Origin of the sequence: Clostridium sp. 2218st1_F5_2218SCRN_220325 (genome assembly GCF_039062665.1) — a bacterium.
Taxonomy (GTDB): domain Bacteria; phylum Bacillota; class Clostridia; order Peptostreptococcales; family Peptostreptococcaceae; genus Intestinibacter.
In genome coordinates this window covers 57,672-115,342 of the sequence record NZ_JBCLNH010000001.1, presented here as the reverse complement: position 1 = coordinate 115,342, position 57,671 = coordinate 57,672, and the positions used below count along the sequence as shown (strand labels likewise).

The 57,671-nt window shown below is 29.5% G+C and carries 51 protein-coding genes (2 of these 51 cut by a window edge); 42 read left to right on the top strand and 9 right to left on the bottom strand.

Features of this window, described 5'->3' with window-relative positions:
* The 19 genes from ABCM86_RS00515 to ABCM86_RS00425 form a co-directional block, all read left to right on the top strand.
* Window positions 1-335 carry the 3' end of a response regulator transcription factor gene (locus tag ABCM86_RS00515; protein ID WP_195929670.1) on the top strand. Its footprint begins 469 nt before the window's first position, so only the last 335 of its 804 coding nucleotides appear in the window; its start codon lies off the left edge, out of view; the stop codon is at window positions 333-335.
* 354 nt (window positions 336-689) lie between these two features.
* On the top strand, window positions 690-971 hold the full coding sequence (gene pduA / locus ABCM86_RS00510) for a propanediol utilization microcompartment protein PduA (protein ID WP_195929671.1): 282 nt from the start codon (window positions 690-692) through the stop codon (window positions 969-971).
* A 27-nt stretch (window positions 972-998) separates the two neighbouring features.
* On the top strand, window positions 999-1,838 hold the full coding sequence (gene pduB / locus ABCM86_RS00505) for a propanediol utilization microcompartment protein PduB (protein ID WP_343003221.1): 840 nt from the start codon (window positions 999-1,001) through the stop codon (window positions 1,836-1,838).
* Window positions 1,839-1,896: 58 nt separating this feature from the next.
* Window positions 1,897-3,558, top strand: a complete 1,662-nt coding sequence (locus tag ABCM86_RS00500) for a propanediol/glycerol family dehydratase large subunit (protein ID WP_195929673.1) — start codon at window positions 1,897-1,899, stop codon at window positions 3,556-3,558.
* Between the two features lie 17 nt (window positions 3,559-3,575).
* Window positions 3,576-4,280, top strand: coding sequence for a propanediol/glycerol family dehydratase medium subunit (locus ABCM86_RS00495; RefSeq protein ID WP_295734175.1), 705 nt, complete (start codon window positions 3,576-3,578; stop codon window positions 4,278-4,280).
* Window positions 4,281-4,294: 14 nt separating this feature from the next.
* Window positions 4,295-4,813: a diol dehydratase small subunit gene (locus ABCM86_RS00490; protein WP_195929675.1), complete on the top strand. Its 519-nt coding sequence runs from the start codon at window positions 4,295-4,297 to the stop codon at window positions 4,811-4,813.
* Between the two features lie 22 nt (window positions 4,814-4,835).
* On the top strand, window positions 4,836-6,659 hold the full coding sequence (locus ABCM86_RS00485) for a diol dehydratase reactivase subunit alpha (protein WP_343003220.1): 1,824 nt from the start codon (window positions 4,836-4,838) through the stop codon (window positions 6,657-6,659).
* Window positions 6,652-7,026: a glycerol dehydratase reactivase beta/small subunit family protein gene (locus tag ABCM86_RS00480; RefSeq protein WP_243269549.1), complete on the top strand. Its 375-nt coding sequence runs from the start codon at window positions 6,652-6,654 to the stop codon at window positions 7,024-7,026. The genes ABCM86_RS00485 and ABCM86_RS00480 overlap by 8 nt, the downstream gene beginning before the upstream one ends.
* Window positions 7,027-7,045: 19 nt before the next feature.
* Entirely contained in the window at window positions 7,046-7,714 is a 669-nt protein-coding gene (locus ABCM86_RS00475) for a BMC domain-containing protein (protein ID WP_295734184.1), read from the top strand.
* Between the two features lie 12 nt (window positions 7,715-7,726).
* On the top strand, window positions 7,727-8,005 hold the full coding sequence (gene pduA / locus ABCM86_RS00470; RefSeq protein ID WP_195929679.1) for a propanediol utilization microcompartment protein PduA: 279 nt from the start codon (window positions 7,727-7,729) through the stop codon (window positions 8,003-8,005).
* A gap of 27 nt (window positions 8,006-8,032) precedes the next feature.
* Entirely contained in the window at window positions 8,033-8,677 is a 645-nt protein-coding gene (locus ABCM86_RS00465; protein WP_343003219.1) for a phosphate propanoyltransferase, read from the top strand.
* 8 nt (window positions 8,678-8,685) lie between these two features.
* Window positions 8,686-9,507 carry an ethanolamine utilization protein EutJ gene (gene eutJ, locus ABCM86_RS00460; protein ID WP_343003218.1) on the top strand — a complete coding sequence of 274 codons (822 nt, stop codon included), beginning with the start codon at window positions 8,686-8,688 and terminating at the stop codon, window positions 9,505-9,507.
* An 11-nt stretch (window positions 9,508-9,518) separates the two neighbouring features.
* Window positions 9,519-10,364, top strand: a complete 846-nt coding sequence (locus tag ABCM86_RS00455; RefSeq protein WP_195929681.1) for a flavoprotein — start codon at window positions 9,519-9,521, stop codon at window positions 10,362-10,364.
* A gap of 27 nt (window positions 10,365-10,391) precedes the next feature.
* Entirely contained in the window at window positions 10,392-10,664 is a 273-nt protein-coding gene (locus ABCM86_RS00450; protein ID WP_195929682.1) for a EutN/CcmL family microcompartment protein, read from the top strand.
* A gap of 18 nt (window positions 10,665-10,682) precedes the next feature.
* Window positions 10,683-11,831, top strand: coding sequence for a cob(I)yrinic acid a,c-diamide adenosyltransferase (locus tag ABCM86_RS00445; protein WP_343003217.1), 1,149 nt, complete (start codon window positions 10,683-10,685; stop codon window positions 11,829-11,831).
* Between the two features lie 60 nt (window positions 11,832-11,891).
* A complete protein-coding gene (locus ABCM86_RS00440) occupies window positions 11,892-13,304 on the top strand; it encodes an aldehyde dehydrogenase family protein (protein WP_295761984.1) in 1,413 nt (470 codons plus the stop codon).
* 17 nt (window positions 13,305-13,321) lie between these two features.
* A complete protein-coding gene (locus ABCM86_RS00435; RefSeq protein WP_195929685.1) occupies window positions 13,322-14,653 on the top strand; it encodes an SLBB domain-containing protein in 1,332 nt (443 codons plus the stop codon).
* Window positions 14,654-14,701: 48 nt separating this feature from the next.
* Window positions 14,702-15,253 carry a BMC domain-containing protein gene (locus ABCM86_RS00430; protein WP_195929686.1) on the top strand — a complete coding sequence of 184 codons (552 nt, stop codon included), beginning with the start codon at window positions 14,702-14,704 and terminating at the stop codon, window positions 15,251-15,253.
* Between the two features lie 62 nt (window positions 15,254-15,315).
* Window positions 15,316-16,329, top strand: a complete 1,014-nt coding sequence (locus tag ABCM86_RS00425; RefSeq protein WP_343003216.1) for a phosphotransferase — start codon at window positions 15,316-15,318, stop codon at window positions 16,327-16,329.
* Window positions 16,330-16,447: 118 nt separating this feature from the next.
* Here the strand turns inward: ABCM86_RS00425 and pcp are convergent, their stop codons facing one another.
* The 3 genes from pcp to ABCM86_RS00410 form a co-directional block, all read right to left on the bottom strand.
* Window positions 16,448-17,089, bottom strand: coding sequence for a pyroglutamyl-peptidase I (gene pcp, locus ABCM86_RS00420; RefSeq protein ID WP_343003215.1), 642 nt, complete (start codon window positions 17,087-17,089; stop codon window positions 16,448-16,450).
* A gap of 94 nt (window positions 17,090-17,183) precedes the next feature.
* On the bottom strand, window positions 17,184-18,113 hold the full coding sequence (locus ABCM86_RS00415; protein ID WP_007285673.1) for a DUF979 domain-containing protein: 930 nt from the start codon (window positions 18,111-18,113) through the stop codon (window positions 17,184-17,186).
* A complete protein-coding gene (locus ABCM86_RS00410) occupies window positions 18,113-18,802 on the bottom strand; it encodes a DUF969 domain-containing protein (RefSeq protein ID WP_295575725.1) in 690 nt (229 codons plus the stop codon). The genes ABCM86_RS00415 and ABCM86_RS00410 overlap by 1 nt, the downstream gene beginning before the upstream one ends.
* Window positions 18,803-19,268: 466 nt before the next feature.
* On the opposite strand from ABCM86_RS00410, the gene ABCM86_RS00405 reads away from it, so the two are divergent.
* From ABCM86_RS00405 to ABCM86_RS00365, 9 genes are all read left to right on the top strand, one after another.
* A complete protein-coding gene (locus ABCM86_RS00405) occupies window positions 19,269-20,657 on the top strand; it encodes a cation:dicarboxylase symporter family transporter (protein ID WP_343003214.1) in 1,389 nt (462 codons plus the stop codon).
* Between the two features lie 112 nt (window positions 20,658-20,769).
* Window positions 20,770-22,098: a CoA-disulfide reductase gene (locus ABCM86_RS00400; RefSeq protein WP_295675198.1), complete on the top strand. Its 1,329-nt coding sequence runs from the start codon at window positions 20,770-20,772 to the stop codon at window positions 22,096-22,098.
* A gap of 199 nt (window positions 22,099-22,297) precedes the next feature.
* Window positions 22,298-23,668 (top strand): MATE family efflux transporter, encoded by a 1,371-nt coding sequence (locus ABCM86_RS00395; protein WP_307993641.1) that lies wholly within the window; start codon window positions 22,298-22,300, stop codon window positions 23,666-23,668.
* 216 nt (window positions 23,669-23,884) lie between these two features.
* Window positions 23,885-27,118, top strand: coding sequence for a two-component regulator propeller domain-containing protein (locus ABCM86_RS00390; protein WP_343003213.1), 3,234 nt, complete (start codon window positions 23,885-23,887; stop codon window positions 27,116-27,118).
* Window positions 27,119-27,302: 184 nt separating this feature from the next.
* Window positions 27,303-27,863, top strand: a complete 561-nt coding sequence (locus tag ABCM86_RS00385) for an HMA2 domain-containing protein (RefSeq protein ID WP_343003212.1) — start codon at window positions 27,303-27,305, stop codon at window positions 27,861-27,863.
* 33 nt (window positions 27,864-27,896) lie between these two features.
* On the top strand, window positions 27,897-28,274 hold the full coding sequence (locus ABCM86_RS00380; protein WP_195929984.1) for a cation transporter: 378 nt from the start codon (window positions 27,897-27,899) through the stop codon (window positions 28,272-28,274).
* 27 nt (window positions 28,275-28,301) lie between these two features.
* Window positions 28,302-30,491 (top strand): heavy metal translocating P-type ATPase, encoded by a 2,190-nt coding sequence (locus ABCM86_RS00375; RefSeq protein WP_295733117.1) that lies wholly within the window; start codon window positions 28,302-28,304, stop codon window positions 30,489-30,491.
* 15 nt (window positions 30,492-30,506) lie between these two features.
* Window positions 30,507-31,304, top strand: coding sequence for a hypothetical protein (locus tag ABCM86_RS00370; RefSeq protein ID WP_295675188.1), 798 nt, complete (start codon window positions 30,507-30,509; stop codon window positions 31,302-31,304).
* A gap of 33 nt (window positions 31,305-31,337) precedes the next feature.
* Entirely contained in the window at window positions 31,338-31,616 is a 279-nt protein-coding gene (locus ABCM86_RS00365; RefSeq protein ID WP_295761999.1) for a hypothetical protein, read from the top strand.
* A 72-nt stretch (window positions 31,617-31,688) separates the two neighbouring features.
* Here the strand turns inward: ABCM86_RS00365 and ABCM86_RS00360 are convergent, their stop codons facing one another.
* The gene (locus ABCM86_RS00360) at window positions 31,689-33,044 is read right to left on the bottom strand and encodes an MATE family efflux transporter (RefSeq protein WP_295733123.1); all 1,356 of its coding nucleotides are present in this window, start codon (window positions 33,042-33,044) and stop codon (window positions 31,689-31,691) included.
* A gap of 323 nt (window positions 33,045-33,367) precedes the next feature.
* Window positions 33,368-33,502: a hypothetical protein gene (locus ABCM86_RS00355; RefSeq protein WP_279325551.1), complete on the bottom strand. Its 135-nt coding sequence runs from the start codon at window positions 33,500-33,502 to the stop codon at window positions 33,368-33,370.
* 232 nt (window positions 33,503-33,734) lie between these two features.
* Between ABCM86_RS00355 and larA the strand changes: the two genes are divergently transcribed.
* Entirely contained in the window at window positions 33,735-35,030 is a 1,296-nt protein-coding gene (gene larA, locus ABCM86_RS00350; RefSeq protein WP_343003211.1) for a nickel-dependent lactate racemase, read from the top strand.
* 131 nt (window positions 35,031-35,161) lie between these two features.
* On the opposite strand, the gene ABCM86_RS00345 is transcribed toward larA, so the two are convergent.
* Complete coding sequence (locus ABCM86_RS00345; RefSeq protein ID WP_343003210.1) at window positions 35,162-35,809, bottom strand: hypothetical protein; 648 nt, start codon at window positions 35,807-35,809, stop codon at window positions 35,162-35,164.
* Between the two features lie 123 nt (window positions 35,810-35,932).
* Window positions 35,933-38,602 carry a cation-translocating P-type ATPase gene (locus ABCM86_RS00340; protein WP_343003209.1) on the bottom strand — a complete coding sequence of 890 codons (2,670 nt, stop codon included), beginning with the start codon at window positions 38,600-38,602 and terminating at the stop codon, window positions 35,933-35,935.
* Between the two features lie 528 nt (window positions 38,603-39,130).
* On the opposite strand from ABCM86_RS00340, the gene ABCM86_RS00335 reads away from it, so the two are divergent.
* The 9 genes from ABCM86_RS00335 (at window position 39,131) to ABCM86_RS00295 (ending at window position 51,100) form a co-directional block, all read left to right on the top strand.
* Complete coding sequence (locus ABCM86_RS00335; RefSeq protein ID WP_295733131.1) at window positions 39,131-39,703, top strand: DUF5662 family protein; 573 nt, start codon at window positions 39,131-39,133, stop codon at window positions 39,701-39,703.
* Window positions 39,704-39,843: 140 nt separating this feature from the next.
* Entirely contained in the window at window positions 39,844-40,449 is a 606-nt protein-coding gene (locus ABCM86_RS00330) for a hypothetical protein (protein ID WP_343003208.1), read from the top strand.
* A 150-nt stretch (window positions 40,450-40,599) separates the two neighbouring features.
* Window positions 40,600-42,060, top strand: coding sequence for a class I SAM-dependent DNA methyltransferase (locus ABCM86_RS00325; RefSeq protein WP_343003207.1), 1,461 nt, complete (start codon window positions 40,600-40,602; stop codon window positions 42,058-42,060).
* 5 nt (window positions 42,061-42,065) lie between these two features.
* Window positions 42,066-43,208, top strand: coding sequence for a restriction endonuclease subunit S (locus ABCM86_RS00320; RefSeq protein WP_343003206.1), 1,143 nt, complete (start codon window positions 42,066-42,068; stop codon window positions 43,206-43,208).
* 174 nt (window positions 43,209-43,382) lie between these two features.
* A complete protein-coding gene (gene xerA, locus ABCM86_RS00315; protein WP_343003205.1) occupies window positions 43,383-44,363 on the top strand; it encodes a site-specific tyrosine recombinase/integron integrase in 981 nt (326 codons plus the stop codon).
* Window positions 44,364-44,395: 32 nt separating this feature from the next.
* Window positions 44,396-45,049 (top strand): restriction endonuclease subunit S, encoded by a 654-nt coding sequence (locus tag ABCM86_RS00310; RefSeq protein ID WP_343003204.1) that lies wholly within the window; start codon window positions 44,396-44,398, stop codon window positions 45,047-45,049.
* Window positions 45,050-45,122: 73 nt separating this feature from the next.
* On the top strand, window positions 45,123-48,482 hold the full coding sequence (locus ABCM86_RS00305; protein WP_343003203.1) for a DEAD/DEAH box helicase family protein: 3,360 nt from the start codon (window positions 45,123-45,125) through the stop codon (window positions 48,480-48,482).
* A gap of 175 nt (window positions 48,483-48,657) precedes the next feature.
* The gene (locus ABCM86_RS00300; RefSeq protein WP_343003202.1) at window positions 48,658-50,127 is read left to right on the top strand and encodes a GIY-YIG nuclease family protein; all 1,470 of its coding nucleotides are present in this window, start codon (window positions 48,658-48,660) and stop codon (window positions 50,125-50,127) included.
* Between the two features lie 328 nt (window positions 50,128-50,455).
* Entirely contained in the window at window positions 50,456-51,100 is a 645-nt protein-coding gene (locus ABCM86_RS00295) for an endonuclease/exonuclease/phosphatase family protein (protein ID WP_295574060.1), read from the top strand.
* Between the two features lie 39 nt (window positions 51,101-51,139).
* On the opposite strand, the gene ABCM86_RS00290 is transcribed toward ABCM86_RS00295, so the two are convergent.
* Complete coding sequence (locus ABCM86_RS00290) at window positions 51,140-51,553, bottom strand: ImmA/IrrE family metallo-endopeptidase (RefSeq protein WP_195931497.1); 414 nt, start codon at window positions 51,551-51,553, stop codon at window positions 51,140-51,142.
* A gap of 38 nt (window positions 51,554-51,591) precedes the next feature.
* A complete protein-coding gene (locus ABCM86_RS00285) occupies window positions 51,592-51,969 on the bottom strand; it encodes a helix-turn-helix transcriptional regulator (RefSeq protein WP_007286114.1) in 378 nt (125 codons plus the stop codon).
* A gap of 293 nt (window positions 51,970-52,262) precedes the next feature.
* Here ABCM86_RS00285 and recQ point away from each other — a divergent pair, with 293 nt between their 5' ends.
* The 4 genes from recQ to ABCM86_RS00265 form a co-directional block, all read left to right on the top strand.
* Entirely contained in the window at window positions 52,263-54,719 is a 2,457-nt protein-coding gene (recQ, locus tag ABCM86_RS00280; protein ID WP_343003201.1) for a DNA helicase RecQ, read from the top strand.
* 235 nt (window positions 54,720-54,954) lie between these two features.
* Window positions 54,955-55,836, top strand: coding sequence for a hypothetical protein (locus tag ABCM86_RS00275; RefSeq protein ID WP_195931495.1), 882 nt, complete (start codon window positions 54,955-54,957; stop codon window positions 55,834-55,836).
* A 221-nt stretch (window positions 55,837-56,057) separates the two neighbouring features.
* A complete protein-coding gene (fdhD, locus tag ABCM86_RS00270; RefSeq protein ID WP_343003200.1) occupies window positions 56,058-56,876 on the top strand; it encodes a formate dehydrogenase accessory sulfurtransferase FdhD in 819 nt (272 codons plus the stop codon).
* Window positions 56,877-57,090: 214 nt separating this feature from the next.
* Window positions 57,091-57,671, top strand: the 5' portion of a protein-coding gene (locus ABCM86_RS00265) for an iron-containing alcohol dehydrogenase family protein (RefSeq protein ID WP_343003199.1). The gene runs 508 nt beyond the window's last position; only the first 581 of its 1,089 coding nucleotides appear in the window; its start codon is at window positions 57,091-57,093; its stop codon lies off the right edge, out of view.

Sequence of the window (57,671 nt, the reverse complement as noted above, 5' to 3'; positions counted from 1 at the left end):
ATACACAAGAGGCAATTCAATATGTCGAAAAAAATATTAAAAAGAATATAACATTAGAAGAAGTTGCAAAAAATATAAATATAACACCACACTACTTGAGCAAAATATTTAAAAAAGAAGTTGGAATAAACTTTGTGACATATGTTACAGATAGAAAGATAGACTTAGCTAAAGAGATGTTGGCTGATAAAAATATACCTATAGTAAATATATCTATATCACTAGCATTTAACCAACCTAATTATTTTAGCAAAGTATTTAAGAAAAAGGTAGGAGTAACACCTAGCGAGTATAGAGAGCAGTGCATAAAAAATAAAATGCATTTACGTATGTAGAAACAACTAAATAATGAATAGATAAGGCGGAGGAAAACCTTCGCCTTTGTTTGTATGATACTATTTTGTTATTACTATATAATATTTTGTTATCATTATGGCATAAAAGTGACAAATTATAGTTTGAAATTCAAAATTTTATTGTATCGTATACAATAAAAAAAGATAAATTAGATTTTACCTGTAAAAAGGTAATTTTTTTTTGCCAAAATATGCACTAATAGTTCAACTAATTCTCATATTAATTGAGATACACTTTTAATTAGGTAAATAAAAATAAAATTAAATAGCAACAAATTTATCAATTCTAAATAATATCTTATTTTGTCTGAAATAGGAGGGAGGTTACTAGATATGCAAAGAGAAGCTCTAGGAATGATTGAAACTAAAGGATTAGTTGGTGCGATTGAGGCAGCAGATGCAATGGTCAAATCAGCAAACGTTTTTTTAGTTGGATATGAAAAAATAGGTTCTGGGTTAGTAACTGTAATGGTAAGAGGGGATGTCGGAGCTGTTAAAGCTTCAGTAGATGCAGGAGCAGTAGCTGCTCAAAAAGTTGGAGAAGTAGTATCTATACATGTAATCCCAAGACCACATACAGATGTTGAAAGAATATTACCAAAACAACAATTATAAACCTATAAATTTAAGGAGGAATAAAATATGAACGAAGATTTAATGCAAAAAATTATGGGTGAGGTTATGAAAAAAATGGCTGATGCCCCAGAAGTACAAAAACAAGAAGTACAAGAAGAAAAATGCGAATCTAAAGAAGAAGCTAAAGTTCCTTGCACAGCAAATTTTACAGGTTGCGGATTAACAGAATTTGTTGGAACAGCTATAGGTAGTACTATAGGTCTTGTAATAGCAAACTTAGATGCAGGTATACATGAAGCTTTAAAAATAGACCCTAAATATAGATCAATAGGTATAATTGGGGATAGAACAGGGGCAGGTCCTCAAATATTCGCTGCAGATGAAGCAGTAAAAGCTACAAATAGTGAAATAGTATTAATCGAACTTCCAAGAGATACAGAAGGTGGAGCAGGACATGGTTCTTTAATTATATTTGGAGCAGAAGATGTATCAGATGCAAGACGTGCTGTAGAAGTTACATTAAAAGAATTAGATAGAACTTTTGGTGATGTATATGGAACTTCTGCTGGTCATTTAGAATTCCAATATACTGCAAGAGCAAGTTATGCTTTAAATAAAGCATTCGGAGCTCCAATAGGAAAATCTTTTGGTATAACAGTTGGTGCACCAGCAGCAATAGGTGTTTTATTAGCAGATACTGCTGTCAAAGCGGCAAACGTAGATGTAGTAGGCGTATCTACTCCAGGTAATGGTGGAACAAGCTTTTCAAACGAAGTTATATTAACTTTCTCAGGAGATTCAGGAGCAGTTAGACAAGCGATAATAGCTGCAAGAGAAGTAGGTTTAAAAGTTCTTAAAACTTTAGATGGAACAGAACCAACATCAACTACAGTTCCATATATATAAATAGATATTAAGGATTGAGTTTAAATAGAATAACGATTAAAGAAGGAGAGTGAACGTTTTGAGATCTAAACGTTTTGAAGTATTAGAAAATAGACCAGTTAACCAAGACGGTTTCGTAAAAGAATGGCCAGAAGTTGGTTTAATAGCTATGGAAGGACCAAATGACCCAACTCCAAGTATAAAATTAGAAAACGGTTTAGTTGTAGAGTTAGATGGAAAAACAAGAAAAGACTTCGACATGCTAGATTACTTTATAGCAGACCACGGTATTAATCTAGAAAAAACTGAAGAAGTTATGGCTATGGATTCTCTAAAATTAGCTAGGATGTTGGTAGATATAAATGTTACAAGAGCTGACATAGTAGGTTTGACAACTGCTATGACTCCAGCAAAAATAACAGAAGTTGTATCTCAATTAAATGTATTAGAGATGATGATGGCTCTTACAAAAATGAGAGCTAGACAAAGACCATCAAATCAATGCCACGTTACAAATGTAAAAGACAATCCAATCCAAATAGCTGCAGATGCTGCCGAAGCTGCACTTAGAGGATTTGATGAACAAGAAACAACAGTTGGTATAGTTAGATATGCACCATTTAATGCACTTGCAATAATGATAGGTGCACAAGTTGGTAGACCAGGTATACTTACTCAATGCGCAGTTGAAGAAGCGACTGAACTTGAATTAGGTATGAAAGGTTTTACTGCATATGCTGAAACAGTTTCAGTATATGGAACAGAACCAGTTTTCATGGATGGTGATGATACTCCATGGTCTAAAGGTTTCTTAGCATCTTCTTATGCATCAAGAGGATTAAAAATGAGATTTACATCTGGTACAGGTTCAGAAGTACAAATGGGATATGCTGAAGGTAAATCAATGCTTTACTTAGAATCTAGATGCTTATATGTAACTAAAGGTTGCGGTGTTCAAGGTATCCAAAATGGTTCAGTAAGTTGTATAGGTGTGCCTGCTGGTGTTCCAAGTGGTATAAGAGCCGTATTAGCAGAAAACTTAATAGCTGCAATGCTTGATTTAGAGTGTGCATCTAGTAATGACCAAACATTCACTCACTCTGATTTAAGAAGAGTTGCTCGTTCATTAATGCAAATGGTACCAGGAACTGACTTTATATGTTCAGGATATAGTGCTACTCCAAACTATGATAATATGTTCGCTGGTTCTAACTGGGATGCAGAAGATTATGATGACTGGAATATAATCCAAAGAGATTTAAAAATAGATGGTGGTCTAAGACCGGTTAAAGAAGAAGATGTAGTAAGAGTTAGAAATAAAGCTGCTAGAGCTATACAAGGATTATTTAAAGAATTAGGATTAACAGAAATAACTGATGAAGAAGTAGAAGCAGCTACTTATGCACATGGTAGTAAAGATATGCCAGATAGAAATGTAGTTGAAGATTTAAAAGCTGCAGAAGATATGATGGCGAGAGGTACTACAGGAATAGATATAATAAAAGCTTTATATAAAGCAGGATTTGAAGATGTTGCAGATAGCGTATTCAAATTGAGTAAACAAAAAGTTGCTGGGGATTACTTACACACAGCAGCAATACTTGATAAAGACTTCAAAGTTCAAAGTGCTGTAAACTGCCCTAATACATACGCTGGACCAAAAACAGGATATCAAGTTGAAGGTGAAAGATGGGAAGAAATCAAAAACATCAACAACGCTAAGAGTCCAGAGGATTATTAAAAGAGAGGTGATAGATTATGGCAATAGATGAAAAAGTTTTAAGAAGTGTAATAGAAGAGGTTATAAAAGAAATAGCACAAGAAGGGATAACACAAGAAGCTGCTCCTGCTAAAGAAGAAGTTAAAGCAGAAGCTCCAGCACCAGTAGCTAGCCCAGTGCCAGAAGAAGAAGTAAGTAAATTAGTTATAACTGAAGTTGGGGACTTTGTTCCAGACCACAGACCAGACGAAGTTGTTATTGGGTTAGCTCCAGCATTTGGCGTACATCAAACTAAAACTATAATAGGAATAGATCACGCCAAAGTATTAAAAGAAATAATAGCAGGTATAGAAGAAGAAGGTCTAAATTATAGATTTGTAAAAGTATACAGAACTTCAGACGTTTCTTTTATAGCTCATGATGCAGCTGAAATGAGTGGTTCAGGAATAGGAATAGGAATACAATCTAAAGGGACTACAGTAATACATCAAAAAGATTTACCACCACTTAGTAACGTAGAATTATTCTCTCAAGCTCCATTAATAGATTTACCAACATATAGAGCTATAGGTAAAAATGCAGCTAAATATGCTAAAAACGAATCACCAACACCAGTTCCAGTAAGAAATGACCAAATGGCTAGACCAAAATATCAAGCAATAGCAGCATTATTACATATAAAAGAAACTCAATATGCAGATAGAAATAAAAAACCTCAAGAATTAAAAGTTGAGTTTAAATAATAGGGAGGTTCAAAATGAGTCAAAATGATGTATTAATAAAACAAATTGTTGAAGAAGTATTAAAAAATTTAGGACAAACTCAAGCACCACAAGCTCAGTGCACTCCTAAGAAAGAATGTTGTAAAGTTACAGCAGAAAACTACCCATTAGGTGAAAAAATGAGCGAAAAAATAAAAGCTCAATCAGGTATGGCATTAGACGATTTAACTTTAGATAAAGTTATAAACGGTGAAATAAAATCTGAAGATATAAGAATAGCTCCAGAAACACTAGAAATGCAAGCTCAAGTTGCAGAATCTGTAGGAAGAGATGCCTTTGCATCAAACCTTAGAAGAGCTGCTGAACTTATTGCAGTTCCAGATAAAAGAATACTTGAAATATACAATGCTTTAAGACCTTATAGATCTACAAAAGCTGAATTATATCAAATAGCTGATGAATTAGAAAATCAATACAATTGTAAAATAAACGCAGCATTTGTTAGAGAAGCAGCAGATGTTTACGCATTAAGAGGAAGATTAAGAGCTGAGTAATTAATGTTTATGGAGGTATGCTATGGAAATAGTGGCAGGTATAGATATAGGTAATGCTACTACTGAAGTAGCTCTAGCTAAAATACAAAATAACAAAATTGAATTTTTATCTAGTAGCATAGTTCCAACAACAGGAATTAAGGGAACTAAGCAAAATATCAACGGTGTGTTTAATTCCCTTAGAAAAGCTCTAGATAAAGCAAATTTAGCTTTAAGTGATTTAGATAGAATTAGGGTTAACGAAGCAGCACCAGTAATCGGTGATGTTGCGATGGAGACTATAACAGAAACAATAATAACAGAGTCTACTATGATAGGACACAACCCAAATACTCCTGGAGGACAGGGAGTTGGAGTAGGTGTTACAGCTTTAATAACAGATTTAGAAAAAGTAAAAGAAAAAGAAGTTATAGTCGTAGTTCCCGAGCATGTTAATTTTGAATTTGCTGCAAAATTAATAAATCATTACAATAATATATTCAATATAAATGGGGCGATAGTAAAAAATGATGATGGAGTTTTAATAAATAACAGGTTAGACCATAAAATACCTATTGTCGATGAAGTAACTTTAATAGATAAGGTTCCTATAGGAATGTTGGCAGCTATAGAAGTAGCACCAATAGGTAAGGTTATAGAAGTATTGTCAAATCCATATGGTATAGCTACATTATTTAATTTGACTTCAGATGAGACAAAACATATTGTTCCAATTGCTAGAGCTCTTATAGGTAATAGATCAGCAGTAGTTATAAAAACCCCTAAAGGTGATGTGAAAGAAAGACGTATCCCAGCAGGTGAGTTAGAAGTAATAGGACAAACAAAAAAATTAAGGGTAAATGTAGATTCAGGTGCTCAAGAGATAATGAAATGCATAAATAACGTCAGCCCAATAAATGATATAAAAGGTGAAAGTGGAACTAATGCGGGTGGAATGTTAGAGAGAGTAAGACAAGTAATGTCTAATCTTACAAACCAACATCCAAATCTAATAAAAATTCAAGATTTATTAGCTGTCGATACATTTGTACCACAACATATAAAAGGTGGTCTTGCAAAAGAGTTTGCGCTAGAAAATGCTGTTGGAATTGCAGCAATGGTCAAAGCCGACAAACTTCAAATGCAGATGATTGCAGATGAACTAAGCCAAAAGTTAAAAATACCTGTAGAAGTAGGCGGAGTAGAAGCAGATATGGCAATAAGAGGGGCGCTTACAACTCCAGGTAGTAGCAAGCCACTCGCTATTTTAGATATGGGGGCAGGCTCTACTGATGCATCTATAATAACTCGCGAAGGTCACATAAAATCAATACATCTAGCAGGTGCAGGTAATATGGTAACTATGCTTATAAAATCAGAACTAGGCATAGATGACTTTGAGTTGGCAGAAGATATCAAAAAATATCCTCTTGCAAAAGTAGAAAGTTTATTTAACTTGAGACATGAAGATGGAACGGTTGAATTTTTTAATAATCCACTAGATTCAAAAGTATTTGCAAAAATAGTAATTTTAAAAGAAGGAAATATGATTCCTTTGGAGGGAGATTACTCATTAGAAAAAGTTAAATTAATAAGAAAAAATGCTAAAGAAAAAGTATTTGTAACTAATGCCCTTAGAGCTTTGGCAGATGTAAGTCCAACAGGAAATATAAGAGATATGGAATTTGTAGTACTTGTAGGTGGTTCAGCACTTGATTTTGAAATTCCACAACTAGTAACAGATGCTCTTGCACAGTACAAGATAGTTGCCGGAAGAGCAAATATAAGAGGGTGTGAAGGCCCTAGAAATGCAGTTGCTACAGGTCTTATTTTATCTTCTATTGAAGAAGGTGAAGCTATTGGATAATATCGGGAGATTTGCAAGTAAAAAACCTCAAATAAAAGTTTATTATAACGAAAACATCAAAAATATTGAATATATAAAAGAGATACTATTGGGAATTGAAGAGGAAGGAATTCCATATCAAGTAGAAGACAAACAATTTGGAAGTGCTGTTGAAATTGCACATGAGGCAAGTTTAGAGTCGACTCTTGGTGTAGGAATTGGTATCGATAATAATTATATAGTACTTCATTATAATAAATTAAAAGAAGAAAGCCCAATATTCAAAATAAAATTTATAAGTGAAGATAAACAAAAAAGATCTTTAGGGGCAAATGCAGCAAGATTAGTGACAAGAATGCCTTTTAAAGAAATTGAAAATTTAGGGTAATATCAAAGGAGGTATTGATATGTCCAAATTAGCAATTGGAATGATTGAAACTATGGGTCTTGCTGCTGGAATTGAAGCTGCTGATATTTGTCTAAAGGCTGCTAATATTAATTTGGTTGGATATGAGTTTGCAAAAGGAAGCGGAATGACTGTAATAAAAATAGAGGGTAATGTAGGTGCAGTAAAAGCTGCAATAAGTGCAGCTACAGCAGCCTTAGGTAAATTAGGCAAGGTTCATACGAAGATGGTTATACCAAGACCAAGCGATAGTATTGATATGCTTATAAGAAATGAAAGCACTGTGGGATATGAAGATGAAAAAGAAGAAATTCCACAAGTAAAACAAAATAACCCTCCTTCAGATAAAGAAGATAATTCAAATCGAGATAAAGCTGATGAGTCAGAACAAAAAGATGAAAATGATAAAAATTTAAATAATCAAGATTTAGATGAAGGACAAATAATAGAAGACAAAAATAACGAAGTGACTGTACAAGATGAGTCTAGTCAGGAATCTGATGAAGATTCAGATTATAATAACCAAGATTTAAGTGAAGAAACTTCTAAAGGATATACTTGTAACATATGTAAAGACCCTAAATGTCCAAGACAAAAAGGAGATTTAAGAATTTACTGTATTCACTACAAAGAAAATAAAGATAAAAATAAGGATAATAAAGATAAATAGGAGGCAAAAGCCATGGGTGAAGCATTAGGAATGATAGAAACTAAAGGGTTAGTTGGAGCTATAGAAGCAGCAGATGCAATGACAAAATCAGCTAACGTAGAATTAATAGGATATGAAAAAATAGGTTCAGGATTAGTAACTGTAATGGTAAGAGGAGATGTCGGTGCTGTTAAAGCATCAGTAGATGCAGGGGCAGTAGCTGCAGAAAAAGTTGGAGAAATAGTATCTAAACATGTAATCCCAAGACCACATACAGATGTTGAAAGAATATTACCAAAAAGAGCTGAATAATTAAATTTAAATATATAGGTGATTAAAATGAATATATCTCAAGAAGAATTAGTAAGTATAGTTACAAAAATAGTTATAGAAAAAATGCAACAAGATAATGACATTTTAATCCCTATAGGTGTTTCAAATAGACATATACACTTATCTAGGGAGGATTTAGATTTTTTATTTGGTCAAGGATATGAACTTACAAAAATAAAAGATCTAAAACAACCTGGTCAATTTGCAGCCAAAGAGGTAGTAACTATCCAAGGCCCAAAAGATTCGATTGAAAAAGTAAGAATCTTAGGGCCTTTAAGAGATGAAACACAAATTGAGGTTTCATTAACAGATGGATTTAAACTTGGGATAAAGGCTCCAATAAGAGAATCAGGCAAATTAGAAAATACTCCGGGAATAAAAATAATTGGACCAAAGGGAAGTGTTGAAACATCTAAGGGAACTATAGCAGCTTTAAGACATATCCATATGGATAAAGAAACAGCAAAAAAATTAGAACTAAATGATAAAGATATAGTAGATGTAGAAGTTAAAGGTAAAAGAAAAGGTATCTTAGGAAATGTTTTAATTAGAGTTTCTGATAAATATGTTTTAGAAATGCATATAGATACAGATGAGGCAAATGCTTGTTGTTTAAAAAATGGAGACTTAGTTAAAATTATCAGGAAATAGGTGATATTTTGAAATTAGATAACTGTAATAAAATATTAGAAGATTTCTCTACTTTAGTAAGAGATAAAAAAAGCAACGATTATAAAGGTAAGTTAAAAGTAGGGGTTGATTTAGGAACTGCAAATATAGTTTTATCTGTTTTAGATGAAGACAATAGACCTATAGCAGGGGCGACTTATCCATCTACTGTTGTAAAAGACGGCATAGTAGTAGATTATATCGGTGCCACAAGAGTAGTAAGAATGTTAAAAGAGCAAGTTGAAGATATGTTAGGGACAAAGCTTACTTATGCGGCAACAGCTATTCCACCAGGAATAACAGAAGGAAATACAAAGGTAATAGCAAATGTAGTTGAATCAGCAGATTTAGAAGTTGTAAATATTGTAGATGAGCCGACTGCAGCAGCTGAAGTCCTTGGAATTACAGATGGGGCAGTAGTTGATGTCGGTGGTGGAACAACAGGTATAAGTATTTTGAAAGATGGAGAAGTAATATTTACAGCAGATGAGGCTACAGGTGGAACTCATATGACGCTTGTATTGGCAGGATTTTTAAAAAAATCTTTTGAAGAAGCTGAAGAATATAAAAAAGACAAGAAAAATGAAAATGACGTTTTTACAATAGTAAAACCAGTAGTACAAAAGATGGCATCTATCGTAAAAAAATATATACAAGGATATGATGTAGATAAAATTTATGTAGTCGGTGGGGCTTGTTGTTTTGATGAATTTGCAACAGTATTTAAAAAAGAAATAAATGTAGATGTAGTAAAACCAATAGAACCACTTTTAGTAACACCTCTAGGTATAGCGATGAATTGTAACGTTTAGGGGGTGAGCATTTGAATAGTGAATTACAAAATTTAATTCAAAATGCATTAATTGAATATATCGTAAATAAAGTAATAGAAAAATTAGAACAAAGACAAAAAACTGCTTTAGTATTATTTACAGGAGCTAGCATAGGATTTAGACAATCTATAGAATCTTTAAATAAATTGCAACAAAATGGATGGCAATTTAAAGTTGTAATTTCTAAAGCAGCTGAGGACGTATTAACAGAAGATTTAATAAAGAAAAGTTTAAATATAGAAAGTGTAATAAAAGAAGATGATAAGCCCGATATAAAAGAATTATTAGATCAAAATAATTTAATTATCATTCCTAGTTTAACAATAAATACAGCATCAAAAATAGCAAACTGCATTAGTGATACTTTAATCACGAATATAGTTTCAAAAGCTATGATGAGTGGAAAGAAGATAATTGCATCGCTAAATGCGTGTTGTATTGAAAATGAAGAAAGAAAATCTATTTATGGCGATAATGTAAGCTTAGCTTATAAAAATAAATTGAAAAATAATTTAGAAACAATAAAAAGTTATGAAATAGAGTTAACAACTTCCGAAAATCTATTTTATAAAGTTGAAAAATACAGTAAAAAGAACCTAAATACAAATAATCTTGTTATAAATAATCAAAGTAAAGATAATAAAAAAACAATAGATTTAAAACAGCCTCAAGATAAAAATTCACTATATATTAAATTAGACAAAAAAGTAATAAGCAGAGCTGATGTTTATGAAAATAGAGGTTATAACTATATATTTGTAGATAAAGGTTCTCTAATTACAGATTTAGCAAAAGAAGAAGCTAAAAAGTTAAATTTAAAAATAAAACAAGAATAGATTATTAAGAAATAAGAGGTAGAGAATATGTATTTAGGTAGGGTAATAGGAACAGTAGTTTCAACAACAAAAGATGAGAGTTTAGTAGGATTTAAACTTCTAGTAGTATCAAAATTAAATGAAACATTGCAGCCGACAGAAACCAGTGAAATAGTAGTAGATTCAGTTGGTGCAGGTGTAGGAGAGGTAGTATTAGTATCAAAAGGTAGTTCAGCTAGATATGTACTTAATAAACCTAATTCTCCTATTGATTCAGCTGTTGTAGGTATAGTTGACAGTGTTGAAGTAGATGATGTATAGGGTTAGGATGTGATAAGTTTGGCTAATTTATATACAAAAACGGGAGATAAAGGACAAACAAGCCTTTATGGAGGAGAGAGAATCTCTAAAAACAGCGTAAAAGTTGAGTGTTATGGAATTATGGATGAAGCTAATTCAATGTTGGGTTTAGCTTATTCACAATCAAAAAACGAAAAAGTAAGGACATATATAAATAAAATACAAAAGAGGATATTCAGTCTTGGAGCAGAACTTGCCAGTGATAAAAAAGGAAGAGAGATGTTAACTGGCAAAATCTCTGAGGATGATATATCTTATTTAGAAAATATAGTTGATGAATGTACAGAAATTGTAGGTATACAAACTCACTTTGTTGTACCAGGGAAAAACCAAGTTTCGGCGACTCTTCATGTTGCAAGAACAATAGTTAGAAGAGGAGAGCGAAATATAGTAGCGCTTAGTGAAATAGAGCCAGTTAGAAATGAATTAATGAAATATGTAAATAGAATGTCTGATGCAATATATGCATTGGCAAGAGTTGAAGAATTTTATTGTGAAGTTGAAGAATTAAAAGTAAAAGTATTAAAGAGAGTTAGAGAAAAATTAAAAGATATTCAGGGTAATTTAAGTGAAGAAAACTTAGATTTAAATAATAATATAAACGAATGTATCAAAGATGATGAACAAAGTTTGGCTTTAGATACAGATAAATTAGAAAAAAAGATAGATAAACCTGTTACGACAGGAAAATCTATTAGCATAGATCAAAATAAAACAGTAGATTTAAATCTACAAACTGCAAAGAAAATGGTAGCTTTTGCAGAACAAAAGGCAAAAGAAATAAACGTACCCGTAGTTATTTCTGTAGTCGATAGCGGTGGTCACATCATACTTATGGAGAGAATGGAAGACTCACTTTTAGCGAGTATAGATATATCTTTAAATAAGGCATATACAGCCCTCAGCTTAAAGATGGCGACAGAAGATGTTCAAAATTTATGTAAACCAGGTGACCCACTTTATGGAATACAAGAGAGCAACAATAATCGAATAATTACTTTTGGTGGGGGGATACCATTTACATACAAAGGTAAAGTCGTCGGAGCTTTAGGTGTAAGTGGAGGCACTGTTGAAGAAGATACATATATAGCTAAATATGCGATTGAATCTGTAGTTAATTTAAATTAATACATAAATAAATACAAATAGAGTTTTATCTATAATAAAGTCAGGTTAGGGGGATAAAATATGGAAATAAATACATTGGATATAGAAAAAATCGTAAAACAAGTAATGCAAAGTGTAGAAGCAGCAGAAAATAAACCACAATGCTCAGATAATTGTGGAGAGGGTATATTTCCAACAATGGAAGAAGCTATAGATGCTGCATTTACAGCACAAAGAAAACTATTAGATTGCTCAATGTCAGATAAAGATAGATTTGTAAAAGCTATAAGAAATCAATTATCTAAAAAAGAAAATTTAGAAAAAATATCAAAAATGGCTGTTGAAGAGACAGGCATGGGTGGATATGAATATAAATTAATTAAAAATCAATTAGCTATAGACAAAACACCTGGTATAGAAGATTTAACAACTGAGGCTATGGCGGGAGATGATGGACTTACGTTAGTGGAATATGCTCCTTTTGGGGTAATTGGTGCAATAACTCCAACAACAAATCCAACTGAAACTATAATATGCAATAGTATCGGTATGATAGCTGCTGGAAATTCAGTAGTATTCAGCCCACATCCAAGAGCAAAAGAAGTTTCTGAATTAACTATAAGATTAATAAATAGAGCTTTAAAAGAAGCTGGTGCACCAGATAACTTAGTTGTTTCTGTTAAAGAACCATCTATAGAAAATGCAAACATAATGATGAAACACGACAAAGTTAGATTATTAGTTGCAACAGGTGGCCCAGGAGTTGTCAAATCAGTATTATCAAGCGGTAAAAAAGCAATAGGTGCAGGAGCAGGAAATCCACCAGTTGTAGTTGATGAAACTGCTGATATAGAAAAAGCGGCTAAAGATATAGTAGATGGTTGTAGTTTTGATAATAATCTACCATGCATAGCAGAAAAAGAAATAATAGCAGTAGATCAAATCGCCGATTATTTAATCTTCAATATGAAACAACATGGAGCATATGAAGTTAAAGATAAATCAACAATAGATAAATTAGTTAAACTAGTATTAAACGACAATATGAAAATAAAAACTGAATTTGTAGGAAAGAGCGCTAAATACATATTAAGCAAAATTGGAATAGAAGTAGATGACAGTATAAGAGTTATATTAATGGAAACTGAATTAGAACATCCATTTGTCCAAACAGAATTAATGATGCCAATACTTCCACTTGTAAGAGCAAAAGACGTAGATACAGCAATAGATATGGCAGTAGACGTTGAACATGGAAACAGACATACTGCAATGATGCATTCTAAAAACGTGGACAAATTAACTAGAATGGCAAAACTTATTCAAACTACAATATTTGTTAAAAATGGACCATCATATGCTGGTATAGGTGTTGGTGGAGAAGGATACACAACATTTACAATAGCAGGTCCAACTGGAGAAGGATTAACTTCAGCTAAATCTTTTACAAGAAAAAGAAGATGCACACTTGTTGGAGGATTCCACATTAAATAAATAAAGAGGTGAAATAAATGGAAAAAGATTTATTAAGCCTTATTAAAAAAGCGGGGATAGTAGGAGCAGGGGGAGCAGGATTTCCAACCCATGCAAAGTTAAATGCTAAGGCTGAATATGTAATAATAAATGGGGCAGAATGTGAGCCTTTGTTGAGAGTAGATCAACAATTAATGGCTTTACATACAAAAGAGATTTTAGATGCATTAAGTTTAGTTGTTGAACATGTTGGAGCTAAACATGGTGTAGTAGCACTAAAATCAAAATATAAAGAAGCTATTTCGAGTGTACAAAGTATTATAGGGAATTATGATAAATTACAATTATTCGAGCTTGAAAACTTCTATCCTGCTGGTGATGAACAAGTTTTAGTATATGAAGTTACAGGGAGGATTGTTCCAGAGGGAGGAATACCTCTAAATGTAGGTGCTATAGTATCAAATGTAGAAACTATGCTTAATATTTACAATGCTTATTATTATGAAAAACCAGTAACTGATAAATATGTTACAGTTACTGGTGCTGTAAATAATACTAAAACTTTAAAATTGCCAATAGGAATGAGTGTTAAAAAAGCTATAGAGTTAGCTGGAGGTACAAGTTTAACTGACTTTGTAGTTATTAATGGTGGACCAATGATGGGGAAAGTTGTAGATATAGATTCTACAATTACAAAAACAACAAAAGGTCTTATAGTACTACCTAAAGACCACTCATTAGTAAAAGACTTACAAAAAGATATAGGAAAAATGCTAAAAGATGCAAAAACATCATGCATGCACTGTAGCCATTGTAGTGAAGTATGTCCAAGGGGGCTTATAGGACATGCTATACAACCACATAAGATGATGAGAATAGCGTCGTATGGAAGTCTATGTGACAACAATATCAGTACGGTAAATGCTTATTTATGTTGCGGATGTAGATTATGTGAATATGCATGTATTATGAATTTACAACCATGGAAACTAAACAACTTTTTAAAACAGACTATGAGACAAAATAATATAAAAAATACTTGCAACAATAAACCAGAGAAGGCACACCCTTTTAGAGAATTTAAAAGATATCCAGTAAATAAATTAATAAGACAACTGGGACTTACAGAATTTGATAGAAAGTCGCCTCTTGAAGATAAAATAATAGACGAAGATAGTGTTACTATTTTGATGAATCAACATATAGGCAAACCTTGTGCAGTGGCAGTTAAAGTAGGGGATAAAGTTCAAAAAGGTGACTTAGTTGGGATAATAGACAAAAATAGTTTGGGAAGCAATATTCATGCAAGTATTAGTGGTGTTATAAAAGAAATCAAAGATAATAAAGTAGTCATTGTTTCAGACAAATAATATAAATAGAATATCTATTAGATAAATTATGAGAAAGAGGGGATAAACTTGAAAAAAGCAATTGGTTTAGTAGAACTAAAAAGTACTCCCATTGGTATACAAACTGCTGATGAAATGGTCAAAGCAGCTAATGTAGAATTAGTTTTAGCAAATCCCGTTTGCCCAGGTAAATACATGATTGTAGTGAGTGGAGATGTCGGTGCAGTTAAAAATTCTGTTGAAAGAGGAAAATCAATAGCAGATGTATTTTTAGTAGAGAGCCATATAATAAATAATGTATCACCACAAGTTCTTGTAGCGATTGCTGGAGCTACAGATATAAAGGACTTAAAATCTATAGGAGCTATAGAAACTATATCTGCTTTAACAATAATAAAAGCTGCAGATATAGCAGTAAAAGCATCGAATGTCCAATTAATAGAAGTTAGAATTGCAAAAGGGCTAGGCGGCAAGGGATTTTTGATAATGACAGGTGAAATATCTTCTGTTAAATCAGCTATAAAATCATGTGAAAATGAACTTGCAAAATTGGGAGAAATAACATCTACATCAATTATCGCTTCTCCTCATAAAAGCTTATTAGAAAAAATAGTAATGTAATACTATTAAAAAAGAGTGATACTATATAAAATTGGGATAAATATTTTAAGGAGGGGAATGACTTGGATATTTATAAAGCATCATCTATAAGAGATCTTTTAAGCAAAGAAAACTTAGAAAAAGAAATAGATAACTTAACAAATATAGATATTTATCCTATAAATACATCAGGTTTATCTGGATCTAAAATGTATAAAATAGAACTTTACTCTAATAAAAATAAAAAATACCTTTACTTAAAAGTTAATAATCTACAAGAAGATTGGCTAGCAAAAGCCAGTAATGACAAGGGTAGGGAGTTAGTAATATTTAAAGATAACGTATATCCAAAGCTTGAAGAATATATAGATGGAATTTATATAGGATATTACTTAGGAAGTGATACATACGCAATTTTAATGAAAGATGTTTCGGAGTATATAGGCTCCAAAAATCATATGAATGAGTATTTGGATTATATAGACACACTAGCAAAATTTCATTCAAAGTTTACAGAATATGATGTTAATAAATACGAGAACTTATTAAATACAGAAAGCTATTATAATTTTTTATCCGTAGATAAATTTAAATATACAGAAGATATGAGAAAAGAAGTATACGAAGGATGGAAAGAGCTAAAACTCATCTTGGGAGAAAATTTATATGAAAAATATAATAATTTAAATAATATAGAAGAATTATATCCATATTTCCCAAAAACTTTTTTACATGGAGATTATAGACCAGATAATACACTGTATATAGATAAAAACAATATAAAGATGATTGATTTTGCTAATAGCGGATGTGGCCCATGTACACTAGATTTATTATGGTACATTATAACTTCTGTAGAAGCAGATATAGACAAAACTATACTAATAGATTTTTATCGAAAAAGACTAGAAGAATATAAAGGATACAAATTTACACAAAATACATGGAATACATTATTACAACTTGGATTACTATGTGCATGTAGAATGTTTTTAGCAGCTTTAATAATAAATACAGATTTTAATAATAAAGAACAGATGTTAAATATGGATTGGTGGATAGAAAATTTAAAATTTATACTTATAAATAAAACCTAATTAAAATCATTAAAAAAGTATCGATGAATTTAAATCTACAAGACTTTTCATCGATACTTCTATTTTCAATAAATATAAATTCCGGGTAAATATTTATTGCATATTTATTAAATTACAATTAGCAGATTTCTCCACCAACAGCTTTTATATCTTCGTTGTTTTCAACAGCAGCTTTTATACATAACTCTAAACCTTTAGTTATATCAGCAGCAGCCATTGATGGTGTGTTTGGTTTACAAACAACTTGAGATGGTATGTAAGGAACATGGATAAATCCACCTTTTATGTTAGGGTATTTTTTATCTATCATGTATAATATTCCGTACATAACATGGTTACAAACGAATGTACCAGCAGTGTTAGATACAGAAGCAGGTATACCATTTTCTCTCATTTCTTTAACCATAGCTTTTATTGGTAAGTTTGAGAAGTAAGCAGGTTGCCCATCTTCGAATATAGTGATGTCTATTGGTTGATTTTTTTCATTATCTTCTATTCTAGCATCATCTATGTTTATAGCAACTCTCTCTGGAGTTACATCAAATCTTCCACCAGCTTGTCCAATAGATATTACTATATCAGGGTTGTGTTTAACTATATTTTCTTCTATTTTCTGTAATGATTTTCTGAAAACAGTAGGTATCTCTAATTTTATTACTTCAGCACCAGCTATTGTGTCAGGAAGTTGTTTAACAGCTTCTAATGCTGGATTTACTGATTCTCCACCAAATGGATCAAATCCTGTTATTAAAACTTTCATTTTTATTTCTCCTTTAGTTAATACAACAGACTCCGGAATAATATATCAAAATATGTTGTATATTTATTTAATCAATTATAATAGTTTTTTTATATTAGAACCCTAAAGTATACATTAATATTATGTGAGCTACTAATAATAATGCAGCTAAAGGTGCTTGAGCTTTTATAACTCCGTTTTTATCTTTCATTTCAAGTAATGCAGCAGGTAAAACGTTGAAGTTTGCAGCCATTGGAGTAACTAATGTACCACAGAATCCAGCAGTTAATGCTAATATTGAACATATAACTGGGTCTCCACCTTGAGCAAATACGAATGGAAGACCTATACCAGCAGTTATTACTGAGAATGCAGCAAATGCATTACCCATTATAGCTGTGAATATTGCCATACCAACACAGTAAGCTATAACACCTGCAAGTATATTTCCTTGAGGTATAACAGATGATATTATGCTAGCTATTTTATCACCAACACCAGCAGCAGTGAATAATACACCTAAAGAAGCTAATAATTGTGGTAATATAGAGAATACTCCTATTGCTTGGAACATTCTGTTAGTATCTTCAACAGCTTCAGATGGTTTAGCTTTAGTTATTGCAAATGCTAATAATAAAGAAAGTGTAGATGCTATACCTATAGCTACAGTTCCAGGAAACTCTGTAAATGAAGCAACAAGCATTGCTATTACAGCTATTGATAAAGCTGGAACAAATATTTTTAAACCTAATTTTTGAGCTTTCATTTCTGTGAAAGTTGTATCTAATTGTTTTAAAGTACCAACATTAATTTGTTTAGTTGCTGATAAAATTGCTATAACGATTACAAGACATCCTACTAATACAGAAGGAAGTATTCTTGCGAATATAAATATAAATGCTAATATTCCCCAAAATAGGGCTGTACCTATTCTAGTTTTATGATTTTTATCTTTTAAAGTAAACACCATTGTTATTGCCATACATAATCCTATAAACATATAAAATACGTCTAATAGATTATTTGAAAGTGTTGCCATATCCATTATTTATTACCCCCTAAATCATTATTTTTAGAGTTGTATTTTCTACTCAATTGTCTATCTAGTAATATATTTTTTCCAACGCATAATACAAATGCTATTATAGCAACTGGTATTGCAGCTTTAGTAAGCGCCATTGGATCAACAGTCATTCCTAAAGAATCTAAAGTACCAACTATTAAAAGGATACCTGAGTTTGCCATAAATAAGTTTTGACCGAAGAAGTTACCTATATTATCTGCAAGTGCAGAATGAGCTTTTATTTTATCTAAATCCTTTTCTTCTAATTTACCGTATTTTACAGTAGCGGCACTCTCAGCCATTGGGCTTATAAGAGGTCTAACAAATTGAGGGTGACCACCAAGTGCAACACCTGCTGCTATTGTAGCTTCTCTTATGAAAGAATATCCACTTAAAAGTGTACCAGTAGATAATCCTTTTGCTTTTTCTATAAGCATAACTGCTTTTGCTTTTAATCCATATCTTTCACAAAGTCCTATAACAGGTAGTGTAAGCATGAATAAACATGTTGTTCTATTAGTGACAAACGCTTCCCCTAAAGTTGAAAGAATTTCAACTATATTCATGTGAGCTACTAATCCTGTAACTACACCAGCTGAAACAACAACTGCTATAGTATCTAATTTTAGGGCGAAACCTAAAATGATTATCAAAATTCCTATTAATTCCATTATAATATACCTCCATAAATGATTTTTTAAAAATTGTTGAATTTTATATTTATATTTTACAAGAAAAATAGGAAAACGTACAGACTAAATGTAAAAAAATATAGAAAAATGTAAAAAATAAGAGAAATTTGAAAATAAATACGAAGAAAAGCTAATATTTCCATAAAATCGGATTAAAAATTAAATTAAAATTAAAAAAATGATTTTAAAAATAAACTGCAAAAAATAGGATTTTAAAGAAATAATAGAAAATATTATAAAAAAAATAAAAAAATATTGCGATATTATCAAAATGATAGTACAATGAAATGGTTGGGTGTTATCAAAATGATAGCCGAAGTATTTTTAAAAAAAATTAAAAAATGTAAATATTATTATATACTTTTTTAGGTATTATATCCTATAATATACATAGGGTTTATAATAAATTAAATAAAAAACAAACAAAGACACAGGAGAAAGAGGAATGTTAGAAAGTAATTTTTTTACAAAGTTCTTACAACTTAGTGATTTTAGAACTTTGGCATTTATCGTAGCATTAATAGCATTATTTAAAGTAATCAACGTACTTCAAAAGAAAAAGGTTAGCTTTTCTACAAGAATGACTACTGGTACAGTTTTAGGATTAGTTTTAGGAGTTATAGTACAAGCCGTTGCTAAATTCCCAGATTCACCAAAGGATATAGCTTGGATAAGTGAATTATCTGGATGGTATGGATTTGTTGGTGGTGGATTTATAGACTTATTAAAAATGTTAGTTATTCCACTTATATTATTATCAATAACAAGAGTAATAATGAATATGAAAGGTGATAACCTTGGAAAACTTACAACAAAAACAATAGGATCATTAATAGGTTTAACAGTTTTCGCTGCTATAACAGGTATAGTATTAGCAATATTATTTAACCTTGGTCAAGGATTTGATGCAGGAAACAACACTGCTGAAATAAGAGAAGCAGTTTCTTTATCTGAAACAATAAGAGCACTTTTACCAAGTAATATAGTATCATCTATGGCAGAAGGAAATATAGTTGGTGTAGTTATATTCTCAGCATTTATAGGAACTTCAATAAGACGTTTAAGCAAAAAACATGCAGATACTATTGAACCTTTTGTAAGATGGGTTGAAGCTTTTTATAAAATAATAATAAGTGTAACTATGACAATAATTAAATTTATGCCATATGCAGTTATAGCTTTACTTGCAAACACTATAATTTCAAATGGAATAGGTGTACTTGCATCTGTTGGTAAATTTATAGTTTGTCTATATTTAGCAGTGATTATAATGTTAGTAGTTCATATGACATTAGCTATGTTAAATGGAGTTAGCCCAATAACATATATAAAAAATGCTTCAGAACCATTAATTATAGCATTTACTTCTCGTTCAAGTTTAGGAACATTACCTGTTACAATTGAAACTCTAGAGAAAAAATTTGATGTTAATGAAGGGGTTGCAAGTTTTGTTGCTAGTTTAGGAACAAATATGGGTATGAATGGTTGTGCAGGAATTTATCCAGCACTTACAGCTATAATGCTTGCACAAATAACTAATACACCTATAGATTTAAGTTTCTGTATAATGCTTTTAGTAATCATAGCAATTAGTTCATTTGGTATAGCTGGTCTTCCAGGTACTGCTACAATAGCAATATCTGTAGTTATATCTGGTATGGGTATGGAAGCATACTTCCCACTTCTTGGAGCAGTAATTGCAGTTGACCCAATAATAGACATGGGTAGAACTATGTTAAACGTAAGTGGTACAATAGCAAGTTCAATTATTGTAGATAGAAGTTTAAAAAGAGATGAAGAAAAAGCAAATAAGACAGTTCAAAAAGCTGTTTAATTTCTTTTAAAATAGAATAAAATAATTTTGAGATAAGAGGGCGTGCTATTAGATGGGAGAAATTCTGTCTTTTGGTTCGTCCTCTAAATTTAAGACAGATTTAGGAGGAAATATGAGAATAATTATAGTTGGAGGGATTGCTGCAGGAATGAGTGCAGCTGCTAAATTAAGAAGAACTGACAGAGATGCTGAGATAGTTGTATATGAAAAATCTCCACATATATCTTTTGGTGCTTGTGGACTACCTTATTATGTTGGGGGTAATTTTGACAATGTAGATAGAATGTTAGTTAGAACTCCAGAAAAAGTTAGAGAAACAGGAATAGATGTAAAAATAGAGCACGAAGTTGTAAGTTTAAATGTAAAAACAAAAACAATAGAAGTGAAAAATTTACAAAGTGGTGAAGTTTTTACAGATAATTATGATAGACTGATGATTGCAACAGGGGCAGCTACTGTAATACCACCTATAAAAAATATAGAAAAGGCTTATACACTTAGAAGTGTAGAAGATGGAGAAAAGTTAAAAGCAAAAATGCAAGATGAATCTATTAAAAAGATAGCTGTAATAGGGGCTGGATTTATAGGTTTAGAAGTAGCAGATGTTGCAAAAGAATTAGGCAAAGAAGTTTGTGTATTTAATTCAGGAAATAGAATACTTGAAAATGTACTTGATAAAGAAGTTACAGAAATACTTGAAGAAAACTTAAGAGCTCATGGAATAGAACTATACTTTAACTCAATGGTAACATCTATAGATACTTTAGATGGAAAAACTAAAGTTATAACTAATACTGATGAAGTAGAAGTAGATTTAGTTGTATTAGCTGCTGGTGTAAGACCAAATACATCATTCTTAAAAGATACAGGCATAGAAATGCTTGATAATGGGGCAATAGTAATAGACAATCAAGGAAGAACTTCTATAGAAGATATTTATGCTGCTGGAGATTGTGCAACAGTATACCACCTTGTAAAACAACAACAAGTTTATATACCACTTGCTACAAATGCAAATAAATTAGGTCGTATAGTTGGATCTAATTTAGGTGGAAAATCTGAAACATTCCAAGGGACATTAGGTTCAAGCTGTATAAAATTATTAGATATGGAAGCAGCAGCAACTGGAATAACAGAAGCAGATGCTAAAAAAATGAACTTAAATTACAAAGCTACATTTATAACAGATAAAAATCACACTGATTATTGTCCAGGACAAGAAAAAATATCTATAAAATTAATTTATGATGCAGATACAAAAGTAATATTAGGTGGACAAGCAGTAGGTAAATCAGACGCAGTACAAAGAACAAACGTACTTGCAACTGCAATATTTACAAAAATGACAACAGAACAACTTGGAATGCTTGATTTATGTTATGCTCCACCATTTGCTAGAACATGGGATGCACTTAATATAGCAGGAAACGTATCTAAATAATAAAATATATGTAAATAAGAATAATCTATAGCCAATAACAATAAAAGATGTTAAAATATACGTTAAAGTAATTTTACTATCTAAAATAAGGATAGATAAACAAGATAAATAGGACTCTCTTTATTCGAGTAATAATAAGGAGGGTCTTTTTATGCAATTATAAATTTTAAAAATCAAATAAATATAAGGAGGAATAATTATGACTAGTGATATGACAAAGGGAAATCCACTAAAAATATTCATTTATTTTACTATACCGCTTTTAATCGGAAATATCTTTCAACAGCTTTATAGTATGGTCGATACTATAATAGTAGGAAGATTTGTCGGTGTTAATGCACTTGCAGCATTAGGTGCATGTAATTCACTATTTTTCTTAGTAAATGGTCTAGTATTAGGACTTACAAGTGGATTTGCCGTCTTGGTAGCACAAAAGTTCGGAGCAAAGGACGAAAAAGGTGTAAAAAAAGCAGTAGCAAGTAATATAACACTTACTATAGTATTGACAGTAATAATCACAATAGTAGCATTGTTAGCAGTAAAACCACTTCTTAATATGATGAATACACCAGAAAATATTTATGAAGATGCAAGGGTATATATCACATTAATTTATGCAGGAATAATAACTCAAACGGGATATAATATGGCAGCAGGAATATTAAGAGCATTAGGAGATAGTAAAACTCCATTATATTTCTTAATAGTGGCATCAATTCTAAATGTTATTTTAGACTTAATTTTCATAATAAACTTTAATATGGGGGTTGCAGGAGCAGCTTATGCAACTAATATAGCACAAGGAGTATCAGCAGTCCTTTGTTTTATATATAGCTATAAGAAATTCAAGATATTAAGACTTAAAAAAGAAGACTTCAAAGTTGAAAAAGAATATTATACTACACATTTAAAAATTGCAATACCAATGTCAATGCAATTTTCAGTAACTGCAGTAGGTATAATAATAATACAAAGTGCAATAAATACATTTGGTTCTGTAGTAATAGCTTCTTATACAGCAGCATCAAAAGTTCTTCAATTAGTAATGCAACCATCTACATCTTTCGGTGTTACAGTTGCAACTTATGCAGGACAAAATTTAGGTGCTGGAAGATTTGATCGTATAAAACACGGAATAAAAATAATGAATATAGTTTCAATAATAACAAGTTTAATAGCTGGAGTTGTATTAGTTACACTTGGGAAATATTTTGTAATGTTATTTATAGAAAATCCAACGCCAGAAATATTTGATTATGCTCAACAAGTATTAAATTATTCTGCAATATTCTTTATACCTTTAGGATTTATATTTGTATATAGAAACGTGCTTCAAGGAATGGGAGAATCATTTGTACCAATGATGGCAGGATTCTTTGAATTAGCTGCAAGAGCTACAGTAGCTTTTACATTACCAAAAGTTATAGGTTTTACAGGTATATGTTTATCTGATCCAATCGCATGGATATCAGCAGCAGTACCACTTATGTTGACTTATTATATAAAAATGAAAAAAATAGATAAACGAAATAATTTAAAAGAAGAGTTAGAAGCAGCTCAAGAATTATAATAAAAAATAGCACTGGATAGATAAAATCTGTCTAGTGCTATTTTTTATTATTTTTTATTTTATTATACATAGTAAGTTATATTGACTTAAGATTAATCGAAAATAATCGAATAATAACACAAGATAGCAAATATATACGATTAAATGATTGAACTTTTAAATAATATTTTATAAAATATTATTTAGCAAATATTTACTATAATAGAGGGTGAAGCTATGAATTTTAAAAATGGTATTTTAGCAGTTTTAGTATCGGTATTTTTTATAATTACTCTAACTAATATATCTGAAGCACAAGAACATATAAATTTTAAACATATAACTATAGAAAATGGACTATCACAATCGAATGCCCAAACTATATACCAAGATAGTAATGGGTATATATGGATAGGTACTAACGAAGGTTTAAATAGATACAATGGGTTTGAGATGAAGGTATATAAAGCAGATAAAGATAAAAAAAATACAATAATTAATAACTATATTCTAAGTATTCAAGAGGATAATGAAAAAAATCTTTGGGTTGGAACAAATAAGGGGATAAGTAAAATAAATTTAGAAACAGAAGAAATTACAAACTATGAGCATGATGAAGATGGAAATACTTTTTTTAAAGTAAGAAGTATTTTATTAACAAAAAGAGGAACGGTTTTAGTAATAACACAAGATAATGTATATATGTATGATAGAGAATTCGACAAGTTCAAAGTATCTTTAAGCGAAGAAGATGTATTCAGCAAGGAAGATGTAATGGACATTGAAGAAGATAATTTTCATAATATATGGATAGGAACTGACAAAAGTTTAATTAAAATGGATAGAGGAACTATGAAAATCACCCAATATATTTCTCATGAGAATGTCGAAACATTAAAAGACGACAGAATAAATTCTATTTTAATTGATGATGAAAACAATCTATGGGTCTCGACCAATAACAACGGATTAATAAAAATACTTGTTAAAAATGGTGAAACACATAAGGTCATTAGGTACTACCATGATGCAAATGACGATACAACAATACCTTCTAACACCACAAAATCAATAATACAAGATGAAAATGGGATGATATGGATAGGTACGGATTCAGGTCTTTGTAAATACTTAGGTGATAATAAGTTTTATACATATCATAATAATTACGACTCTAATAGTTTATTAGATGACAATGTATATTCACTGATGCAAGATAGTACAGGATTAATATGGGTAGGAACATATACAGGAATTAGTATATTTAATCCAAATAATAAAATAATTCAATATAAAAGCGATCCATTAAATAAAAATTCTTTAAGCTCAAATGTAATACAAGGTGTATATGAAGATGAAGATGGCCTAATATGGGTAGGTACAAGAGATAAAGGTCTTAATATTATGGATAGAGAAAACAATAAATATATTAAGATTTCGGCAGGAGAAGGGACTTATGATATAACAAGCAACTTGATACGTGTTATCCAAGGTAGTGGAGATACTGTATGGGTTGGAACAGATTATGGACTAAACCAGATAAATAGAAAGACAATGGAAGTCAAAAAATACACCATGAATAATGGGCTGACAAGTGATAGGATAGAATCCTTGTTAATCGATAGTCGAGGGTATTTATGGATAGGTACTCAAGATGGTATAAGTATTTTAGATATAAAAACTGAGAAGATAGTAACAGTTGATAAAATGATAGATACTCTTAACAAGACTATTAAAGAAAAAGTCGGTGACGCTCATATACAAGAAATTTTTGAAGATAAAGATGGAGTATATTGGCTTGGAACTTATACAGCTGGTTCTATGATAAAAATAGATGTAAATCAAGACAAGATAAAAGTATTTAAACTATTTGACCATGAAACTAAGGAAGAAATAAATACAATAAAATGTATAGCCGAGGGCAATAACAATATATTATGGATTGGAACAAGTGATGGTCTAGTTAAATTTTATAAATCTAATGGAACGTCTATAAAATATACTGATGAAGATGGTCTTAGTAACAATACTGTTTATGGAGTGTTAATTGATGAAGATGGTAATCCATGGGCAAGTACAAATAAAGGAATTTCAAAGTTGGATTTAAAAACTAATGAATTTAGAAATTTAAGTACGGCTGAAGGATTACAAAGCAATGAATTCAATGATAAATCAGAGTATAAGACGAAAGACGGTGAGTTTATATTTGGTGGGATAAAAGGTTTAAATATTTTTAACCCAGCAGACGAAGAAGCCATGTTCTCATATTACGAACCAACAATCACATTTGAGAGTTTTATGGTAGATGGAGAAAAATATAAAAATATAGATAATTTACAATTTAAATATGATCAAAATGATTTAAAAATATCTTATTTTATACCACAATACAGAAATAACAACTTAAAATTTTATTATAAATTAGAAGGTGTTATGGATGAATGGACATCTACAAGTAATAACCAAGTTTTATTTAATAAGCTGGACCCAGGAAAATACACTTTTAAAATAAAAGCGAGAAACCAAAAAGGTGTAATGGGAGAAGAGTATAAAGTTACATTTACTATAAAACCACCACTTTGGAAAAGTAAAGGTGCAATAATATCTTATATTGTAATGATAATAATGCTAGTCTGCTACAATAGTACAAAAGTTAAAAGATTAGATAATTTAGTAGCTGTTAGAACAGAAGCACTTAGCAATGAGATGGAAACGAACAAACAGCTATTTGATAAAATTATAGAGGTAGAGAGAAATAAAAATAATTACTTTATAAATTTATCTCATGAGCTTAGAACACCATTAAATGTGATAAGTTCAGTAGAACAATTGATAACTAATTTAAATAAATCGCCAAAAGGAATATCAAGAGAAAAGATAGATGAGTATATGGTTGTTATGAATAAAAATATTAAGAGATTACTAAACTTAATTAACAACATAATAGATACTACTAAAATTGAAAATGGAAAATATAAAATAAATATTCAAGAAGAAGATATAGTATATATAGTTGAAGAATCAGCACTTAGTCTTAAAGATGCAATAGAATCAATGGGATTAAATTTAATTATAGATACTAATACAGAAGAAAAAATCATAAAATGCGATAGAAATGAAATAGAGCGTTGTATTATAAACTTACTGAGCAATGCAGCTAAATTTACTCCAGTAGGTGGAGATATAAAAGTAGATATTCTTGATTTAGGAGACAAAGTAAAAATAATAGTTGAAGATACTGGAATCGGAATAGAAGAAAAATATCATGCAGCAATATTTGATAGATTTAATCAAATAGTAGACGAGCACACTGAAGTAAAAGGTGGAAGTGGTCTAGGTCTTACTATAACAAAACATATAATCGATATGCACAATGGAGAAATATATGTTGAAAGTGAAGTAAATAAAGGAACTAAATTTACAATTATATTACCAGTTGATGATAGCATAGATGAAAATATCATTATATAAATAGATATATTTTGTAAAGAAATATATATAAATAGCCTATATTTGTATACGAAAACAACAATTATCGTATCGAATATGGGCTATTCTTGTATACGAGTAAGGATTGTATAGAAATATATAATGTCGCATTTTGAGGTAAAATATGGTAAAATAATTGAAACGGCTATTTCAACAGGAGGTTGCTATGAACAGAAATTTAATAACAGCGTTGATTTTGGCATCGGGTTTTTTACTGACATCTGAGCAAGAAAAGGATCAATATAAACCACAGCTACCAAATTTCAAAGATATACTAGAAGTAAAACATTCTATAAAAGGAAGAATAAGAATACAATGTAAGGTATTAAAGGGAAATCAGCATGGAGAGCAAGCATTATTAAACACTTTTTCACAGATACCGGGGATAATAGATATATCTGTGAATCCTTGTATTGGAACAGTAATTATAAAATATAATGAAGAAACAATCCAGCCAATGCTTATTATAGGAATAATACTAAAGGTATTAGGATTAGAAGATGAAGCTCATAATGAAAACAAATCTTTAATAACAAGAGAAAGTGCAAATATAGTAGAGAGTTTAAGTCATACAATATATGAAAAGACTAGTGGCGTATTAGATTTAAAATCATCAGTAATGCTACTTCTTTGTGTATATGCAGTGTATGATATTAAAACTAGACCAGGCCTTAGACCTGCTGGGCTTACATGCTTATGGTGGTTATACTCGCTTATCACAAGATAATATTAATCAGCTGAGAAAGGAAGCGCTAATAAAATGAATATAAAAAATCACATAATTAAACATTTTATAAAATTTAAAGTAGTACATTCAATACCGGGGAGATTGAGACTTAAAGTAAGTAATGCATCTAAAATACCACAAGAGGCAAAAGAATATGATAAATATGTAGTACAGGGATTAAAAATGCTAGAGGGTATAACAGACGTAGAGTTTAATTATATAACTGGAAGCGTAGTTATAAATTATGATACGAAAAAGACTTACGAAGAAAAAATTATAAAATGGATAAATAAAGTAATAGATATAGTTCTAGGTGACTTCAAGTTGATTGAAGAAAACGGACAAGACAATATTGAATTTGTGATAGATACTTTAGAGCAGAAATTAAATGAAGCAATAAAAACAATATAATAAATAATAAAAATGGGGTGATAGCAAGTGTTTGGACAAAAAAAGGACTTATTTGAGCTAAATATAGTCCATTCATTGCCGGGGAGAATTCGTTTAAATTGTAAGGCTATTGGATATCTTAAAGAATTTAATGAAGAAATCTTACAAGATATAATGGATTTAGGATTTATAAAAAAAGTAACAATAAATAATATAACAAGTAATATACTTATAATTTTTGATAAAGATAGAATTGATGAAGCTGACTTAAAAAATTTAATATCAGATATATTAAATAAATACTATCTATATGCATACAAACAACATAGAGAACGAGAGGCTTCAAATATAATTGAAAGAGAAAGAGAAGAAGATGTAAATGATATAGGTAAGAGACTTGTATTAAATGCAGGTTTAATTACTTATTCAGTAATAAAGAAAACAAATTATGCAGAAATATTCCCTGTTTATAAGAGATTTTTTAATCCTTGCTCGCTTGGAGCATTGTATTTAACTAAATCTCTATTTAAAGATGGGATAGGAGGGATGATTAAACACAAACGCCCAAATGCAGATACACTTACAATTTCATCTATAGTTGCGAGTATATTACTTGGAAACTCAACTTCAGCACTTACAATAATTTTATTATCAGATATAGCTGAATTTATGACAAGTTATACAATGAAAAAAACAAGAGATTCGATTAAACATATGATAGATTTAAATGAAGAATTTGTTTGGAAACAAGATGAAAATGGCGCAGTTAAACGTATATCAGTTGAAGATGCTAAAGTAGGAGACAAAATAGTAGTACATACTGGTGAAAAAATATGCGTCGATGGAAAAATAATAAGTGGAGAAGCTATAGTAGATGAGTCAGCTGTAACTGGTGAATATGTTCCACATATAAAGAAAATTGGAAGTGAAGTTTATTCAGGAACATTAGTTAAAAACGGAAATATCGTTATAAATACAGAAAGAGCTGGAGATGATACTGTAGTTTCAAGAATTATAAACTTAGTAGAAGATGCAGCATGTAATAAAGCAAAAGTACAAGATTATGCTGATAAATTCTCAAACTACTTAATACCATTTAACTTCTTCTTAGCAGGGGCAACTTACCTAGCAACTAAGAGTCCAACTAGGGCGCTAAATATGATGGTAATAGATTATTCATGTGGTATAAAATTATCGACAGCGACTGCATTTTCAGCAACAATAAACAATGCAGTTAAAAATGGTATATTAATTAAAGGTGGAAACTATATAGAAGCATTAGCAGAAGCCGATACTTTAATACTAGATAAAACAGGTACATTAACTGAAGGTAAACCAGAAGTTTTAGATATAGTAACAGCACAAGATATAACTTCGAGAGAATTGATTGAAATTGCATCAGCAGCAGAGGAAACATCATCACATCCTATGGCTAGTGCAATACTATCTAAAGCTAAAAGTGAAGGTATAAAAATACCAAAGCATGGAGAAGTAATTACTCATATAGCAAAAGGTGTTGAAACAAATATAGATGAAGACATAATTAGAGTAGGTAATAAAACTTTCTTAAAAGAAAATAACATAGATATAACTTTAGAAGATGAAGCCTTTAATTTAAAGAAAAAAGGTCAAAGTATAGTTTATGTAGCACAAAATGAAAAATTATTAGGGGTAATTGGAATTCAAGATAAAATGAGAGAAAATATGAAAAAATCTCTTAACAATATAAGATATCAAGGTGTCGATGAAATTCTTCTACTTACTGGTGATATAGAAGATCAAGCTAGTATAGTAGCGAGCAAAGTCGGTGTCGATGGATATGAAGCTGAATTACTTCCAGAAGATAAAGCAAAAACAATACTTAAATTACAATCTAAAAATTCTAAGGTAATAATGGTTGGAGATGGAATAAATGACGCTCCAGCACTTGCATATGCTGATGTAGGAGTATCATTAGGAGGAGGTTGCACAGATGCTGCAATCGAAACATCTGATGTAGTAATACAAACAGATGACCCTATGGCACTTCCAGCAGTTATGAATTTATCTAAAAAGACAATGAAAGTAGTAAAAGAAAACTTTGGATTGGTTATAGGAATAAATACTTTAGGACTTGTGTTTAGTGCGGCTGGTGTTTTACCAGTATTTTGGGGAGCTGTACTTCACAACTCTAGTACAATATTTGTAGTTTCAAATTCAATTAGATTACTATTTTCAAAAATTGAAAATAAGAGATAGAGGTGTTACTTTAAATTGAACTATCCAGTAATATTAGTTGAACATATGATTGAGGGAAGAATAAGGGTAAAATTATCGCATTCTATTATAGATGAAATTAAATTAAATCAATTCTTTACAAAAAAAGAAGGGATAAAATTAGTAAGATACAACCCTTATATAAAAACACTGCTTGTTGAGTTTAATTCAAAAAAAATAAGCGTGGAAAATGTAATATTTAAAATAGCAACAATACTATCAGAGATATATGGATTTTCTAAAATAAAATTTATATCTAATAATAACAAAACAGATATGCCACTTTTATCGTATTATTCTATAATATTAATATTAGGGGCAAAAATAGTAAAATATGTAAGTCCAACAGGACAGGTTCAAGAGTTCTTGAAATGGTTGGCAACAGGAACTACAGTAGGTGCTATTGTAGAACATGGTTATTCAGAAATGAGACAAAGGGGCACAATTGACCCAGAGGTGATGTCTATAATGTATTTAATAAATTCAATTGGAAAAGAAGGCAATATGTTAAATGCGTCTTTAGTAACTTGGATAACTACATTTGGCAGACATATACTTAAAAAATCAAATGAAACTTTTATCTTAAAGATTGAGAAATCAAAAATGAGATGTGAAGATAAACCATGTTATGATATCTCAATTTTATCTGAAGATATTAATAACAACAACAAACTTGATTCATTTCGATTATTTGCAAATGAAATAATCGAACGACAAAATAGCTTAAACTCCGGCTTTGGATATAGAGGCGGAGGAAGCATTAACAATGAAGGGATGTTTTTTAACCTTAAATAAATATTATAAATTAACTACACAGGAGGAGATATTATGGTAGTACTAGATGCAATAAACAAAGATCATTTAAAAGGAGCAGCAGTAGGAGTAGGCGTTTGTGCAGTAGGATATTATATATACAAAAAAAATCAAACTAAAGTAGATGGATTCCTAAAAAAACAAGGTATAAACGTACAAACTGTTAACCACAAAGATTATGCAAATATGTCATTAGAAGAGTTAATGGAATCAAAAGAATTAATAGAAGATTTAATAGCAGAAAAAGAAGTAAATGTTGAGTCTACTATGGAAGCAACAGCTTATGCAGAATAATAAATAATAATCTAAAATATTATGCTAAAATAAAATTAGAAAAGGGAATGACGAGAGGGTCATTCCCTTTTTCTATGCAGATATTAATTCTTTATTTAATGATGTATTTTCAAAAGAAGTATTTCTTTTAGCATAAACTGTTATACAAACTAAAGTGATTAATTCACTTACTGGAACTACTACCCAAAGTACTGTTGAAGGAAGTACAGATGGAAGTAAAAATGCTAACACTATGTTTAATAAGAATCCTCTTATTATAGAAATATATATAGCTACTTTTTCTTTACCTACAGATTGGAAATAGCTAGATATTAATATATTTATATTCATTATGCAAAAAGCACTTAAATAAAGTCTTAATGCTGGTATTCCAACAGATAGTATTTCAGAATTTGCTTGCACAAATACTTTAATAATTTGTCCTGTAAATAAAAATACTACTGCAAATAGTGAAACACCTATTATAGTTGTAGTTATTAAAGCGTATTTTAATACTTTTTTCACACGTGTATTTAGTCCAGCACCAAAGTTAGTTGCGATAATTGGTTGAGCTGCTTGAGCCACACCGTTAAATAATGCAAGACCTACTAATACACAGTTAGATATTATTCCATACACTACAATTCCGTTATTTCCAATATATTTTAAGATTTGGATATTAAATATAAATATTACAAATCCACTTGCAACCTCCATTATAAGGCTTGAAAAACCACATTTAAAAATTGGTGCTAAAAGGTTTAAAGATATTGTTTCTTTGTTTATTTTTACTCTGTTTTGTTTTTTAATAAAATGAGTAGATAAAACAAGTAGAGTAGTTAAGCTACCTATTACTGTTGCAGCAGCTGCCCCAAACATACCCATATCCATTGGGAAAACAAAAACATAATCTAAAATTACATTTAGAACTGAACCTGTTAATACAGCACACATAACTAGTTTAGGGTTTTTCATATTTCTCACAATAGGTGCAAAGTAATTAGACATCATAAATACTGGTGCAAATGCCATTATACATTTACCATATTCTAAAACTAAGTCTATTGTATCGCTGTTTGCTCCTAAGATTACACATAAAGGTTGTAAATAATAATTCCATATTAAACCTAAAATAATTGCTATTGATAATATTGATACAAATCCAGTTGCAAAGTATTGGTTAGCTTTTTTCTTATTTCCCATTCCATCTTCAGATGATATTAAAATTCCGCTGCCTATTCCAAATAATAAACCAATTCCGTTAAATAATAAAAAGAAAGGCATGAATATATTTAATGCAGAAATCCCTAAAGCACCAACGCCTTGACCTATTATAAGGGTATCAACTAAAAGATAAACTGATGTAACTAATGTTGAACAAACTGCTGGGACTAAATAATGAAAAAATACTTTGCTTTCTTTATCTTTTAGTAAATTTAATTTTTCCATAGACATTCTCCTTTCAAATTATAATAATTTATGTAACAAAAAAAGCCAAATAAGTATTGTACTTATTTGGCTGATTTATCAATCAAAAGGTGATCAGAACCAAAATAGTACTAAAGCGATTATAAAAAATATAATACGCCACTTATTATGGCTCTTTTCTGTATAAAAATTTTGTATGCTATTATAATAATATATTGTATACAGTGCGTCAATATAATTTATGTGTAAGGAAAAAAATACTATAATAATAAGGGGATAAATGTAAGAGGATATTTCCAAAATAAATAATAAGTTTATTTTAGAATATCCTCAAACTTTAGAGATTAAACATCATTGTTTTTTACTGATTTGTGTTTTGCATTTTTGTTTTTATTTTGATTTTCTTTAGTAATTGGAGTTTGACAATTACATTTTTTCATTCTTGCCATTTTATTGTCTGGTTGACTGTCTTTTGCCATATGATGTATTACACCTCCATAAGAATAATCTCAAATTTATGGTGTGTATTTTAAATAAATTTATGCTGACAATTTTTAAGAAGTTTTTATTAAATTTCAATTTAATTTAAAATGGAAAAATTATACATAAAATACGCTTAAAAACGCCCAATAAAATGTAAATATATGATAAAATTAAGTTGACATAAAAAGGGGGGAGCCATTGGGCACTCATATAAGGAGGGGTTATTTTATGCATACTATGAAATATAGTAATATTGAATTTGAAGTAAATATACCAGAAACACAAATTGCCTGCGAGTTGGAGTCTAATGTTGTGGATTTGCCACAGAGAAGTGTAAAAGAGCATATAGAATATGCTTTAGATAATCCAATTGGAGCAGGAGATATTTCAACAGTAGTTAAAAAAGGGGACAAAGTAGCAATAATAATATCTGATATAACAAGAAAATGGCAAGCTATACCTACATATTTACCAATATTAGTTGATAGATTAAATAAATGTGGTATAGCAGACGAAGATATAATCATCGTATCTGCTTGTGGTACTCATAGAAGACAAACAGACGCAGAACATAAAGAATTATTAGGAGAAGATTTATTTAAACGTTTAAAAATAGTAGACCATCAATGTGATGATAAAGAACATTTAGTTTATATGGGTGAGACATCTAGAAAAACTCCAGTATGGTTAAATAAATATGCAATTGATGCAGATAAAATTATATTAACTGGAGGAGTAGTGTATCACTTTTTAGCAGGTTATGGTGGAGGAAGAAAGAGCTTAGTCCCTGGAATAGCAGGAAAAGAAACTATAAATACTAACCACTGTAATGCCTTAAATCCTGGGTTTGGACAAGGTATAAATGAAAATGTTTATTCTGGAAATTTATCAAAAGAAAATCCATTCCATGATGACTTAGAAGAAGCTGCGGCAATGGCAAAACCAGCATATTTATTAAATGTTGTTGCAAATTCAGACCAACAAATAATAGCAGCATTTGCAGGAGATTGGATAAAAGCTCACAAAGCAGCAACTGAATTAGTAGACTCTATAGACGGTATTTATGTTGACGAAAGAGCAGATTTAGTTATAGCTAGTGCGGGCGGTTTCCCAAAAGATATAAACTTATATCAAACTTCTAAAACACTTTCAAATTCTAAAAGTATGATAGCTGATGGCGGAACAATGATAATACTATCAGAATGTAGTGAAGGATTTGGAAATCAAGATTGTGAAGATCAAATTGTTGAATTTACAAATATGGAAGATAGAGAAAGAGCATTGAGAGCTGACTTCTCAATAGGTGGATTTGTTGGATTTGATTTTTCTGATACAGCAGAAAGATATAATATGATATTAGTGACTGAAATACCAGCAGATAAATTTAAGAATACAAAAATACACGTTGTTAAAACTTTAGATGAAGCATTGAGAGTAGCAAAAGAATTAAATAATGGTTCAATCGACAACATGAAAGTCGCATTATTACCACATGGTGCTAATACACTACCTAAATATAGATAAAAATATTTTATATAAAAACAAAGGTCGCACAATTTAGTGCGACCTAATTTGATTGATTAAATTAGTATAATATTAAAATGTTTATTAAAATCGTTAGTTAAGCTTATATAAAAATCTAATTAATGCTCATCTTACTTATCATCTTCGCTTTTAGAATCATCAAAATCATCTTTTTTACTTGAGTCTATTGGATTATCATCTATATTTTCCTCAGTATCTGCTTTAATTTCCGTTTCATCGCTTGGCAAAACATCAACATCCGGCTCAATTTCTGTTTCAGTACTTGGTAAAGTGTCGATATCTGTTTCAATTTCCGTTTCATCACTCGGTAAAGCATCTACATTAGGCTCAATTTCAATTTCAGTGCTTGATAAATTATCGATATCTGGTTCAATTTCTGTTTCAGTACCTGACAAAGTATCAACATTCGTATCAATTTCCGTTTCAGCACTTGGCAAAATATCGACTTCACCTTCAGAAATATCAATCTGACTATCAATATCGTCTTTATTATCGACACTGTCATTTTTATCTTCATTACAATACGCATCGTCTATTTCATCACAATCATTACAATTTCGATACTTACAATCTTCATCATCAGTAGAAGTTCCGTTCAATTCAATCGTATCTGTTTTAAAAGGTGATAAAATAACGATTATTCCAAGTAAAAATAATAATGCTGATAAAATATACATGTGCATAATCAATACTAAAATTGATGCTATAATTATGACAATTCCTGTTTTTCTATGTTTAATTTTTTCAGAGTTGGCCAATTAAATTACCTCCTGTTCATTTGATAAATATATCAAAATTATCTTTTAGAAAAAAATAAGTGAGAAAATAAATTACTTTCTCACTTAAACTGTATTCCTAAAGGATTATATTTATTCTAATTATTATTTTGTTTTAACAAATTTACTGCTTTCCATACATCCTACAGCAGTTATTGCTAAAGCTAGACACACACCTAAGTTTTTAAGTTCAAATGTCAATGGTATTGCAAATATTCCTCTCATAAAAGGAAGGAAAGTAAGTGATAACATTCCAAGACAAATAATTACTGCGCCTAGTGCATATTTGTTGCTTGTAACTCCCAAACTAAGAATAGTTTCGCTATTAGAACGTGCAGCAAATGTTTGTATTATTCTAGATAACGTAATTGTTATAAACGCCATAGCTGCACCTAAAGCATCGGATGTCTGCATTCCTATATATTGAGCAAGTATTGTAACTATACCTATTATTGAACCTCTTGTAAGAACTACTTTCAATGTATCTTTACATAAAATACTTTCGTTAGGGTCTCTAGGTGGTTTATTCATAGTATCTTTTTCGGGTTTTTCAAAACCTAATGCAATTGCAGGTAGAGAATCTGTTACCAAGTTTATAAATAATAATTGTATAGTAGTGAATGGATTTGCCCATCCAGCAAACACAGCGAATAATATTGCTATTATACCGCCTAAATTTCCTGAGAAAAGATAAGTAATTGATTTTTTAATATTATTATAAACTGTTCTACCAACTTCAATTGCATTTACGATAGTTGCGAAGTTATCATCTACTAAAACCATTGCAGATGCATCTTTTGCAACTTCTGTACCACTTCCCATTCCAATTCCTATATTAGCCTGTTTTAGAGCAGGTGCATCATTTACACCATCACCTGTCATAGCTGTTACTTTGCCTTTTTTCTGCCATGCTTTGACTATTCTTATTTTATTTTCTGGAGAAACTCTAGCATAAACTGATATTTTTTCAAGTTTATTATCAAGTTCCTCATCAGTAAGAGAATCTAATTCTTGGCCAGTAAGAGCTAGGTCGTCTTTTTCCATTATGCCTATTTCGTGAGCTATTGCAGCAGCAGTAGTTTTATGGTCCCCAGTTATCATTATTGTCTTTATACCAGAAGATTTTGCTTCTTTTACTGCATCAAATACTTCTTCACGAGGTGGATCTATCATAGCCATAAGACCTATTAAGATTAAGTTATTTTCATTATCTAAACTAGGTTTAAATTCATCAGCTACATTTTTATAAGCAAATGCTAAAACTCTTAAAGCTCTATTTGAAAAGTTTTCATTTATTTTTTTGTATTCATCTAAAATTTCGTCTGATATTTCTATAACTTCGTCGTATTTAAGTGCGTATTTACATCTTTTAAATATTACATCTGGTGCACCTTTTGTAAACATAATATTTTCATCATCTATTAAATTTACAGTAGTCATAAGTTTTCTATCACTATCAAATGGTATTTCAGATATTCTAGTGTAGTTTTCTCTTATAGATTTATAATCTACGTCGTATTTTTCTGCATAATTTATAAGAGCTACTTCAGTAGGGTCGCCTATTTCTATTCCTTCTTCGTTTACATCTGAGTCGTTACAAAGAATAGAAGATAAACTTAAATATCTTTCTTGTATTGCACAAGCACATACAGCGATTTCAGTGCCATCTGATGTATTTTTATTATTGTTAGAGTTTGTATTAGTATAATCTTTTATATAATCAAACCCATTGAACTTATCGCTATCAGGTCCATAAAGATAAGTTTCAACTACTGTCATTTTATTTTGTGTTAGGGTACCTGTTTTGTCAGTGCATATAACACTTGTTGAACCTAAAGTTTCAACAGCAGGTAATTTTCTAATTATAGATTGTCTTTTTGCCATTGTATTTGTTCCAGATGCCAAAACTATTGTAACAATAGAAGTTAGGGCCTCTGGTATTGCAGCAACTGCAATTGCTATAGCAAACATAAACGAATTCATTAAATCGCCGCCTCTAAAAACTTCTAGTGCAAATATAAGTGCAGCTAAGATTACTATTGCGACTCCTAATTTTTTACCGAAATCGTCTAGTTTTTGCTGAAGAGGTGTCTGTTTATTTTCAGCAGTTTCAAGTAGGTTTGCTATTTTACCAACTTGTGTATTCATACCGCATGAAGTAACTACATAAGTAGCTCTACCATAGACAACCATAGAACCGCTAAATACCATATTTTTTTGATCACCTAGTGAACTTTCTTCATTTATAGTATCAGCATTTTTTAAAACTGGTTCTGATTCACCTGTTAGCATTCCTTCAATAACTTTTAATGTTTGAGATTCGATAATTCTACCATCAGCAGGAACATAATCCCCAGCCTCAAGAAGTACTATATCACCAGGAACTAATTCCTGTGACGAGATAGTGAGTTTCTCATTATTTCTAATTACTTTTGCTTCTGGAACTGATAATTTTTTTAAACTATCTAGTGAACTATCTGCTTTTTTTGTTTGAACTACTCCTAATACTGCGTTTATTCCTAAAACTGCAAATATAATAAGTGATTCAACTGTATCTCCTAAAAATACTTGTGTCATTGCTGCAACTAGCAAGATTATAACTAATGGGTCTTTGAAACTTTCTAAAAATAACTTCCAAGTTGGTGTTTTTGGTTTTTCTTTTAATGCATTACGACCATAATTTTTTAATCGCGATGTTACTTCCTCCTGTGTTAATCCAGTCAAATTACTATCTAAGTCATTTAAAACTTGAACTGAATCTTTTTGATAAAACATATTTATTCCTCCTAATATTAAATTTATCAAATAAAAAAGACCTCCAAGTAGATTATTAATAAATTTAAAATCTACTTTGAAGGTCTTGCTAACAAGTTTATGTACTCGCTAGTCAACCGGGATAAAATCCGAAATGACGATTGACTATCACAGTGTGAAAGCTACTCCCCTTCAAGGGAATTTTCTATTTTTCTATATTATATTAATAATTGGCAAAAAATACAACAGATTTTTTGTTAAAAAAATTTAATATAATAAATTTATAGTAACATTTAGGTGAGCTGTAATGCATATCTAATAAAAATGTAATTTAATAAAGAAAAATAATATCTTTTGTAAAATTAATATATAAAATATCGATAAATTGGAAATTAGCAATATTTTTTTCAATACTGTAACCTTAATTTATTTTAAAATATACAAAAAGAATGGTAAAATTATTTATATAAAAAAATAATATAATAATATGAGAGAAAATTATAAATAATTGTCTATTACAATAAAATAAATGAAAGGTGTGATTTTTTATTGAGCAGTTTTATAATAAACGCATGTAAGCACTTTAACACAATTACTAAACATAGGCATAAAGTAATAAAACATTGCTTTAAGGCAGGGATTTTATGGCAGGGATGTCTGCATGATTTATCTAAATATAGTTTTCATGAGTTTATAGTAGGGGCTAAGTATTATCAGGGGACTAGAAGTCCAAACGAAGCTGAAAGAGAAGCAAAGGGGTATTCATATGCATGGATGCATCACAAAGGTAGAAACAAGCATCACTTTGAATACTGGACGGATTATAACACTAAAACTAGAACTATAGAACCAGTGAAGATGCCTATGAATTATTTGATAGAGATGTTTTGTGATAGAGTGGCAGCGAGCAAGATATATATGGGAGATAAATATACAGATAGATCTCCACTAGACTACTTTTTAAGAGCAAAAGGTAGAATGCAAATTCATCAAGAGACATCAGATGAGTTAGAATTTTTACTTGTAATGTTAGATGAAAAAGGCGAAGAAGAGACTTTTAAATATATTAAAAATATCAAAAAAACAGGATATATTATAAAAAATAAGGAATTAGCTAAATAAGTTTTTTAGCTAATTTTTTTAATTTCAAGGAAATTATGTATGTAATTGTAGTTTAAAAAAGGAAGGATATTTTTATACTTTAGAGAATTTAAGGAAAGAGGTTGTAAATATTTTAAAACTGATGAAGAGAGGTGATTTTTATGAGAAAAGTAATAAATTTATTGCTTGTCTTTATGCTAGGAACTACATTAGTCGGTTGTAGTAGTCAAATTAAGACAACTAAGAAAACTACTGAAAATAGCAATGTAAAAAGTGAATCCCAAACACAAAAAACTTACCATGATAAAGAATTTATAAATGATGTATATGCTTTAATAAGCAATTCCGAGCTAGATAAAGACTATAGTGATGTTGATTTTGATAATTTAAGTCAACAAGAAAAAGATAAAGTAATAAAAGACCAACAAATCGTATTTATACAGCAGAAAATCGATAAAATAAAGAAATATAAAAAATTAGATTTTAAAAATCCAGAGCTAAAAGAACTTGCGATTAGATATATAGATGTGTTAGAAACTCAAAAACAATTAATAGAAGATGATAAAGACACAAAAGTATTGTCAAATGGTGAAGAATTAAAAGGTGCACTAAGTTATGCATGGCTACAGTGTGAAGATGATGAATGTGAAATTATATTAGAATTGGCTAATAATTATGGATTAAAAATGAGTGAGCAAAAGATAAAAGACCTTGAGGATATTAAAAGAGAAGTAGAACAAGATATGAATAATTATGATAAAAATTAAGTTGAATAGAATAAAAGGAAATTAGCTAGATAAATTTGTTTAGCTAATTTTTTTGTGGAAATAAGGTAAAATAAAAATTATAATATAAAATAGAGATAATATAGGTAAAATTAATTAAAATTATTTTAACAAAGAATAGAGAGGAACAATATGATTACAGGAGAGTTAAGAAATAAAGTAGATAAGATATGGGAAATTTTCTGGACAGGAGGAATAACAAACCCTCTAGAAGTTATAGAACAATTTACATATCTTTTATTTATAAAAGGTTTAGACGATAATGAAACACAAAAAGAAAGCGATGCAATATTTTTAGGATTACCATTTGAGGGAATTTTCCCACAAGATAAACAACATTTAAGATGGAGCAAATTTAAAAACGAAGAGCCAACAGTTATGTACGATATAATGGCGAATGAAGTATTTCCATTTATAAAAAATCTGCATGGAGATGGAGAATCTGCTTATTCAAAATATATGGGTGATGCTATATTCAAAATACCAACAGCTCTTATGCTTGCAAAAATCGTTGATGGAATAGATAAACTTGAAATAGATAACAAAAATGACAACAAAGGGGATCTTTACGAATACTTACTTTCAAAAGTTGCAACAGCAGGAACAAACGGACAGTTTAGAACACCTAGACATATAATCGATATGATAGTAAGTCTTATGAAACCAACACCACAAGACACAATAGTTGACCCAGCAGCAGGTTCAGCAGGATTTTTAGTTTCATCACAACAATATTTGAGAGATAATCATGCTGATTTATTTTTAGTTCAATCACTTAAAGAACATTTCAACAACGATATGTTCTATGGATTTGATATGGATAGAACTATGCTTAGAATCGGTGCAATGAATATGATGCTTCATGGAGTTGACAACCCAAATATCGAGTACAAAGATTCACTTTCAGAAGTTAATACAGACAGTGAAAAATATTCTCTGGTACTTGCAAATCCTCCTTTTAAAGGAAGCTTAGATTATGAAGCAGTAAGTGCAGACTTATTAAAAGTTACTAAGACTAAAAAGACAGAATTACTATTCTTAGCGTTATTCTTAAGAATACTTAAAAAAGGTGGAAGATGTGCATCAATAGTTCCAGATGGAGTTTTATTCGGAAGCACAAAAGGACACAAAGATATAAGAAAAGAAATCGTTGAAAACAATAAATTAGAAGCAATAATATCAATGCCAAGTGGAGTATTCAAACCATATGCAGGAGTTTCAACAGCTATAATAATATTCACAAAAACAGGCAACGGAGGAACAGACGAAGTTTGGTTCTATGATATGAAAGCAGATGGATATTCACTAGACGATAAAAGAAATCCAGTTGAAGAAAATGACATACCTGATATAATCGAAAGATTTGGCAACCTTGATAAGGAAGTAGACAGAAAAAGAACAGAGCAAAGCTTCTTTGTTGATAAGAGTGAAATCGTAGAGAATGGATATGACCTTTCTATCAATAAATACAAAGAAATCGAGTATGAAGAAGTTGTTTATGATGCACCTGAAGTTATTCTTGGGAGAGTTAAGGCACTTGAGGATGAGATTTCTAAGGGAATTAGTGAATTAGAAGATATGTTGAGAGGATAGTTGGTATGGAGTATGTAAAATTAAAAGATGTATTTTCAATAAAAAAAGGGAAAAAGGTTGAGCAAGTAGAAAAATCAGAAAATACAATTAGATATATTCAAATAGATGATTTAAGAAATAATGATAATATAAAATATTGTGAAAAAAATGAAAGATATGTATATGCACAAGAAAGAGATATTATAATTGCTTGGGATGGAGCAAATGCAGGAACAATAGGATATGGTTTAAATGGAGCTATCGGGAGTACATTAGCATTATTAACTAAAAATGATGATAGATTTTGCACAGAATATTGTGGACTTTTTTTAAAAAGTAAATTTAAATATTTAAGAGATAAGTGTACAGGGGCAACAATACCTCATATATCAAAATCTTCTTTAGAAGAATTAGAAATACCATTAATAAGTAAAGAGGAACAACTTAAAATAATAAATATAATAAATTTATCTAAAAATCTGTTAGATAAGAAAAAAGATCAAATAAATTTATTAGATGAATTAGTCAAATCAAGATTTATAGAGATGTTTGGGAATCCACTTATAGATGAAAAGAATTTTGGAATAAAAAAATTAAGTGAAGTTACTATAATTAATCCTAAAAAAATGGAAGTAAAAGAATTAGATCAAACATTAAATGTAAGTTTTGTGCCTATGGATAAAGTAGGTGAGAAAGGACAATTTAATTCAGAATTAGTAAAAACAATAAAAGATGTATATAGCGGATTTACTTATTTTAAAGAGAAAGATGTACTATTTGCGAAAATAACTCCTTGCATGGAAAATGGAAAAGGGGCAATAGCAAAAGATTTAAAAAATGGGATTGGATTTGGTTCTACAGAATTCCATGTAATAAGACCTATTAAAGAAAAAACAAATTCATATTGGATTTATCATTTAACTACATTGATAGAATTTAGAAGATTAGCTGAAAGAAAAATGACAGGTAGTGCAGGACAAAAAAGAGTACCTAGTGATTTCTTTATAAATATACAAGTAGTTGTACCACCAATAGAACTTCAAAATCAATTTGCAGACTTCGTTACACAAGTAGACAAATTGAAATTTGAAATGGAAAAAAGCTTAAAAGAACTAGAAGATAACTTTAATTCTTTAATGCAAAAGGCATTTAAAGGTGAATTATTCTAATAAATAAATTAAAAATGATATGTAGAGTATAAAATTAAACTACATATCATTTTTTTATGCATATATTTATTAATATAAATAAATACACAAACCAGAATTTATAGTGAAATTTAGTTTATATACTTGTTATACGGTAAATAATTTCAAATATTATATTGAAAAGGCGGGATTACAATGGAAAAGATTATTACTGAAATAGAGCAAGGAATGTTAAATTTTTTAAATAATAATGAAATGGAGCAGTTGCATAAAATTTTGATTAATACTCTTAAGGATTTTACTTTTATAAAAGATGATAAAAAAAGCAATTCTCATTTAAATGAACCTGATTACTGTGAGATGTTTGTTTATGCAAAGAGGGTTGAGGGGTGTTCTGAAAACTCTATGAAATATTACAAATCTACTATATTAAACATGCTGAAAAAAGTTCAAAAGCCAGTGAAACATATAACTACAGATGATCTTAGAAAATATTTAGGTGATTATAATAATAAATGTTGTAAGGTTACAATTGACAATATAAGAAGAATTATTTCTAGTTTTTTCTCTTGGCTAGAGGAGGAAAATTATATATTGAAAAGTCCTGTTAGACGAATTCATAAGATTAGAACAGAGACTGTTGTTAAGGAAACTTATACAGATGAGAATATTGAGATAATGCGTGATAATTGTAAAGAGATTAGAGATTTGGCCATGATTGATTTATTGAATTCTACTGGAATGAGAGTTGGGGAGTTGGTCAGACTTAATATAAGTGATATAAATTTTAATGAAAGAGAATGTATAGTTTTGGGAAAAGGAGATAAGCAGAGAAAGGTTTATTTTGATGCGAAAACCAAAATTCATCTACAATCTTATTTAAATAGCAGAGATGATGAAAATGAGGCTTTGTTTGTATCATTACTTAAACCTCATGATAGGTTAAATATTAGTGGAGTTGAAATTAGAATGAGAAATTTGGGTAGAAGGTTAAATATAAATAAAGTGCATCCACATAAATTTAGAAGAACCCTTGCCACAAGAGCAATCGATAAAGGGATGCCGATTGAACAAGTTCAACAGCTTTTGGGACATTCAAAAATTGATACAACACTTCAATATGATATGGTTAATCAGAACAATGTTAAAAATTCACATAGGAGATATATTGGTTGATGTATTAAAAAATCAAATCAAGATTTGTAGAGATGTTTGGTGATCCAGTAAAAAATGTTATGCAATGGGAAAAAATTTTATGTAAAGAGGTAACTTTAAAGATAGGTTCAGGTGCAACACCTAAAGGTGGCAATTCTAGCTATAAAGATGAAGGAATATCCTTGATTAGAAGTATGAATGTTTATAATAATAATTTTGTAGAAGACAATCTAGCATATATAGATGATGAGCAAGCTGAAAAGTTAAAAAATGTAGAGGTAAAAAGGAATGACGTATTACTAAATATTACAGGTGCATCAGTAGCTAGATGTTGTATTGTACCACCAAAATATATTCCAGCAAGAGTTAATCAACATGTATCTATATTACGATGTGAAGATACTAAAATACTTCCTATTTTTTTATGTTATCAATTTACAAATGAAAATTATCAAAGATTGTTATGGGAGATTGCTACTAATGGTGGTGCTACTAGAGAAGCTATTACAAAGCAACAAATAGAAAATTTAGAAGTTATAATACCACCAATAGAACTTCAAAATCAATTTGCAGACTTCGTTACCCAAGTAGACAAATTGAAATTTACATATAAACTTAATTATATGTCTAAAATAAATAATATATATTCAATTTTAGGTTTAAAGATGTATAAAACATTTAATTTTAATAAAAAAACATATTTATAATTAACAATTATCTTTATGATATAATATCACTATAACAACCGAAAATAATTATCAAAATACGGGGGGAGAAGCAATGAAGGGTAATTTTGACTTCTTAAAAGAAAAAAAGGAATTTAAAAGTTTTGCAAGTGCTTGTGTTGAAGCGGAAAAAAGCCTTGTGATTAGTCCTGCTACGACAGCAATTTTGAGTAGGAGGGCATTGGAGCTTGCTGTTAAATGGGTATATTCTTTTGATAAAGATTTAAGTATTCCCTATAGAGACAATCTTTCAAGTTTAATTCATGAAAATAGTTTTAGATACCTTATAAGTTCTGATATGTTTTATCTTTTAAAGTATATAATTCAGACAGGAAATTTATCTGTACATACAAATAAGATGATAACTAGGGAAGAAGCGATTGTCTCTCTTAGAAATCTTCATCAGTTTGTTTCTTGGATTGATTATTGTTATGCAGATGATTATACGGCGCAAGAATTTGATGAAAACTTACTTGAACAAGGTGAATATAAAAGAACTAGACCAGAAGAACTTAAAAATCTATATGAAGAATTAAGTTCAAAAGATAGACCAATTGAAGAGGTAAGTGCTGAAAATCCAAAACTTAGAGATAAGTTAACGGAGAGAAGAGTTGAAAAAACAAAAAGTAATGATTTTAAAATAGATGAGATAAGTGAAAATGAGACTAGAAAGAGATTTATAGATATAGAGCTTAAACTTGCTGGCTGGGAGTTTAACAAAGATGTTATAGAAGAGGAAAAGGTTATTGGTATGCCAAATACTTCTGGTATAGGCTATGTAGACTATGTTTTATATGGAGATAATGGAAAGCCACTTGCTGTTATTGAAGCTAAGAGAGCGAGTGTTGATGCAGATAAGGGTCAACATCAAGCGAAACTTTATGCAGATTGTTTGGAAAAAAGATTTAACCAAAGACCTATTATATTTACGACTAATGGATTTGAAATCAATATTTGGGATGATGCAGGTGGATATCCTGTTAGAAGTGTTGCTGGATTTTTTAAGAAGGACGAGTTACAACTTAGAATTGATAGAAGAAGCACTAGAAAACCATTTGATTTTACAATGATTAAAGATGAAATAACAAATAGATATTATCAAAAAGAAGCTATTATAGCAGTGTGTGAGGCATTTGATAGAAAACAAAGAAAATGCTTAATAGTTGCAGGGACTGGAACAGGAAAAACTAGAATTTCTGTATCATTAGTAGATATTCTTACAAGACATAATTTTGCAAAGAATATATTATTTTTAGCAGATAGAAAAGAACTTGTTAAACAAGCTAAAAATTCTTTTTCAAAATTACTGCCAGATTTACCACTATGCAATTTACTTGATAAAAATGAAGATCCTGAGAATGCAAGGATGATATTCTCAACATATCCAACGATGGTAAATGCAATAGATGATACAAAATCAAAGGATGGCAAAAGATTATTTACACCTGGGCATTTTGACTTAATAATAATAGATGAATCACATAGAAGTATATATAGAAAATATAAAAGTATTTTTGATTATTTTGATGCTAATTTATTAGGTCTAACAGCAACTCCAAAGGATGAAATAGATAAAAATACTTATAGTATATTTGACCTTGAGAATAAGGTACCTACTTATGCATATGAGTTTGAACAAGCTGTAAAAGATGGATACTTAGTTAGTTATAAAACAATAGAAATTACAACATCTATAATGCAAAATGGGATAAAATATGATGAATTATCTGATGAAGAAAAAGAACAATATGAAGATACTTTTGATAATGATGATGATATAGATAAGGAGATATCTTCAAATGCTATCAATAGTTGGCTTTTTAATGCAGATACGATTGATCTAGTTTTAAACAAGCTTATGGAACAAGGTCTTAAGATTGAGGGAGGAAATATTTTAGGAAAGACTATAATATTTGCTAAAAATCATAAACATGCAGTTGCAATTGTAGATAGATTTAATACTATTTTTCCTCAATATGGCGGTCAGTTTGCCCAAGTTGTAGATTATGATACTAAGTATGTAGACAATATAATTGATAACTTTAAACAAAAAGATAAAATGCCACAGATTGCAGTTTCAGTTGATATGTTAGATACAGGGATTGATGTACCAGAAATTTTAAATTTAGTTTTCTTTAAAAAGGTAAAATCAAGAACTAAGTTCTGGCAAATGATAGGACGTGGAACTAGACTTTGCAAAGATTTGCTTGGAATTGGAATGGATAAAGAAGAATTCTTGATTTTCGATTATTGTAGTAACTTTGACTTCTTTAGAGAAAATCCAAATGGATATGAAGGTGGTATAGTTCTATCTTTGGATGAAAGATTATTTAATATAAAAGTCGATATAATCAAAGAACTTCAAGATTTAAGATATGAACAAAAAGAGTATGTTGATTTTAGACAGAGTTTGGTTGATGAACTGTATAAAAAGATAATCGAGTTACCAGATGAAAGTTATAGAGTTAAATTAAACCGAAGATATGTTGAAAAGTATAAAAATAAAGATAGTTTTACTATACTAGGAGCTGTAGATACTAGTGAGTTAAAAGATAAAATTTCACCATTAATAACTTCTTTTGGGGAAGATGAGCTAGCAAAGAGATTTGACTTTGTTATGTATATGATAGAATATGCTAGATTATGCAATGGAAATGCCAAAAGAGCAATAAAAAGCGTAATTGATACAGCAAATCAACTTGCCTCACTGGGAACTATTCCTCAAGTCAAAGCTCAAAAACATATTATAGATATGGTTAGGGAAGAGGAATTTTGGAAAGATGTAAGTATTGATAGTTTAGAAGATGTAAGAGAAGCTATAAGAGATTTAATTCAATACCTTGAAGTTAGTGGAAGAAAAATATACTATACAAAGTTTGAAGATATAGTGGTTACAGAAACTTCAAATGATGCAATTTATGATATAAATGATTTAAAAAATTACAAGAAAAAGGTAGAGCATTACTTAAAACAACATATAGACGATATGGTAATCTATAAAATTAGAAATAATAAAAAAATAACAAAACAAGATTTACAAACTTTAGAAGAAATAATGTGGAATGAGCTTGGAAGTGAATCTGATTATCAAAAAGAATTTGGTGATATGCCACTTGGTCACTTAGTTAGAAAGATAGTTGGATTAGATAGACAAGCAGCAAATGAAGCATTTTCTGAGTTTTTAAATACAGAAAGATTAAATTCAACACAAATTCATTTTGTAAAACTTATAGTAGATTATATTGTTAAAAATGGTTTTGTTGAAGATAATAAAATATTTATGGAAGACCCATTTAGAAGTGTTGGAAATATAACACAACTATTTAGAGATAACATGAATGATGCTAGAAAGATTATGGAGATAATAAGTAATATTAAGAAAAACTCAGAAGAATTAATTGAAGAAGTATATTAAGACAATATAATTAAAAGCCCCCAAGAAGGTGTGTGCCAACTTGGGGGCTTTTTTTGATAAAAAATATTGTAATAAATATTACTATGTGTTAATATAATTAATATAAAAGTATATTAACACATATATAAAATAAACATATAATAAATAATAAAACGCAAAAAGAGAGGCGCAAAATATGAAAAATCAGTTTTACTTAAAAAACTTCAAAAGCAAGTGGATAAAATACGATAATTATGACTTGAGAGAAGATTCAAATGGAAGTATATATATTGTTCCATCAGAAGACAGTAAATATACAATTTATGATCCTTTTGAAAAATCGAGCAATATATTATTTGATTTAATCGACTTAGGTGACTTAGTTTTAAAAAATGAAAGTCAAGATACTTTATACAATAAATTAATAGTGTTTGTAAAACACTACGGATTACTAGGACTTATAACTTCTAGTGTATACAATCGAGATATAGTTGGAGAAGATAATGTAATATTTTCACAAAATAATATTATAAGCAGCACTTTAAACTTAGATACTAACATAATGAAGTCTGAGGATTATATAAAACTATTCACGCCATTTGCAGGTGAGGATGATTTATATACTAGAGAATTTGATAAACATCTAACTGTTGTAAAAGCAGAAGATTCTCCAAAGTTTTACGGTAAAAAGCCGTTAGTTTTAGATATAGTATTTTCAAAATTCTATGCAGAGCGTGTAGAATGGATTCTAGAATATGCAAAAAATATATCAGAAAATTTAAACCAAATGATAATTTATAAAAATAGCAATTTAACTGAAGCAGTTGAAATAATGCCAGATAAATTTAATCCAAATAAAATAGGATTTACACTAGCAATGTTTGATAGACCTCAAATTAATTGGAATTTCGACTCTCTACAGTCAGCTATGGATATGATTTATGCATTTGCTATAATGGATGAAGATAGGATATTAAACCGTTGTAATTACTGCAATAAAGCATTCTTTGCAAAAACAGAGCGAGAAAAATACTGTTCGCCTTCTTGTAGAAATTGTGCAAATGTTATAAAAAGCAGAAACAAGAAAAAGGCTCTAGAAGAACAAAATAATAAAAATAAAGTAGAAATAACAGAAAATGAAGTTGATAACTTAGCTAAAAATATAGAAAAAGAAAATAAAGCTAATACTTTAGAAAATATAAATGTAGACTTAAATACAAATAAGTTTGAAAATATTTTAGAAAAAATTGATAAGCAAATTATAAAAAATGTTAGAGAAAGAAGTATAGATATTCAAAAATATGAAGGTGGTGAAGATGATATGAAAAATGAAAAACGTAAACAAGCTATTTATGAATATAAAGAAAAGAAGACAACAGGTGGAGTTTATAAAATAACTAATACAGAAAGTAAAAAGAGTTTAATTAAAGGGGAAGTAGATTTACAATCTATGCAAAATAGATTTAATTTCTCTGTTTCGGTAAATAGCTGCTTAAATATAAAACTTCAAAAAGACTGGAACAAATACGGGGCAAAATCATTTACATTTGAAATACTTGAAGAAACTGAGATGAAACCAGAAATGGATAGAAGAGAGTTTAAAAAGTATTTAAATGAAATGGCTGAAAAATATACTGAAAATATGGATCCAGAAGAATTATATTAAATTGAATTTTGAGGATACATTCGATTTGAATATGAAAATTTATAATAGAGATAGAATTTATAAAAAGATAAAGAGCTTTAAGTTTATCTAATAGATAAATAAATTAAAAAATTTTAATAAAAATGTATAGAATTTAATATTGTGTGGATAATATAACTATATATTTAAATTTGCACAATTGAGCTCAATTATAAATATATAGACCGATATTTTTTAGGGTAACTACTCTAAGAAGTATCGGTTTTTAATTTTTGAAATAAATTAAATATAAAGGCATATTAGAATATAATTTATCATATAAGATGTTCTTAAAATATGGGGGGATAATATGAGAGTTATTTGTTACAATATACATTCAGGAACTGATAAAGAAAAAAATCCAACATTAAATGAGATTATTGCTTATTTAAAACAACAACAAAGCGATATAATCTGTCTTCAAGAAGTTTTATATTCACAGTATAAAAAAATAAAGTTTAGACTAAGAATGGATGGTATTTTTGCTGAAAATGTTGTGGATAAAGAATTTGGAGTTTGTATACTTACAAAATATAAAATAGTAGCACAAAATCATGTGCTGCTTACTAGCAAAAAAGAACAAAGGGGATTTGCACATATAAAAGTAAAAATAAATGATGATGGGTATTTAAATATTATCAATACACATCTCGGCCTTGATAAATATGAACGTGTTAAACAAATAGATGAAATTTTAGATTTTATAAATATAAATTTAAATGGAAATATTGAAAATCTTATAGGCAATATAATTTGTGGGGACTTTAATGAAAAGAATATATATCTTAATAACTTTGAGGACGTATCTATGAAATTAAATAAAGACAACATACCAACTTTTTTAAATAGTAGAATAGACTATTGTTTTGAAGATACGAACTTGAATATTACTTCATATGAAGTGGATAAGGTATATATGTCAGATCACTTTCCAATAATAGTTGATTTTTCATAGTTATATAAATATTAAAAAAAGCACTGAGAAGTGCTTTTATTATTTCTTAGCTAATTTTATATTCCTATCTAATGTATATTTAATTAAGTAACTTGTCATATTTTCAAATTTCATGTCAAAATCATTTTCATCAAAAAGCATATAAAGAGCAAATAAGTTCGCTTCCCTTTCAGCCTCCTGGTTTTCAGATTCAAAGTTATTCACACCAGTATGTCCCAATATTATATGTCCTAGCTCGTGAGCACATAATATATTTTTCGATTTTTCTATGTAATTAGAATTGATTGTAATAGAAGGCTGACCATAAATAGATACAAAATAAGCTTTGCGAGATTCGTTAAAATTTCGTTCCCTAACAGTAATACCCAAGTGGTCACAGATTACAAAGGGGTTATTTGTATTATATGTTGCTTTTAAATTGTCAACGGCCTGTTTAATCTTATTACTACTCAATAAATTACCCTCCCTCCGATAAGTTATCGTTTTACTTGTTATTTTTTCTTATATTTATAGCTAATTAATTCGATTTGTTGCAATAAGTCATTGGCGAAATCGATTATCTCCTCGTCTGATAATTTGGTAGCATCATAACCACCATATGCCATAACAGTCGGCAATTTTAAAATGAATTCCATAGCATCAGTGGCATTGTTAAACTCTGTTGGAGGATTTTGCGGATTACGCCCAAGTAAGTAATCGGTCGATACATCGAAAAAATCCGCTATTTTAGTTAAAATAGTTTGGTCAGGAAATCGCCTACCTTGTTCATACATTCCAATAGTGCTGCTTGATATTCCTAATATTTTACTTAGTTTAGATTGACTGAGATTTTTTGATGTTCTTAACTTTTTCAGATTTTGTCCAAACATGGCTGATACCTCCTTTACTGCTCTTAATTAAGAATCAAAAGAAAAATTATGTAAATAATTCCTATGGTAATAGTGTAACACGAAACGTGTATTATTTTCAATAAATAACACAAAAGGAAGTGGGATTTCTTTACAAAGTATTTGACATGAAAAATAAAGTAAATAGATATAAAATAATTGTAGTATAATATTTCATAGTAAAAATCTTTATAATAAGGTATATTACGTACGGTTGATGGACATAAATCAAATAAAAATATGAGCGGAAATAGATTTAGATGAGGAGAATTATTATGAATGAAAAGATATTAGATATATTACAAAAGTATTATGGATATAAGAGTTTTAGAAAGGGTCAAGAAGAAATCATAAATACTATATTAAACGGAGAAGATGTATTAGCAATAATGCCTACAGGTGGAGGAAAGTCACTTTGTTACCAAGTTCCTGCGCTTTGTATGGATGGACTAACTATTGTAATATCTCCATTAATATCACTTATGAAGGACCAAGTAGACTCTTTGACATCAATGGGGATAGATGCTAGCTATATAAATAGTTCACTTTCATCAGGAGATTACAATCAAATTTTAGAAAATATAACAAATGATAAGTATAAGATTATATATGTTGCACCAGAAAGATTAGAAAGCACAGAATTTTTAAATATAATTCAAAATAAAAACATAGCACAAATTGCAATAGACGAGGCACATTGTATATCTCAATGGGGTCACGATTTTAGAGTTTCATACAAAAAGATACCATACTTTATAAGAAATTTAAAAACTAGACCTATAGTTACCACATTTACTGCAACTGCATCGACAGAAGTCAGAAAAGATATTTTAAATATGTTAGATCTTATAGAGCCTAAAATATTTATAACAGGTTTTGATAGAGAAAATTTATACATAAATATAGTTAAATCATCAGCTAAAAATAAATACCTACTAGAATATATAGAAAATCATAAATCAGAAAGCGGTATAATTTATGCTGCAACAAGAAAAGAAGTCGAAAAGATTTATGAAGGTCTTTTAAAAAGGAATATAGACGTACTTAAGTATCATGCAGGTATGTCAAATGAAGACAGAAAGCTAAATCAAGATAAATTTATAAATGACGATGCAAATATAATAGTTGCAACAAATGCATTTGGTATGGGAATAGATAAGCCTAATATAAGATGGGTAATACATTACAACATGCCACAAAGTATAGAAAACTATTATCAAGAAATAGGTAGAGCTGGTAGGGATGGCGAAAATAGCGAGTGTATATTACTTTTTACACCGGGAGATGTCCACACACAAAAATATCTTATAGAAGTAGGAACAGAGAGTGTTTCTAGAAAGACTATACAATATAACAAACTTCAACAAATAGTAGACTTAGTTTATAGCAATTCATGTTATAGAAAAAGTATACTAGAGTATTTTGGAGAAGTTATGCTAGGCAAATGTGACAATTGTAGTAATTGCTTAACTGAAGGTCAAATTATAGACAAAACACTAGATGCTCAAAAGGTAATTTCATGCATATACAGAATGAAGAGAAATTATGGATTAACTATGGTTGTTGATGTTCTTAGAGGATCTAAAAATAAAAAAGTATTAGAACTTGGATTTGATAAACTTAGCACTTATGGAATAATGAAAGACTACAGCAATGAGGGATTAAAGACTTTTATAAACACTTTAATTTCTCATGGATTTTTAGATATAAAAGAAAATCTAGGTACTAGAGGAAGTTTTCCTACTATATCTATGAATAAACAATCTTTAAAAGTATTAAAAGGTGAGATAAAAGTTGAATTTAAAGAAGTAAAAGTAGCAAAAGAATCAAATAATAAAAATGAGTTATTTGAAGTTTTAGCAGACTTAAGAAAGACAATAGCAGTAAATGAAAAAGTTGCTCCATATATGGTGTTTGGAGATGCAACATTACTATCAATGGCAAATACTTATCCAACTACACAGCAAGAACTATTAAATATTTCAGGTGTTGGACAAGTTAAATACGAAAGATATGGACAAAACTTTATAGATGCAATTGAAACATATATGCAAGATAAAAACATAAATAAAAATGAATTAATTGAAAAACAAAATAATATTGATGAAGACGATAAAGAGTTCTTTGAAGTTAAAACAGATAAAAACTTATATGAACTATTAAAAACTATAAGGGCAAAATATGCACGAATTGAAAGTATTCCATACCACATGGTAATGCCTAAAAACACATTAAAAGAAATAAGCGGAAGATATCCACTAGATACAGAAAAATTAAGCGATATATCTGGACTAGGTCCAAAGAAAATAGATAAATACGGTGATGAAATAATACAAGTAGTCAATAATTATGTAGAAGAAAATAATATAAAAGTAAACTGGAGAGAAAAGAAGAAAAAGAAATTAATTATAGATGGAGAAAGCAGAAAGCCTAAAGAAATAGCTCTAGATTTATTAAATCAAGGAATGGATGTAAAAACTATAAGCAATAAATTAGAAACATCAGTATATTCTATTTTAGGTTTTATATACGACTATATAAAAGAAGACAATGAACTTCACTTCAAATTTAATCCATCAGTGTATTATTGTGAAGATGAAAAAGAGTTAATCGAAAAAAGCATAAATAAATTCGGTGAAGATAAAATGAGGGATATAAAAAACTCACTCCCAGACTATATTAGATATGAAAGTATCAGAGCAGTTATAATAGAAAGATACATAACAGCTTAAATACAGTAAAAATATTTAAATTACAGAAATTAAAATATAAGTATAAATTATATTAAAATTTATAAAAAAAGATTACGAAAATCATAAAAAATGAATTTTTTTATTCAAAAATGTAGATTTAGTAGTATAATTGTATATGGAAAAAAACATTTATATAGGGGAAATTCTGTATGTTGCGCAAAATCGTAACTTAATTAAAGAATTAAAATTTAATGAGATTGGAGTGAGGGTATTGATGAAATTTAAAAAATTGCTAGCTTTGATGATGGTATGCATGTTTGTACTTACTGGTTGTAATAAAACAAATAAAAAATACGACCAATATATGCAAAGTGGGCAAGAAGCTGTAAAACAAGAATCATATGAAGATGCACTAGACTTCTTTGATAGAGCTCTTGTAGAGAAAGAGGATGATAAAGAAGCAACTTCTTTATATAAACAAGTAGAACAACTTTTACAAGTTCAAGCAAAAATGAAACATAAACTATATGATGAAGCTATTGAGTTATGTGAAAAAATAATGGATAGCGATAGCGAGAGTTCAGTAGCTAGAGATGCAGCTAAAAAATTAAAATCTGAGTGTGAAAAACTAAAAAAAGAACAAGATAGTTTAAGTTTTAAAGAACAAATAGAGAAGAAAATAGCTGAAGTTAAAGAGCTTATGGCTGAAGAAGAGTATATGAATGCTAAAGTTAAATTAGGATACATAATTGAAGAACTTGATGGTAAATCAGAATATATTGATAAATTAAAAGAATGTAACGAGTTATTAAAAACTTGTAACGATAAATTAGATGAAATTTCAGCTAAAAAAGAAGAATCATCTAAAAAGGAAGATAACAATACATCAAACGATAATGATGAAGATCAAGGATTTGATAGTAGCAAAATAGATTTTAATGATGAACTTAAAAAACAAATAGCAACTGCAGGAGAAACATATGTAGAATTCTACTTTGAATATGGTTCAGATACTGCCCCCAGTAAATTTGCAGAAAAAGCATACGAAGATACAGAAAATGATACACCTTTAGGACAATATAAAGAACAAGGTAAAACAATTTTCATGAATGCATTTAAACAAGCATTTGAAGCAACAGGAAATGAATATTATTAAAATAAAATAATTTGAATTTAAAATGGGCTATATCAGAATAATTAAAAACTTATTCTGATATAGCCCATTTTTATATATAAAAAATTTTTAGAATAAAGATTTCTTTATGAACTATGATTGACATATTAAATCAACAACACTATATTTAAAGTATAAAATCATAGATAAATACTATGAAATATAAAATAATAAATAATAAACATAAAGAAAAGGGGATTGTCATGGAAAACAAATATTCAAAAGAAGGTAATCAGCAAGTAAAACAAAAAGAAAGATTAGTGAATTACGATTACAAAACAAATTTTAAATTTGAAGTTGTAAAAGTAGAAAGTAAAAACCATACAGAGGAGTTGGAAACAATAATAGGGGAGTTTCCACTAGCTTTAGTAATAAACAATGAATATTCAAATACATTTTTATGCACACCAGAAAATTTAGAACAATTAGTTGCAGGATTTTTGATGACAAAGGGAGTTATAAAATCAAAAGCTGATATAAAATCTATAGAAGTTGATTTTGAAAATAGAGTTGCAAATACAGTAATTAATAAAAATGAAGACTCAGATAAAGGAAAGAGATATTATCTAAATGATTTAGATTATATAGATTTGAAACCTATTGAAAATACAGATACAACGATAAGAGTAAGTGATATATATGAAGTTATGAAAGAGAACTTAACTTCTTCAGAATTATTCAAAAACACAGGCGGAGTACATAGTGTAGCTATTTATGATAATAAGACTTTGCTTACAATTAGAGAAGATGTGGCAAGACATAATGCAATGGACAAATCTATAGGATATTGTATTTTAAATAATATCGACCTAAAAGATAAAATAATATTTGTAAGTGGAAGAATTTCTTGTGAAATGATTCTTAAAGCTGCAAAAGCAGGCATACCTATAGTAGTGTCAAAATCGGCACCTACAAATTTATCTCGCGAAATAGCTAAAAAATTAAATATAACTTTGGCTGGATTTGTTAGAGGTGAAAGAATGAATATATATACAAACCCAGAGAGAATTATATTTGAATAATATTTAAGATTTTATTTATATAATATAACTATAAATATCTTCTAAAAATTATATTAGTACAAAAAATATTCTTAAAAAATAATATTCTAGATATTATAAATAAGAAATTTTAGAAAATTTGTTAAAATTTATCATAAAATATTCATTTTTAATAAATAAAGTGCTAGAATAAAAAACATAAATAATATAAAAATATTAGGAGATGATTTAAATTATGGGGAATTATAATGTATATCTTCCAAGTTATTCAGTAGGAGCAGGATGTTATAAAGAAATTCCAAATGTAGCTCGTAGACTTGGCAAAAAAGCAGTTGTAATTGGGGGAAGAACAGCTATAGAAAAAGCAAAAGATGCTTTATTAGATGGTATAGCAGGTTCTGATATACAAATAGTAGATTTTATAGTATACGGTGATGATTCTACTTATGAAAATGTAGATAAATTAGTATCAGATGAAAGAGTAAGAAATGCCGATATTATATTTGGTGTTGGTGGAGGTCGTGCTGTAGATACTTGTAAAGTTGTAGCAGATAAATTGGACAAACCATTATTTACTTTCCCAACCTTAGGCTCAAATTGTGCAGCAGTTACTGCAATATGTGTTATGTATAATGAAGATCACACATTTAAAGATTATTATTACTTAGATAAACCAGCAGACCATACTTTCATAGATACACAAATAATAGCAGAATCACCAGAAGATTTATTCTGGGCAGGTATTGGTGATGCTTTATCAAAGGAATGTGAAGCTGTTTATTCATCACAAGGAGTAAATTTAGACCATACACCACT

Coding starts and splice junctions, on each gene's coding strand:
- pduA (WP_195929671.1), top strand. CDS start 690: ATGCAAAGAGAAGCTCTAGGAATGATTGAAACTAAAGGATTAGTTGGT.
- pduB (WP_343003221.1), top strand. CDS start 999: ATGAACGAAGATTTAATGCAAAAAATTATGGGTGAGGTTATGAAAAAA.
- ABCM86_RS00495 (WP_295734175.1), top strand. CDS start 3,576: ATGGCAATAGATGAAAAAGTTTTAAGAAGTGTAATAGAAGAGGTTATA.
- ABCM86_RS00490 (WP_195929675.1), top strand. CDS start 4,295: ATGAGTCAAAATGATGTATTAATAAAACAAATTGTTGAAGAAGTATTA.
- ABCM86_RS00485 (WP_343003220.1), top strand. CDS start 4,836: ATGGAAATAGTGGCAGGTATAGATATAGGTAATGCTACTACTGAAGTA.
- ABCM86_RS00475 (WP_295734184.1), top strand. CDS start 7,046: ATGTCCAAATTAGCAATTGGAATGATTGAAACTATGGGTCTTGCTGCT.
- pduA (WP_195929679.1), top strand. CDS start 7,727: ATGGGTGAAGCATTAGGAATGATAGAAACTAAAGGGTTAGTTGGAGCT.
- ABCM86_RS00465 (WP_343003219.1), top strand. CDS start 8,033: ATGAATATATCTCAAGAAGAATTAGTAAGTATAGTTACAAAAATAGTT.
- ABCM86_RS00450 (WP_195929682.1), top strand. CDS start 10,392: ATGTATTTAGGTAGGGTAATAGGAACAGTAGTTTCAACAACAAAAGAT.
- ABCM86_RS00440 (WP_295761984.1), top strand. CDS start 11,892: ATGGAAATAAATACATTGGATATAGAAAAAATCGTAAAACAAGTAATG.
- ABCM86_RS00435 (WP_195929685.1), top strand. CDS start 13,322: ATGGAAAAAGATTTATTAAGCCTTATTAAAAAAGCGGGGATAGTAGGA.
- pcp (WP_343003215.1), bottom strand. CDS start 17,089: ATGAAAGTTTTAATAACAGGATTTGATCCATTTGGTGGAGAATCAGTA.
- ABCM86_RS00415 (WP_007285673.1), bottom strand. CDS start 18,113: ATGGATATGGCAACACTTTCAAATAATCTATTAGACGTATTTTATATG.
- ABCM86_RS00410 (WP_295575725.1), bottom strand. CDS start 18,802: ATGGAATTAATAGGAATTTTGATAATCATTTTAGGTTTCGCCCTAAAA.
- ABCM86_RS00405 (WP_343003214.1), top strand. CDS start 19,269: ATGTTAGAAAGTAATTTTTTTACAAAGTTCTTACAACTTAGTGATTTT.
- ABCM86_RS00400 (WP_295675198.1), top strand. CDS start 20,770: ATGAGAATAATTATAGTTGGAGGGATTGCTGCAGGAATGAGTGCAGCT.
- ABCM86_RS00395 (WP_307993641.1), top strand. CDS start 22,298: ATGACTAGTGATATGACAAAGGGAAATCCACTAAAAATATTCATTTAT.
- ABCM86_RS00390 (WP_343003213.1), top strand. CDS start 23,885: ATGAATTTTAAAAATGGTATTTTAGCAGTTTTAGTATCGGTATTTTTT.
- ABCM86_RS00385 (WP_343003212.1), top strand. CDS start 27,303: ATGAACAGAAATTTAATAACAGCGTTGATTTTGGCATCGGGTTTTTTA.
- ABCM86_RS00380 (WP_195929984.1), top strand. CDS start 27,897: ATGAATATAAAAAATCACATAATTAAACATTTTATAAAATTTAAAGTA.
- ABCM86_RS00365 (WP_295761999.1), top strand. CDS start 31,338: ATGGTAGTACTAGATGCAATAAACAAAGATCATTTAAAAGGAGCAGCA.
- ABCM86_RS00360 (WP_295733123.1), bottom strand. CDS start 33,044: ATGGAAAAATTAAATTTACTAAAAGATAAAGAAAGCAAAGTATTTTTT.
- ABCM86_RS00355 (WP_279325551.1), bottom strand. CDS start 33,502: ATGGCAAAAGACAGTCAACCAGACAATAAAATGGCAAGAATGAAAAAA.
- larA (WP_343003211.1), top strand. CDS start 33,735: ATGCATACTATGAAATATAGTAATATTGAATTTGAAGTAAATATACCA.
- ABCM86_RS00340 (WP_343003209.1), bottom strand. CDS start 38,602: ATGTTTTATCAAAAAGATTCAGTTCAAGTTTTAAATGACTTAGATAGT.
- ABCM86_RS00330 (WP_343003208.1), top strand. CDS start 39,844: ATGAGAAAAGTAATAAATTTATTGCTTGTCTTTATGCTAGGAACTACA.
- ABCM86_RS00325 (WP_343003207.1), top strand. CDS start 40,600: ATGATTACAGGAGAGTTAAGAAATAAAGTAGATAAGATATGGGAAATT.
- ABCM86_RS00320 (WP_343003206.1), top strand. CDS start 42,066: ATGGAGTATGTAAAATTAAAAGATGTATTTTCAATAAAAAAAGGGAAA.
- xerA (WP_343003205.1), top strand. CDS start 43,383: ATGGAAAAGATTATTACTGAAATAGAGCAAGGAATGTTAAATTTTTTA.
- ABCM86_RS00310 (WP_343003204.1), top strand. CDS start 44,396: ATGTTTGGTGATCCAGTAAAAAATGTTATGCAATGGGAAAAAATTTTA.
- ABCM86_RS00305 (WP_343003203.1), top strand. CDS start 45,123: ATGAAGGGTAATTTTGACTTCTTAAAAGAAAAAAAGGAATTTAAAAGT.
- ABCM86_RS00300 (WP_343003202.1), top strand. CDS start 48,658: ATGAAAAATCAGTTTTACTTAAAAAACTTCAAAAGCAAGTGGATAAAA.
- ABCM86_RS00295 (WP_295574060.1), top strand. CDS start 50,456: ATGAGAGTTATTTGTTACAATATACATTCAGGAACTGATAAAGAAAAA.
- ABCM86_RS00285 (WP_007286114.1), bottom strand. CDS start 51,969: ATGTTTGGACAAAATCTGAAAAAGTTAAGAACATCAAAAAATCTCAGT.
- recQ (WP_343003201.1), top strand. CDS start 52,263: ATGAATGAAAAGATATTAGATATATTACAAAAGTATTATGGATATAAG.
- ABCM86_RS00275 (WP_195931495.1), top strand. CDS start 54,955: ATGAAATTTAAAAAATTGCTAGCTTTGATGATGGTATGCATGTTTGTA.
- fdhD (WP_343003200.1), top strand. CDS start 56,058: ATGGAAAACAAATATTCAAAAGAAGGTAATCAGCAAGTAAAACAAAAA.